Here is a 57,671-nt window from a genome sequence, read left to right as displayed (position 1 = left end):
TTGGGATCCGTTGCATTTAGTGTCACCCCGGCCTTGATTTTAAAAATTTGAATCGGAAAAATCGGGGTTTCGCCTTTTCCAAGTCCCGCCCGTGTCGCTTCAAGTAGGGCGCGAATCAACATCCGGCCAAACATCGACGTATCCGTTCCGTAATTAATCGAAATAAAGGGAACTTGACCGCCGCCGCGTGAATGCATCGAATTCGTGTTATGAATAAACGCTTCACAGGCTTGATAGGTCATTTCGTACGTTTCTGACATTGCGTAGGCTCGCTTGCGCCGATTTGACCATTTCGGGACCACGTCATGAATTTTCTTCAATTGACGTTGAAAGGTTTTTTCGACAAACGGAGCTAGATCAAAATCGAACATCGGATAGGATTGCCCGCCGTGTTGCATATTCTGATTCGCCTGCATGATAATGGCGGCGAGTGCCAACGCCGACCGGATATCCTGTGCCGGACGGATGGATCCATGGGCCATGGTAAATCCATCTTGTAACAACCGGCCGAGCGGCAGTTGGACACAGGTCGTCGTCCCGGTCACGTAATAGTCGGCATCATGGATGTAGATGATGTTTTCAGCAAGCGCCTGTTTCGCTTCCGTTGACAGCAGCATATCCTGCATCATCTGTTTTGCAGCGACACCGGCAAGACGGTTCAGCTTGCCGAGCGGCGATTTTCCGTCGACATTAGCATTTTCCTGCATCTCATCCGTTGACGGATGCTCCACGATTTGTTCGTATAGTGTCTGTACGTCCATCTTCATCTCTCCCTAAATTCGTGTGGTTTCTGTCTGTATCCCCACTATAGCGAGAGCTTTCCGAGACCGGCAATCCCTGCATATCTGAAACGATTTGCAAGGAAAACGGGTATTTCGTCACGAAATGTTTTCAAAAATCCGAATGACATCCGGTTTCATCGATGTTTAGTCACTCCTTGTTCGTTATGAGGAAACTCACTATGAACGAAAAAAGACAGGACAGAAAAAGTGGAGGGTTCTTTCCACACTTTCTGTCCTGTCAGATTCAATCCATTTCAATCAATGTATCCGAAACACTTGGCAATAACACCTTAAACACGGTGCCTTCCCCTAAGATCGATTCGACGTCGATGTTTCCGTCATGTGCCCGAACGATTTCCTTACAGATTGATAGACCCAGACCCGTCCCACCGATTTTCCGGCTGTCGGAATTGTCGACCCGGTAAAACTTGCTGAACAGGTGCGGCATCGCACTGCTTGGAATACCGAGACCAAAGTCGCGGACACTCAATTCAATCTGATTGTGATGGTGTGTCAGCGAAATGACGACATCGCCACCGTCCGGTGAGTATTTGATCGCATTATTAACCAGGTTACCGATTAACTGTTTCATGCTGTTTTTATCGGCATTGACCAAAAACTCGTGTGCTTCGTCCACATCCAGCTGCAAACGGTGCTTTTCTGTAGCCGCCTGATAAAAGCGCGTTTGTTCCCGAACCGTATCAATCAAATCAAAGACTTCTTTTTCATAGGACTGTCTGCCCGATTCCATCCGCTGGACATTCAGGAAATCACTGACGAGATCGGTCAGGCGTTTCGACTCATCGTGAATCGTCTGTAAATACCGTTTATTCCGTGCCGGATCAAGATCACGTTTCAGCATCAATTCCGTAAAACCGTAAATGGAAGACAATGGTGTCCGCAGTTCATGGGAAACCGTTGAGACCAGTTCCGATTTCATCCGGTCGACTTCCGTTTCTGCCGTCACGTCACGGAACACAAGAATCGTTCCATCTGATTGATCCCCTAGTTCGATTTTTTCCGCATACACTTGGATGAAGTATTCCCCTTGATCGATCGACAATGACAGCATACCTTCCGGAAGTTCACCGTTCAAGACTTCTTCAAAGTACGCCTCAAACGCTTCCTGTTGGTCGACCTGCTCGAACATCGTTTCCGGACGGACTTCAAGAAATGTCATCGAATCATTGTCTTCCTCGACCTGCAGGGATTCAAAGATATCAAATAAAGCCTGATTGCCTAAAATCGTTTTCTCATTATGTTTGATATAGAGGATGGCTTCACGGACCGAATTGAGCAACTGGGCGGTTTCCCGGCGCTCCTGCTCCATCTGTTCATAAAGTGACATCCGCATCAAGGAAATCGCGATTTGTTTGGAGAAAGACTCCAGTTCACTGAGATCACTTTTGGTAAAGGCATCATCGAACCGGGCCAGGTAAAGACAGGCGATGAGTTCTTCTTTTGCCGGATCCATGAGCGGAATGACGGCTTCATAGATATAGTACGGGTAATTGAGTAAACGGTCATCCGCCACTTTCTTCGACGAATTGGCCGTTTCTTTTGAAATCATGACCCGTTTCAGCAGCAAGGATTCCGTTTTCAGACTTTCCTGCTGTTCCTCCGTCATCTCTTTCGGGACGACCGATGAAATCTCATTGTTTTTAATCAGCAACAAGGCTCCAAATTCGGTTTTCGTCAGTCGAACGATCGTGCTGATGACCGACGAGTAATCAAACAAACTTTCCTTTGAGGCGAGAGTTTCAATCAGTTCATTCCGGTCCTGCAGATGCAATTCATTGGAACGCGTGATTTCAAGTGCCCTTTCCAATTCATTTTGCTTATTTTTCAACGCCTGCTGATTTTGTTCCATTAACTGATTCTTCCGTGACAGTTCCGTATGTTGCGAGGAAATCGATCCGGCCATCCGGTAAAACGATTCCGTCAGTTGACCGACTTCATTTTCGACCAACACATCGTGTTCGAGGGAAATCGATTTCCCTTCCGCCAGTCGCTGGCTTTTAATGTTCAGTTCATGTAACTGCATCGTCAAGCGCCCAATTAACGGCCGGACTATGAATAATAAACAGACAAGAAAAATCAATAAGTTCAAAAACCAAAACCATTGGGTTTGTTGCAGTTGATCAAGAACCTGCTCTTTCGTCTGACCAGCCGAATTGTCGATATACAGATAACTGGCGACAGATGTGAATACACTCCAGGCAAACACGCTGTAAAAAACGGCCATCAGCTGTCTCCCCAGTTTTTCAGTCATCCATTGTTTCATATTGATAAATGCCTCCTACTAAAATCCAAAAATAAAGGTGTGATGCGAAACAACTGTTCCGCATCACACCTTTATTTCCCTTAATCTTACGGTTTCAATCCTGTGTCTTCAGCGCTGCGGCGGCAATAAGTGCAGATTACACCGTAATCCGACAGCCTCGACGATTTGCCGCTTCGACATACCGTCCGTTTCGATATGATGTGAGAAGAGCGGATCGGACAGTTCCCGCAACCGCTCTTCAGCCTGTTTCCCGCCCCAGGACTGTCCGCGTTCAAACCGGCTTCGCAACCGGCGTCTGACGGTTTTCGGACTCGCCATCAACGTCACGTGATGGACCTGATGCCCGGTTTTTCTTAAGGCACCGACGATTTCCTCAAAATAACCGGAGTTCGTTAATGTCATCGGGACGATGATGACGGCAGACGCCTGATCCAGCTGTTCGAGCAGGAGCAGATTCAAGCGGCGCCAAAGCGGCTCATCCTGAAAATCACCTGTCTGCTGTTCTTGCGGAAGCTGTTGCCGCAACAGTTGACCTGTCAACTCGGGATCAAACAGATGTGATCCTTTGATGCGTTGCTGTAACCCGTGTGCAGCCGTCGTTTTACCGACACCAAACGTTCCATTGATCCAAATAATCATTGTCAGGGTTCACACCTTTATCTTTCCTCTGAAGGAGTTTTCTTTAATATACAATTTGAATAATCCATGGTGCAAGCACACTGGCAAGAACAGCTGTCAAAACCATCGTCAGCAGACCGACTGCGCCTTCGCGTTGATCAAGACTCATTGATTTCGTTGCCCCCATGACGTGAGCAATCGAGGCCAGTCCGACACCGCGTCCGACGAAGTGCCGGATCCGGAGCCCGGTCATCAACCGTGGCCCGACAATCGAACCGACAAGCCCGGTCACAAGCACGAACGTCGCTGTCAACGCCAGCGTCCCGCCGGACCGTTCCGAAATCGCCAAGGCAACGGGTAACGTAACCGATTTCGGCAATAATGCCAAGTTGGTCGCCCGGCCCAAATGCAGCAACAGACCAAGCAGCAGGTCGGATGTCAAGGCAATCAACGTTCCGATCCCGACACCAAGCGTAATCTCAGGTAAAAACTTCCGGACATGATGGCGGACCTGATATAACGGAATCGCAAAGGCCGTAATCGCCGGTCCGAGCATCCGTGATAAATATTGTCCGCCTGCCATATAGGCGGCATGTGTTGTGCCGCTGATCGATAAAATGACAATCACAGCCGCCGTTACGGTCAGAATCGGTAAAGTCCAGACGAACGGAAATGTCCGGTATAACCAAAACGCACCGCCAAACAGCAATGTCGTCAACACCAGCCAAAACAGTGCTTCACTCACGGACATCAATCCCCTCTTTGCGACGGGCCAATCGATCGACGAGGAATGCGGATCCCGTTAATGTCAACAGACTGCTGATGATTAAAATCACCAGGACTTGAAGACCGGATTGACGCATGAACACCGTGTAGTCCATAATGCCGGACAAAGCCGGAACAAAAAATAACGGCATGACGAGCAACAGCAACCGTCCTCCCCGCTCGACGTAATCAACTTTAAGCAGACGGCTTTTTAATGCCAGATACAATAAGATCAATCCGATGATATTTCCCGGTAACGGTAACTGCAATCCTCTACTCACCATATCCCCGAGCATGGCGAAACCGGAGATGAGGATGATCTGCAGTAGAATCGTTACACTTAACAATAGTTTTGAACGCATTCTGATTTCCCCTTGTTTAACGTATTCGGGTCTTATTATCCTCCTCACTTTGTGAACAATCAATGAAATAACCCCGATTCGTTCAAGTAACCGTTCTCACACCGTTTCTGTCCTTTTTCTGTTCTAGCACAAAAAAAGAAGAGCCACCTGTCGTAAGACAGGCATCTCTTCTCTTCGTTACATGACGCGTTTAAACAGTTTTTCCAGTTCATACGTCGTCCATTCGATGATGACCGGCCGACCGTGCGGACAAGTGAACGGCATCTCGGTTTTGGCGAGGTCAACGATTAACTGCCGCATCATCTCATGATTCAGTGGATGATTCGCTTTGATCGATTTTTTACACGCCATCATGATTGCCGCATCTTCCCGGTACGTTTCAAGATCGATCTTGCGTTTCATCAACGCTTCATCCATCAGTTCCTGAATCGTCTCCTCCTGCCGGTGCGACGGGAACCAGGTCGGAACTTCCCGGACGATGAAACTTTGGGGACCAAAGGCTTCGAGCTCAATCCCGACATCACGGAGGAGCGGCAATACTTCGTCCATCCGCCGCATGTCGTCACTCGCAATCTCAAACGTATACGGCAGCAGTAACTGCTGTTTCTGCTCGAGCGGACGACCGAACATGACTTTATACGTCTCGTATTTAATCCGTTCCTGGGCGGCATGCTGATCAATCAGATACATTCCGTCCGCACCCGAACAGACGATATACGAAGAATGAAGCTGACCGATGACATCAAGATGCGGAAATTTCGGACCCGTCGCGACCGGCTCATCTGTTTGTTCCGGTACCGGCTCATCCGGCATATCGATCGATGGATCCGGTGGTTGAATCCGGTTGGCTGACGGGACATGTTCGTTCCCCGCTTCCGTCCGTTTCGGAATCGGATAATTCCAAACGGATCGCGAAGACAATTCCTCAACCGGCTCCGCCACGTAGGAAAATTCCAACTTTTCCTGCGCACTCGGATCTTTTTTAGGTTTTGGCGGTGTCACTTTCGGAATCAATGTCTGCCGGCTGAGCGTTAAGCGAATCGTCTCCTGAATCAGTTGACAGAGTTCCGCTTCCTTCGATAAACGGACTTCCCGTTTCGCGGGATGGACATTAACATCAATCAGCAACGGATCCATCGTCACTTCAATGACGGCAATCGGAAAACGACCGATTGGCAGCAAAGTGTGATAACCGTTTAGAACGGCCTGTGTCAGAGCAAAGTTTTTCACCGAACGTCCGTTTAAGATCAGGGTGATGTAATTTTTCGATGCCCGGGTCACTTCCGGCTTCACGAGATGACAGGTCAGTTGATAATCGGCCGTCGTGCCGGTTGCAACAAGTGTCCCCTGAATCGTCTGATGCCCGTAGACACTGGCAAGCGCCTGCCGGACATCCCCCGAACCATTCGTCTGAATCAAGACTTTCCCTTCATGGACCGCATACAGCTTGACGTCCGGATGGGCAAAAGCGACCCGGTTCAGAATGTCCGTGATGGCTGCCAGTTCCGTATGCGTCGTTTTGAGATACTTCAGCCGGGCCGGTGTATTGAAGAATAATTGTTCGACCGTCAGCTCTGTCCCCCGGTTCATCGCAATCGCCGACCGATCCGTCAGCCGTCCGCAATCAAGCGTCAGCTGAATCCCTTCCTGCTCTTCCCGTTTCGTCTTTAAGGTGACCTTACTGACGGATGCAATCGAGGCCAAGGCTTCACCACGGAATCCAAGCGTCTTGATCCGGAATAAATCATGTTCATCCTTGATTTTGCTTGTCGCGTGCCGGACAAACGCCAGTTCCGCGTCTTCCGGATAAAAACCGTGCCCGTTGTCACGGATCGTGATGCGTTTCATTCCCGCTTCTTCGAGTTCGACATCAACCTGTGTCGCTCCCGCATCGAGTGCATTTTCCACCAGTTCCTTGACGACGGAGGCAGGCCGTTCGACGACCTCACCTGCCGCAATCCGGTTCGCAAGCGAATCGGACAGTTCCCGAATGATTCCCATGCCGGACGACCTCCTTATTTTCTCGCTTCCGCCTGCAGACGGTAGAGCGTGTTTAATGCTTCAAGTGGTGTCATATTGATTAAATCCAGTCTCTGGACCGTTTCCCGGACCGGGTCCGTCTCAGCAAAGAGACTGAGTTGATCGACCGGTTCCGCCTGAACGACCGGCTCTTTCGGTGATACGACGGTCCGTTCCTCTGTTTGCTCGAATTCCGATAACAGGACTTCCGCCCGGGCAATCAAGGCATCCGGTAAATCAGCCAGACGGGCAACGTGGATTCCGTATGATTGATCGGCTTTCCCGTCCCTTACTTCATGTAAGAAGACGACCCGTCCATCCTGCTCGACAGCCCGGACATGGACATTCGCGAGACGCGGCATCGAGTCCTCAAGGACCGTCAACTCATGATAATGGGTCGAGAACAGAGTCTTCGCCCCGACGTGCTCCGCGATGTGCTCGACGATGGCCTGTGCAAGCGCCATCCCGTCATATGTCGATGTCCCGCGACCGATTTCGTCGAGGAGAATCAACGAACGGTCCGTTGCCCGTGTCAACGCTTCCTGCGTCTCGACCATCTCGACCATGAAGGTCGATTGACCGCTGACTAAATCGTCCGCTGCCCCGATTCGCGTGAAGATTTGATCGAAAATCGGTAACTCGGCCCGGCTTGCCGGGACAAACGATCCGATTTGATGCAATAAGGCAATCAAAGCAAACTGGCGCATATACGTCGATTTACCGGACATGTTCGGTCCTGTGATTAACAGCATTTCCCGGTCTTCATTCAGATTGATGCCGTTCGCAACATACTCCCCGCGTGGCAATACCGTCTCGATGACCGGATGTCGCCCGTTTTCGATCATTACGTTCCGACCCGTCAAGGTCACCGGTCGGACGTAATCATGCCGTTCAGCGGTTTCCGCCAAAGCGACGAGAACATCAAGTTCGGCAATCCGCCGGCTGACCCGTTGCAGACTTTCGATGTGTGTCTTCACCTGATCGCGGACCTGACAAAACAGTTCGTATTCCAGCGTAATACTTTTTTCCTCAGCTCCGAGAATCAGTGCTTCCTTCTCTTTCAGTTCCGGCGTCACATACCGTTCCGCATTCGCAAGTGTCTGTTTCCGTTCGTAACGCCCTTCCGGCAACAGTTTGGCATTGGCCCGCGATACTTCGATGTAATAACCGAAGACCCGGTTGTAGCCGATTTTCAACGTCTTAATCCCCGTCGCTTGCCGTTCACTGGCTTCAAGCGTTGCCAGCCACGTCTTCCCGTCTTTTGACGCCACCAGTAATTCGTCGAGCGCCGGATCAAATCCGGTCCGGATCATTCCGCCATCTTTCGTCGAAATCGGTGGAGCCTCGACAAAAGCACGGTCGAGCAGATCGGTTAATTCATCGTGCGGATCAAGTCCAAGTGCCAGCTGTCCGAGCCGGTCACTGAGTAATTCTTCCAGTGCCGCTTGAATCCGCGGAATCAGACGCAGCGTTGACTTCAACTGGACGAGATCGCGGGCGGACGCCGTCCCGTATCCGACTTTTGCGACCAATCGTTCCAAGTCATAGACTTCCCGCAACGTATCCTTCAACTGTTGACGCTCGAAATAATGAGCCAACAATTCTTCGACGGCATCCAGCCGCTCGGCAATCGTGTGTTGCGAAAGCAACGGTTTTTCGAGCCAGCGCTTCAGCATCCGGCCACCCATTGCCGTACCCGTGACGTCAAGCAGTCCCAGTAACGATCCTTTTTTATCGCCGGTCCGAGCAGACCGGACCAGCTCCAGATTTTTGACCGTATTCGGTTCGAGCTGCATGAAGTCGGTCGCTTCGTAAACGATGGCCGGTTGCAGATGGGCAAGCGATCGTTTTTGCGTATCATGCATGTAGGCATAGAGCACAGCAAAGGCATCTGCTTGTGCCGCATCAATCGCCCGGTCGCCGTGCGGATGGGTTTCCCGGCGCGTACTTTGTGTCAACGGAATCTGCAAGTGGCTGAGTGCCGCCTCGTGTTCACTTGACGTGACGACAATTTCACGCGGCAGGATGATACTCAATTCTTTTGCCACGGCATCAAGTGTCGCAACACTCGTCAAGGCACTTTCACCGGTCGAAACGTCGCCCCGGGCAATCCCGAATCGTCCGTCCTGTTCGACGACGGCGACGAGATACCGGTTTTCTTTTTCCGTCAACGAGGACATCAGCGTTCCCGGTGTAATGACTTGGACGACTTCTCGTTTAACGAGACCTTTCGTCAGCTTCGGATCTTCGACCTGATCACATAAAGCCACCTTATAACCGCGTTCGATCAATTGTTCGATATAGCCGTTTGCGGCATGGTGCGGTACACCGCACATCGGAATCGGGTGTTCGGCATTCTTGCCGTTTTTCGCTGTCAGCGTCAATTCCAGTTCATGCGCCACTTGTTTGGCATCTTCAAAAAATAATTCGTAAAAATCACCTAACCGATAAAACAAAAAGGCGTCCGGATAGTCGGCCTTAATCGAAAAATATTGTTTCATCATCGGTGTGTTATGGACTGCTTCCATGCTGTTCACCCCATTCGCGTAAAAAGCCGACGGGAATCCGTCGGCTTTTCCCATTCAATTCATTGATTAATAGCCGCAACCGCCGCTTTTATTTTCCGCTTCCATCCCGCTGCCTGTTTTCCCCGCCAGGACATCACCGTCTGTCGCTTCGATAATTTGATCCGTGATTCCGTTTGAAATCGTTACCGTCACGTATTGAAGGAGTCCGTTGACTTCTTCCTGTGATTCCTGGAATTGCTGGACGACCGGCATTTCATCGAGTTCTGCGAATAATTTATCCAGTTTTGCTTCGACACGTGCCAAAGCTTCCGTTTTGCCGTAGTGCTGGCAGTTGACGGCTTCTTTTTGCAGGAACTTGATTTGTTTCATCATCTTTTGAACTTTTTCGTTCCCGTTGATGTTGGCTTCAGCGGCTTTGAATCGTTCCACCTCTGACGTTTCGGAAATCATTTTCGCGATTTCATTGGCCTTTTCGATGATTTGTTCATCTGTGTACATATACATTCGTCCCCTCTATCGGAAGCGGTGATTCCGCTACGCTTATCGTATCTGCGAACGATGACTCGTTCTTAACGCATTCATTATACCGTTCTCATTGAGGGGTGACAAGAATAGTTCCTTATTCAATCGACCGCCATAATAAATACGCAGCATGACTCCGATACGGGGCAAATTCTTCCGCAAGCAGAACCGCTTCCTCGACACTCGGGCGTGTACCGTGCAACCGCTCAAACGCTCGCAAAATACCGATATCCGATGCCGGAAACAGATCTTCCCGTCCGTAACCGAACATCAGGACATTTTGCACCGTCCAGGGACCGACTCCTTTTAAGGCAATCAGCGTCTCGGCAATCGTGGCGTCTGGCGCTTCCGTCAGCCGCTCGAAATCGATTGCGGCCCGTGCGGCACCAAGCAAATAGTCGACTTTCCGGCCGGATAGTTGCAATGCCCGAAGCTGTTCCGGTTCGACATTCACCAGTTGCTCTGCCGTCGGCGGGAAAATTACACCGTTTTGTTCCGTGCCGAACGTCCGGCAGAAGCGTTCCATCAGCACTTGCGCAAATGCCAGATTAATCTGTTGATGGATGATGGACCGGATCAGTGCCATAAACGGATTAATATCCAGGACCAGCCGCTCCGCTCCGAACGTCGCCACGACTTCTGAAAGCGACGTCTCTGAGAGGTGCTGACTTGGGTTCGTCGTATCCAGACGAAACCGACGGCGCAACAGTTGCACCATCGGTTCCTGTGGACCTTCTCCGGATAAGAGCAGTTCGCGGGAACCGACTGCTTCCACCTGACCGATAAAGTTCCCTTCCGGCAACATAACCGGTACGAACAACCGCCCGTCCCGTTCAACTTGTAGCCGGTCACCGCGAAGCCGCTTCCGGATTCCGGCAAAGTCATAGTCGTCTTCTAACCGTAAGTTCTTCTGCCACATACCATCGCTCCTTCAACCAATGAATAGTTTGATTCCACCGAGAATCAGACCGATGAAAAAGCCGCAGATTGCACCGTTGACACGAATCCATTGCAAATCATTCCCGACTTTATCTTCAATCATATGAATCAATGTCTCTGTATCAAAACGGTTTAAGTTTTCCCGGACCAAACCGCCGATTTTTTGATGGTTTTGATCCACGAATCGGACGAGCTGATCTTTCATCCAGCGGTCACTTTCTTCTTTGAACGTCGGATGCTGATCCCACTCGTTCAGCGCTTGGTTCATCAACGGTAAAGCACGATTTTCCCAGAAAGAATCAGATGCCAAGTACGTTTTCAGTTCCTCAATTCCTGCCGTGTAGGCCCGGTTCAAGACCGGTTGCAAATCAAACCGATCCACTTCCGCTGCTTTCCATTGATCGATTTTCGCAAGCCGCTCTTCGTCTTGCGTCAATTGCGCCAAATTCCGGCGGACGTGATCAAGAATCGCCAGACGGTTCGGGTGATGCACCTGTTTCATATCTTCAATTACACTCAGCAGGACCGATTGAATGACAAGGCTCAACCGTTCTTCCGAGTAGACTTTTTGTACCGTCTTCGCCGTAACGCGTAAAAAGGTGTTTTTTTCCTGATCAATCATCGCGTGATACGCCAAACGACCGATTTGATCCCGAATAACCGGATCTTCGAGCAGGCGTTGTCCGTATCCGAGCAATTGATCGATTGCCAGCTCATCGAGCCGCCGTTCCTCGTTTAATCCCATCAGCCGTTCTGCCAACCGTTTCGACGGATACGCTTTAACCGTATCGGAAATCCGGTCATCGACGACTTTCAGAATCGCCTCTTTCGGCAGTTTGTGTAAAATACCCGTCAGCAGTTCCGTCACCGTCGAACGAAATGCCGGCAACAGGACAATCGAACGCAATAATTTGATGAAACGGTCGGCGAGTGTCATATGCCGCAACTTTTCGACGATACTCTCTTTATTGAGCAAATCTTTCTCGAGCATCTGGACGATCGACTCGATAACTCGTTCCCGGTTTTTCGGCAACAGGTTCGTATGGGGAATTTTCAGTCCGAGCGGATGGCGGAATAACGCCGTGATGGCGAACCAGTCCGCAATTCCGCCGACGAGACCTGCTTCAAAGCCGCTTTGCAGCCAGAACACCCAGTTGTTTTCTTTAAACGGCAACGAGGCGATAAAGCCGACTGCCATAAAAATCAGGGACACGGTCGCAAGACGCCGCGTCGATGATTTGGGTTTTAGTTGTTGTTGCAAGATGGTTCCTCCTTCTCGCTGCGTTTTTTTGTTATACTTCGTATACGTTTTGAAACGGATACAAGTTTCGACATGAAAGAGTCCCAGCCTCAACCGGACTGGGACTCATTATGTAGTTAAAACGTAAATTCACCGAAATTTTCGCCGTCCCATGTCGCAGTCGCTGTCGACACAAAGTAGACGAGTCCGTTTCCGAACGTATTTTCCATCAATGAAACAATCTGATGACCGGCTGTCTGTTCGACGAATGCCAATCGGACTTCTTCTTTTCCTTGATAAATTCGTTCATAGACGCTTAATCCCCGGGCATTGATGAAGGTGCGGGCGTTTGTAAAAATCAACGGCCCGACTTCCGGGCGACGTTCTTGAATGAAATGTTGACACTTGTCCTCAAACTGATTCAATCTCGTTCACTCCTTCTCTCTCTTTTTTCTCTCATGATTATGTACTTCCCGTCTCGCCTCAATCATAATCCTGTTCTCTAAAAAAAGCGACCATCCGGCCGCTTCTTTCACGATTTACCAAATTCATGCTTAAATCTTCACACCAAACTCGCGGGCGACATGAATCGCCGATGTCGTCGCCCCGATTGTCCCGGCACCTGGAAATACGGTGTCACCGATGATATAAAGTCCCGGCACCCCCGTCCGAAATGAGGCTGCCCGAAACAGACTGGTCGACGGTAACTGCGGATAGCCGCCAACACCGCCGTCCGGACGTGACGTATAGCGGACCCAGGCACCCGGTCCTCCAGGATGACGTTCGATGACTTGACTGCTGAAACCGGGAAATTCGCGTTCCAAAATCGTTTCGAACGTTTCCTGCATGGCTTTAACTTGCCGGTCATATTGCGCACGGTCGTCGCGTGCGAACTGCCCGATTGGAATATGGCAGGACATCGTCAATGTCCGACACCCGATTGGTGCCCGGTTGAGATCTCCCGGTCGAGATAACGAGATGAACGCATGACCCGACGGTAACATCGGATCGTGTATTTGCCGAAAGGCCTGATCGTCTTGAATGATTGTCTCGGGAATCGCCGCGTAATACGTAAACGTCGCCCACTGCATCAAGTCAGCCTGCCGCTTGTACGTCCGCTCTAAAACCGGTCGTAACGACGGTCCGACCATTTGCTGCACCGCTTCAATCGGTACAGCACCGATGACGGCATCGGCCAGTAAAAGTCGTCCCCGCCGGTCTTCCAGTAAAAAGCCATCCGCCGTTTGGCGGACTGAGACGATTTTACGACCGAGCAATACGGTCGCCCCGTCCGCTTCAGCAGACGCTTTCAGACGTTCGGCGACTTGATACAGTCCACCAGGAACATAATAGGCGCCGTCGTGATAAATCGATAAAGCCACGGCTCCAAGCAATGCCGATGCTTCCTTCCCCGTCTGCATGCTGTCTAGTAAAATCCCGTCAACCAATTGGGCAAAAATCGTCCCGTCCAACTGATGTTTCCAGAGCAGGTCACCTATCGTCCGTGTCAGATAAGGCAACAGCGGCAGACTTGCTTTCGTTTCTTTGACGACCATCCGAGCATCATCCCATGTCTTGAGCGGCAACGCCGGTAAGGCCTGCATCAACGGTCGGACGTGCCGCTGAATCCGGTCCACTTCGTCAAAAAAGTCTTGAATCGCGTCTGTCTGATGGCGGAACTGTTCCTTCAGATGACGAATGAACCGTGTACGGTCGCGGTAATAGAGGATGTCGTGTCCCGGAAGTTTAATGGTCATGACGGTATCGAGCAGTTCAACAGGCTGGTCGATTTGCAGGTGCCCCAACACCCGTTCATGAATGCCGCCTGACTCAAAACCCATTCCGAGCGTTGCACCGACCGGGTAAGTGAAATCTTTCCGGGTAAACTTCCCCGCCGATCCGCCCCATTCGCGACTCCCCTCGCACAAGGTGACGTCATGTCCGTGTCGAGCAAGTAAGGCGGCTGCGGTGACCCCGGCTATTCCGCCCCCGATGATGGCAATCCGTTTCATGACGATTCCTCCTCTGTTTCTGTCACCAGATTTTCTTTAAACAAGAAATTCCGGACTTCCTTAAACACCGGTTCGCGGCGGTGAATCGTAAAGTGATCATACTTATAAGATTTCGTTTGGATATTATCCGTATACGCATCGAGTGCAAACGAACTTTTAAGCGGAATCAAATTGAAGTCCCCGCCCTTCGCGCCAAAGGAATAGACGAGTACATCACGCGGCCAAGTATCGAGCCGGTCTTTCAGATTTTTCATCGCCGCTGAATTCTCGGCTAAATCCTGAATCGCCGGACTGTTTGTATTCGTTCCGAACGGAGCAAGCGTCAGCCCGAGCGTCGCATAATCGGAACCGCTGATCGGCGCATCAAGTGTCACGAGTTTTCGGACATGATACGGGATGTCTTCTTGCAGCGTGTAGGCGACGACATCGACTCCTCCCATACTGTGACCGACCAGTTGGATATCGGTGAAGGTCGCCCGTTGTTTCCGGTCATACTGTTCGATCGCTGCACTGAGCCATTTTTGTTGATTGGCAAGACTGGCTTCGTCATCTTCAAAAACGATCCGGACAAGCGGATAGCCGGTCGTGGACGGTTTAACATCACACACGACTTTTCCGTTCCGTGAGACGTCACATCTGCCGCCGTCATCCGCCAGCTTCTTTTTCGTAAAATTATCAATCATCGGCAGAAAGGTCCGCTCGGTTCCAAACAACCCATGGACCATGAAGGTCGGTGTGATTTCACCGACTTGTGGCGTGACAATCTGTTTCGTCGGCGGTGGGGCACTCGATGTCTCGTCGGCAAAGAACCACCACGCACTGCCTCCGACAAGCAGACAGACAAGGACCGAAATACCAATCGTCTGCAATTGTTTGCGCCGTAATTTCCGGACGTGATGCACAATCCAGAACACGAGCAGACAGAGACCAATCAACAGCACGATACCGGTAATGATCCAGCCGGTCGGATTCGGAACGTAAGCAATCAGTTGTAACTGGTTGGCCTTCGTCCCGTACAGTTTCCACGAGACATTGTTATGATTCGCCCAGTCGATTTTTTCCCCGTTTTGCAGACCGATCACTTTCGGTCCGTGCAGGTTGATTTCGATATCCGCCTGACGGAGATAACGATCGGCTAATTTTTTGACCTGTCCGGTCGGCTGATACCCTTTAATATTCAAACGATCGATACTTAAATCAATGTTCGTATCCAACCGGTACGTATTAAACCAAAATCCTTTTTCCTGTTTGACTTCATACGTCGTATCCGGCGGAATCAGAATACCGCCGATACCCGTTTTCCATTCATCTTTAATCGTCGCCAAGTCTTCGAATTTTGCAAATTTCTTTTCCATCCGGATGCCTTCATAATCATCCTGCGTCTTAAACGTTTCTGCCGCATAACCGTTCTTCTCGGCCTGCTTGGCATACTTACTCCAGTCCGGGTTCAAGTTAAGTAGTCGCGCCACCGGGTGCTCTTTTGCGGCATATGTCGTTTTTAAGGTCACACTTTTGTCGGTATGGACCGTCGCATCGTACTGGATCCGGATACAGCCCCCAAGTACCAGCGCCATCAAGGCGAACGACAGTACAATGAGTTTTTTTCGTTTGCTGATCAAACTGTCACACGCCCTTTCTCTCTTTTGTCGGTTCTTGTTTCTTTTCCCTAACTCGTCAGTCCTCATGCTTCAAAATAGGATTGTCCAACAAAATGTAACAGACCACAAGCACCGATCGTTTTATCGGGCAGGACAAAAAATCCTTTTCTCATTCCGCGCTTTCTACTTTTCCAAAAAAACATTTGTTGATTCCATCGGTTCATAAAAAACCGATTAGGTTCCAGGCGAGTAATTTAATTCGATTGTTTTTGCCATTATAGCAAGTCTTTCGCCGGTTATCAGTAAATGATCGGCTGCTCCTGCAACATATGACTTTCGAGTAACCGTTTCATTTTTTATTTTTATATAGTTTATAGAAATAAAAAATCGACAACTCCGGTAAATGGAAATTGTCATTGCATCTCCAATTTTTGTCTGCTATCATTCAGTTTGAAGATGACAATGACAATGATAATCATTATCAATAATTCTGTGAGGAATTAATCCACCTACATATTCACGGAATTGATGGGAGGCATTGTCCAAATCAAAAGGAGATGAATGAGAATGGGCACAGTAAAAACATCGATGGTGATCAGTTCACTCGCCGTCCTACTCGCCGCGTGCGGCACAGCGAACGAAACGACTACGACGGACAGCAAGAAATCCGCCACGAAAACGATCGACATTACAGACGCACACGGTACGGTCAAGGTACCCGTAAAACCAAAGAAAGTCGTGGCACTCGATAACCGGACATTTGAGACACTCGCCGCCTGGGATGTCAAACTCGCGGCTGCTCCGGTCGGACTGTTGCCGGCGGAATCACCTTACGCCAAGGACAAGGACATCGTCGACGTCGGAATGCACTTCGAACCGAACCTTGAAGCGATTGCCGGGGTTGATCCGGATGTCGTCATCGTCGGTCAACGCTTTGCGGATTATTACGATGATATTAAAAAACTGGTCCCGGAAGCCGCAGTCATCGATCTCGACATCGAACTGCCGGAACAATCCGGTACGCCCGGTGAATTGCTAGTCAAAGGACTCGAGGATACGACACACACGCTCGGACAGATTTTTGCCAAGGAAAAAGAAGCCGACCAACTCGTCACGACGTTTGAACAATCGATTCAGGACGTGAAAAAATCATATAACGGAACAGACAGCGTCATGTCCGTCATCGTCTCGGGCGGCGATATCGGTTTCTCCGCACCGATGAGCGGTCGGGTCTTCGGACCGATGTATGACATATTCGGCTGGAAACCGGCCCTGGAAGTCAAACAAAAATCAGGTAACGATCAAGGAGACGAGGTGTCCGTCGAAGCCATCGCTCAAAGCAATCCGGACCGGTTACTTGTCTTAGACCGTGACGCTCCTCTCGGAAACGCCAAAGATGCTGTTCCGGCGGAAGATGTCATCGATCGTGCACCGGCGCTTCAACAGACAACAGCCGTCAAAGAACAGCGGATCGTCTATACGCCTAAAGATATGTACTTAAACGAATCGATCCAGACCTATTCGGAATTTTTCCAAAGCGTATCGAAAGCGTTTGTGAAGTAAATGGAGCAGGTCAAGCCGCAACAAGTGAATGGAAGTGTTGAGCCGAGTGCCCGACCTTCCTTTTCTGTCGTTTGGACGCCGCCGTTCATCATTGCTCTCCTGATAATCGGTCTGCTTGCCGTTACTTCCCTGTTGACCGGAGTCTATGAACTCAGCAACACGGCGAATGACTTTTCTATGTTTTGGATTACACGTGTTCCGCGAACAATTGCCCTGATGCTGACAGGCGCAGCGATGGCGATGGCGGGACTCGTCATGCAGCTGATTACACAGAACCGGCTCGTCGAACCGACGACGACCGGTACGATTGAATGGGCGGGACTTGGACTATTGACTGTTTATCTGCTTGTCCCGGCACCGACACTGATGATGCGGATGACCGGTGCCATTGTGTTTGCCTTTATCGGCACGATGATGTTCTTTTGGTTCCTGCGTTCGGTCAAGCTTCGGTCTTCGCTGATCGTACCGATCATCGGACTGATGCTCGGCGCTGTCATCTCGGCCATTTCCACCTTCTTAGGTTTATACTTCCGGGCGAGTCAGGCACTGGAAGGCTGGTTCGTCGGATCGTTTTCATCCGTCCAGATCGGTCGCTATGAATACTTATGGATAATTGTCGGGGTCACGTTTTGTATCTTTTTTCTCGCCAATCGTTTAACGTTGGTTGGTCTCGGTGAAGATATCGCGACCAGTCTCGGCGTTCATTACAATCGTCTGATGATAATGGCAACAGGTCTGATTGCCTTGTCCGTCGGCATCGTTGCAACGGTCATCGGAAATTTACCGTTTCTCGGTCTGATCGTGCCGAACCTTGTCTCGATGATGCGCGGAGATGACTTGCGCAGTAACTTGCCATGGGTCTGTGTCATCGGGATGGGGACGGTTCTCATCAGTGATTTGGTTTCGCGGACGTTGATCCGCCCCTTTGAACTGCCGGTCTCACTGATCCTTGGAACAGTCGGGGCAGCAGTCTTCATTCTCATCCTGTTGCGGCAACGAACAAGAGGAGGTATCCGATGAATACCGTCATGCATCGAAAACCAAAACCCTACCGAAGTGAACGAACAACCGCTCATACAAGTGACCGGAACGCTTCTGCCTTCCCGTCCAAACGACATGCACGCCGCTACTGGATCTTGTTGTCCCTGTTTCTGTTCGGTGGACTGCTCTGTTCCCTTGGTCTCCTGCTCTACAACAATCCGGTACCCGTTCAGTCACCGTCCTTTTGGCCGGTCGTCGAACGCCGAATCACAGCCGTCACGACGATGGCGATTGCCGCACTCTGTCAAAGTCTCGCCACCGTCGCCTTTCATTCGGTCACGAATAACCGGATCATCACGCCGTCCCTGCTTGGATTCGATGCGCTGTACTCAACGATTCAAACGTCGATGATCTTTTTCTTTGGTGCAGGGGCTCTGATCGGTTTTTCAGGGACGGGAGCCTTTTTGACACAAGTCGGTCTCATGCTCGTGATGAGTCTATTGCTCTACGGATGGCTGTTATCCGGAAAATATGCCGATTTACAACTCCTGTTGCTCGTCGGTATCATCCTCGGCACCGGTCTGAATTCGCTCGCCAGCTTCATGCGGCGGATGCTCGACCCGTCCGAGTTCGATATTTTGCAGGCCCGATTGTTCGGTTCGGTCACGAACGCTGATGCTGCCTATTTTCCGATCGTGATTCCGGTCGTCCTGATCGTCAGTATCTTGTTATTCCTGTCGGCGAACCGTCTGAATATCGTCGCCCTCGGAAAGGACGTCGCGACGTCGTTCGGTGTCAATCACCGCCGGAGTGTGCTCTATATCCTCGTCCTTATTTCCCTGCTCATGTCGATGTCGACGGCACTGATCGGACCACTGACGTTTTTCGGTTTTCTTGTTGCCACACTCAGTTATCAGGTCGCTTCCACGTATGACCATAAGTACGTCTTGCCGATGGCCTTTTCGATTGGTTTTCTCGTTTTGACGAGTGCTTATTTCTTTATGTATCATATTTTCAATGCACCGAGCGTCGTCTCCGTCATCATCGAACTGTTTGGCGGTCTGATTTTCTTAACGGTGTTATTACGAAAGAGGTCCTTATGATTAAATTAAAGCAAGTCAAAAAAACGTATACGGATCATGTCCAGATCGGTCCGCTTGAGTTAGAGATTCCGAAGGCGGGTCTGACCGCACTGATCGGACCGAACGGCGCCGGTAAATCGACGACACTGATGATGATCGGTCGTCTGTTGCAACTTGATGAAGGACAGATTCAAGTCGCAGGACTCGATGTCTCAAGCACGAAGTCAAAGGATTTGGCAAAAATCATGACGATTCTTCGTCAGGAAAATCATTTCGTGACCCGGCTGACGGTTCGCCAACTGGTCGGCTTCGGCCGGTTTCCCTACTCACAAGGGCGAATGACACTGGAAGATGAGAACATCACGTCAAAATACATCGACTTTCTTGACCTGACACCACTTGAGAACCGTTACCTCGATGAACTGTCAGGCGGACAACGCCAACGGGCTTATGTCGCGATGGTCTTGTGTCAGGAAACGGATTACGTGCTGCTGGACGAACCGCTCAATAATCTCGACATTGCCCGGTCTGTTCAGATGATGGGCTATCTGCGTCATGTCGCGGACGAACTCGGACGAACGATCATCACCGTCCTGCATGATATCAACTTCGCCGCAAAGTATGCCGACCATATTTGTGCGATGAAACATGGACAGATTGCTGCATTCGGTACGGTACAGGAAATCATGGTCGCAAACACGCTCTCCGATATTTTTGAGACCGATCTCGAGATTATTGACGGACCATACGGACCGATTGCCGTTTATTGAAATCAAGCATGAGGAACACTAAAAAGGGACGGCGCATCGTAGTGATGTGCCGTCCCTTCTATGTTTTCGTACCTTTTAAATCAATTCCAGCTCTTGACCGACTTGTTTAAACGCTTCGAGCGCTTGCTCCAAGTCTTCCCGTGTATGTTCGGCTGTGACGATTGTCCGGACACGTGCTTTACCTTTTGCGACCGTCGGGAAGGCAATCCCTTGTGCAAAGACACCGTGTTGACGCAGACGGTCTGACAGCTGATGGCATAATGCTTCGTCGCCGACGATGACCGGTGTGATCGGCGTCGTCGACGTGCCGATATTAAAGCCGAGTTCTCGTAATCCGTGTTTAAAGAATTCCGTGTTTTCCCAGAGACGGTCAAACAATTCTGTTTCTTCTTCCATGACACGAAGCGCTTCCCGGTTCGCTTCGACGACTGCCGGTGGATGCGACGTCGAGAACAAGAACGGACGGCCTTTATGGATCAGATAGTCTTTGACGTGTTGTTCACACGCGACGTACCCTCCTAGAACACCGATCGCTTTCGAGAGCGTACCGACCTGTAAGGCAACACGTCCGTCAAGTCCAAAATGATTGACCGTTCCGCGGCCACTTTTTCCGAGAACACCCGATGCATGGGCATCATCGACCATGACGAGGGCATCATATTTTTCAGCCAGTTCAACGATTTCCGGAAGCGGCGCTATATTACCGTCCATCGAGAAGACACCATCCGTAACGACGAGACGTGTCCGCGCGTCTTGTGTTTCCTGCAGAGCCGCTTCCAAGTCCGCAAGATCGACGTGGTTATAAATGCGGCGTTTCGCTTTTGTCAGACGAATCCCGTCGATGATTGATGCATGGTTCAAGGCGTCAGAAATGACGACGTCTTCCGGTCCAAGCAAGGCTGACAACACACCGAGGTTTGTCGCGAATCCTGATTGAAAGACAAGTGCCGCTTCTGTATGCTTAAAGGTCGCCAGTTCACGTTCGAAGGCTTGGTGCATTTCGAGTGTTCCAGCAATCGTCCGGACCGATCCTGTTCCGGCACCGAATTCAAGAGCAGCGTCCGCTGCCCGCTTCGCGAGACGCGGGTGCGCCGCGAGTCCGAGATAGTTGTTTGACGACAATTGAATCAATTCTTTCCCGTCGACCGTTACCCGGTTGTGCTGGGCACTTTCGAGTGCAACGAGTTCGCGGAACGTTCCCGCTTGTTTCATCTCTTCTAATTCTGTCCGTAAATGTTCAAATCCCATTAATTCGTCCCCCTTGGTTGTAGTACGACTTTTCCACATTTCCCTTGTCGCATCAATTCGAATCCTTCTTCAAACCGTTCGAGTGGCAATGTGTGTGTAATCAACGGTTTGACATCGACTTTTCCGCTCGACAGGAATGCGGATACTTGACTCCATGTCTCATACATTTTCCGTCCGGTGATGCCTTGAACGCGAACACCTTTAAAGACAACGTGATTCGTCAGATCAATCTCGACCGGTTTGACCGGCAGACTGAGAATGTTGACGTCTCCGCCGGCTGTCACCATCTCAAATGCTTGACGGATCGCAACCGGATGACCGCTCATTTCACAGACGACATCAATCCCGTCCCCGTCCGTCATCATCCGGACCCGTTCGAGAACATCCTCGTGGCGTGAATCGATAACGACATCTGCGCCCATCGTTTTCGCAAGCTCCAACCGGTACGGATTGACATCGATCGCAATGACTTCCGCAGCTCCTGCCGCTTTTGCGACCGAGACAGCCATCAGACCGATTGGACCGCAACCGACGATGGCGACCGTTTTAGCGCTGACGTCACTCGCAAGAACCGTGTGAACGGCATTGCCCATCGGCTCTTGAATCGATGCGATGGCGGCGGGCATATCCTCCGGATTGACCCAGAGATTTTCTTCCGGCATGACGACGTACTCCGCGAAACAGCCTTGTGTATCGACGCCGATGATTTTTGTGTTTTTACAAATGTGATACTGCCCCCGCAGACACTGTTTGCATTGATGACAGACGATATGTGTTTCCGCTGAGACACGGTCCCCGAGTTTCAGACGTTTCGTCCCTTCGCCCAGTTCCACGACTTCACCGGAAAACTCATGTCCGAAGACATACGGCGGATTCACGCGTGATGCTGCCCACGCGTCCCATTCGTAAATGTGGACATCCGTCCCGCAGATGGAAGTCGCTTCGACGCGAATCAAGACTTCCCCGCGTTTTGGTGAGGGAACTGCGACTTCTTTCAAGACAGCACCAAATCCCCGTTCTTCCTTGACGAGTGCGCGCATCGTTTTTACTTTTGTCGTATCTTCTACAGCTGTCACTAGTTTTGTCATCATTCCCCGACTCCTTCGTGGTCTTTGCCTCTTTCTCTAATCGGTCCTGACCAAGTATTGAGCATCCCCAAATAACCAAACAATCTTTCACTTCTAGTTTACATGAATTCAGCCGCAAGTTTACCAAATGTTTCTTCATTCATCTCAAGATCGGCAAAAGTTAGTCCATTCTCCGCATATCCGTCGATTTGTGACTGGTAATCCGGACGTGAATCATCCTGATAAATCAGACCCATGACGAGACCGTTGTGTTCATGGACGACGCGTTTCGCCACATCGAGATCCGTCGCGTCATAGCCTTCAAGATCATCGAGTTTCGTTAAATTCTGCTTGAACCAGTCGTACGTGTTGACTTTATTGAACGTCACACACGGACTGAAGACGTTGATGAAGGCAAATCCTTTATGTTGCGTTGCCTGTTCAATCAGACTCGTCAAGCCTTTTAAATCGTTCGAAAAACTTTGGGCGACGAATGTCGCGCCTGCTGTCAAGGCGAGTTCGACCGGTGAGACACTCTTTTCAATCGATCCTTTCGGCGTCGACTTCGTCTTAAAGCCAAGTGCCGATGTCGGTGATGTCTGCCCTTTCGTCAACCCGTAAATTTGATTGTCCATGACGATATACGTCATATCCACATTTCGTTTGAAGGCGTGAATCGTATGGCCCATTCCGATGGCGAAACCATCCCCGTCACCGCCGGACGCGATGACCGTCAATTCACGGTTTGCCATCTTGACGCCTTGGGCGATCGGTAACGACCGGCCGTGAACACCGTGGAAGCCGTACGTATTGATATAACCGGAAATCCGTCCCGAACAGCCGATGCCGGAAATCAACGCCAGTTCTTCCGGCTCCAGTCCGACGTTTGCGACCGCACGCTGAACGGCCGCCTGAATCGAAAAGTCGCCGCAGCCCGGACACCAGTTCGGTTTGACATCGTTTCTGAAATCTTTAAAGGTTGCCATGGAAAATCCCTCCTGCAACGACCTGTTCCACTACTTCCGCCGGATAGAACGGATCGCCGTTGAATTTTAAAATGTGTTCAATTTTTTCTGCAAAACCGCAGTTCATCTGAATCAATTTCGCGAGTTGACCCGTCGCATTGTATTCGACGACGACAACCTGCTTGGCCCGCTCGAGGTGCGGACGGACCAGTTCACTCGGAAACGGATGCATCTGGCGGATGTGGAGATGATCGACATGAATGCCCTGTTCCTCAAGACGCGGCATCACTTCTTCAATCGTTCCGCGTGTCGAGTTAAAACCGACAAACAGGATATCCGGTGTCGCATGCTGTTCCGTGACGAGGACGGCATCCTTCATCCGGAATTGACCGAGCTTCCGCAGACGTTTCGTCATTTGGTCGACCCGGTTCTTCGTCGCTTCCGACGGACGGCCTTCTTCGTTATGTTCGACTCCCGTCACATGATGGATCCCGTGTTTCGTACCCGGGACGACTCGTGGACTGATCCCGTCTTCCGTCACTTCATACCGTTTGAAATACGCTTTACCTTCAAGCTCCGGCAGTTCGTCAAGCATCAATTTCCCACGGCGGATTTCCACACGGTTGACATCAAGCGGTTCGACAGACTGTTTCCCGAGCGACAACATCAAATCCGTCAAAAGAATGACCGGACATTGATATTCTTCCGCGATGTTAAACGCTTCGGCTGCATCATAAAAAGCTTCCTCGACCGTCGACGGCGCGAGGACGACTTTCGGAATCTCACCGTGTGTGCTGTAAATCATCGCCATCAAGTCGGACTGTTCCTGTTTCGTCGGCAGACCTGTCGAAGGTCCACCCCGTTGCGTATCGATGATGACAAGCGGCGTTTCCGTCATCCCGGACAAGCCGATTGCCTCTGCCATGAGCGACAATCCGGGTCCGGCTGACGCCGTCAAGGCACGGACGCCGGCATAGTTGGCACCGATGGCCATCGTGACTGCAGCCAGCTCATCTTCCGTCTGAACGACGGTTCCACCGAACTGCGGTAATTTTTTAATTAAGTACTCCATGATTTCCGACGATGGCGTGATTGGGTAGGCAGCCATCAGACGGGCCCCCCCGGCAACCGCACCAAGCGCAATCGCATCGTTGCCGATCATGAACATCCGTTGCTGCCCGTCTGCCGGATCGAGGATAAAGCGTTCCGCTGTTCCGGCCATCGCCTCAAATGCTGCTGCGCCTTCACGGATTGCCGATAAGTTCTTTTCGACCATCTCCGGTCCTTTACGACCAAAAATCTGTTCCACGACCGCCTGGAACCGTTCCGGTGCAATCCCGAGAATGGCACTCGATGCTCCGATTGCGACCATGTTCTTCATCAGCGATGTGCCGAGTCCGGACGCAATTTCCGTAAACGGAATCGGATATAAAGCAGCACGTGTCTGATCCGGATTCGTCGGATTGAACTTCGCGTCGGCGATGATGATGGCGCCTTGACGCAACTCATGGAAGTTGACATCGATGGTTTCCTGATCAAAGGCGACCAGAATATCAAGATCATCGGCGACGGTCCGGACTTCGTGTGTCGCGACACGGATTTTGTTGTTCGTATGTCCTCCCTTGATGCGTGAAGAAAAATGACGGTATCCATATAAGTAATAACCAAGGCGGTTCAAGGCAATGGCAAAGATCTCACCCGTCGACTCGATTCCTTCCCCCTGCTGACCGCCTACTTTCCATGACAATTGATTGTACATCGACGTTCGCTCCTTTTATCCCCTGAAATGATTGAAGCTGTCTGCTTCACTATCCTTCCCCATGATACCGATTTCCCGATACTTGTACAATGCTCCTCTGGCGAATCCGTTGATTTTTTCCGACTGTCCGCCACAAAAAAAGACCATCTACTCCAACGAGTAAATGGTCTGCTTTAACGTAGGACCTATGTCCAATGATGCATCATCGTGGTTCAATGATTAGTTTGATTGCCGTCCGTTCCTCGCCATCAATCATGATGTCGGTAAATGCCGGAATACAGATCAAATCCATGCCTGCCGGTGCGACAAACCCTCTTGCGATTGCCACCGCTTTAACGGATTGATTGAGAGCACCTGCTCCGATTGCCTGAATCTCGACAGAACCTTTCTCTCGAAGTACACCTGCGAGCGCTCCGGCGACCGCATTCGGATTCGATTTAGCTGATACTTTCAGGACGTCCATGCATGTACCTCCCAATCAAAAATCAAAGCTCAATCAAAGAAAATCGATTGATCCGTCAAGTGGATGCGTTCAATCTTCGTTGCTTTTTTTGATACATCATCAATATGAATCAAGACTCCATTTAATTGTTCCCGTCCTTCTGCAACTTCAAACCGGGTTGGGAGCTGTGTTTTAAATTTTCGTAACACATCTTCTTTTCGCATCCCGAGGACACCGTCGAGCGGTCCTGTCATGCCGACATCCGTGATGTAAGCCGTTCCGCCTTCAAGAATCCGTTCGTCCGCTGTCTGGATGTGAGTATGTGTCCCGACAACCGCTTGGACACGACCCGCCAAGTGATAGCCCATCGCAATTTTTTCACTCGTTGCTTCCGCATGGACATCAACGAAAATCGCATCAACTTCCCCTTCGACTTCCGCAATCAGCTCATCGACTGTCCGGAACGGGTCACCGAGCGGCGGCAGGAAGACTGTCCCTTGAACGTTGATGACGGCAATTTTTTTGTTGCCGACTTTTAAGACCATCATGCCGCGACCGGGTGTTCCTTCCGGATAGTTCGCCGGGCGGACGATCCGGTCCGCATCGTCGATCCAATCAAAGATATCCCGGTTATCAAAGGTATGGTTGCCCATCGTCACGCCGTGGAATCCGAGTTCAAGCAATTGATGGTAAATTGATTTCGTGATTCCCCGGCCATGTGCGGCATTCTCGCCGTTGACGAGCATGACCGTCGGATTATATTTCGATTTAATACGTGCCGTGAATTGCTGTAAGATATGACGTCCTGGTGCCCCGACGACATCTCCGATAAATAAGATCTTCATGAAACATTCCTCCAGTAATTAAAAAAAGTGGCGGTCGCCCGCCACTTTGCTTATTTTGCGTATTCGACTGCTCGTGTTTCCCGAATGACCGTGACTTTGATATGACCCGGATAATCGAGTTCTTCTTCGATTTTTTTCCGGATATCGCTTGCCATCTTATGAGCAAGGACATCGTCGACGACATCAGGACGAACGATGATCCGGACTTCGCGACCTGCTTGAATCGCGAATGACTTCTCAACACCGTCGAATGATTCCGAGATTTCTTCCAGGCGTTCAAGACGCCGGATATAACTCTCGAGTGTTTCTTGACGTGCACCCGGACGAGCGGCTGATAAAGCATCCGCTGCCGCAACCAGGACGGAAATGACAGATGTCGCTTCCGTATCCCCGTGGTGGGAAGCAATCGCATTGATGACGGTTGGATGTTCTTTGTACTTCGTACCAAGTTCCACTCCGATTTCAACGTGACTTCCTTCCACTTCGTGGTCAATCGCTTTCCCGATATCGTGGAGGAGACCGGCGCGTTTCGCAAGTGTTACATCTTCACCGAGCTCTGCTGCCATCATACCGGCAAGATGAGCGACTTCGAGTGAGTGGAACAATACGTTTTGACCGTAACTTGTCCGATACTTCAAGCGGCCGAGAATTTTGACGAGATCCGGATGAATACCGTGAATCCCGACATCATATGTCGCTTCTTCACCGATTTCACGAATCCGTTCGTCGACTTCCCGACGTGATTTGTCGACCATCTCTTCAATTCGTGCCGGGTGAATCCGGCCGTCTTGAACGAGTTTTTCAAGGGCCATCTTCGCCACTTCGCGGCGAATCGGATCAAATCCGGACAAGATGACCGCTTCCGGTGTGTCATCGATGATTAAATCGATACCCGTTAACGTTTCGAGGGTCCGGATGTTACGACCTTCACGACCGATGATCCGGCCTTTCATCTCGTCATTCGGCAAGTTGACGACCGAAACCGTCGTCTCTGCGATATGTTCCGCGGCGAACCGTTGAATCGCAAGTGAAAGGATGTTGCGTGCTTTTTTGTCTGCTTCTTCTTTTGCTTTTTGTTCGATTTCTTTTTGAAGAATGGCTGCATCGTGCATGGCAGCTTGTTTCGTCTCATCCATGATGATAGCTCTAGCTTCGTCTTGCGAAAGATTCGCAACACGTACGAGCTCTTGGCGTCCCTGTTCATACAGGTCCTCTACTTTGCGTTCTAACTCTTCAGCTTGATGCTTCCGTTTTGCGATCTCTGCATCACGCGTATTGATTTGTTCTTCCTTGCGGTCGATGGAATCAACACGGCGATCGAGTGTCTCTTCTTTTTGGAGCAATCGTCCTTCTTGTTTCGTTAACTCTTGACGACGTTCACGAAGCTCTTTTTCGACTTCATTCCGAAGTTTAAAGGCTTCATCTTTCGCTTCGAGCAGTGCTTCTTTTTTCGTTGCTTCCGCTGATACTTGTGCACGTTCCACGATTTTCGTCGCTTCTGTTTCCGCGCCTTGAATCTTTGCTTCTGCAATCGATTTCCGCAAGAAGTAGCCTACGATGAATGCGATCAGTATTGCGAGGAGAAGTATGACAATCCAAGTTGTTGTACCCATGGGTTCACCTCCCCTTTACAAGGTGTTTCTTAGTTCATTTCGGTTATTCATCGAAGCTGTCTAAAAAACGTACATCTATATTGTAAGGATAGCACTCGTTCATTGTCAACGAACGGGCGGGAAAGAATTCCTATGTTTTCCTCTTTTCAACAAAAAAAGAGCAGAATCTGAATCGATTCTACTCTCTTTCGACTTATTCTGCAAACAGATCTTCGTCTTGACCTTCTTCAAAGTCAACCGGTTCTTTCCGGTCGACGAGACCGTGATGTTCACGAATCAATCGTTCGACCTCATCCGCAACATCCGGATGTTCGATCATGTATTGTTTCGCATTTTCACGTCCTTGACCAAGACGCTCTGAATTGTATGAATACCAAGCACCACTTTTTTGGACGATATCGAGATCTGTTCCAAGATCAATCAACTCGCCGAATTTAGAGATTCCTTGTCCGTACATGATGTCGACTTCCGCTTGTTTGAACGGCGGAGCAATCTTGTTTTTAACGACTTTCAGTTTCGTCCGGTTTCCGACGATATCTGTTCCGTTTTTCAGTGCTTCTGCACGACGGACTTCAAGACGGACCGATGAATAGAATTTCAAGGCACGTCCACCTGGAGTCGTTTCCGGGTTACCGAACATGACACCGATTTTTTCACGAATCTGGTTGATGAAGATGACGATTGTTTTGGATTTGTTTGTCGCACCTGACAATTTACGCAACGCCTGACTCATCAAACGAGCCTGGAGACCCATGTGCGAGTCACCCATTTCGCCTTCGATCTCGGCTTTCGGGACAAGTGCCGCTACTGAGTCGACGACGAGGATATCAACAGCACCAGAACGGACTAATGCCTCTGCGATTTCAAGCGCCTGCTCTCCTGTATCCGGTTGTGATAACAGTAATTCGTCAATGTTGACACCGAGTTTGCTGGCATAAGCCGGATCAAGTGCGTGCTCGGCATCGATGAATGCCGCCTGTCCGCCTTGTTTTTGGACTTCAGCAATCGCATGAAGCGAAACTGTCGTTTTACCGGAAGATTCCGGACCATAGACTTCGATTACCCGTCCACGTGGATATCCACCTGCACCGAGTGCTATATCTAATGTGATTGATCCAGAAGAGATTACGGATACTCTCTGATCTGCACTTTCACCTAGTTTCATGATTGAACCTTTACCAAATTGTTTCTCAATCTGACGCAATGCCATTTCAAGTGCTGCTTTACGATCACTCACGTAGCAGGCCTCCTTTTATTTATCTTACTGAGATTATTGTACTTCTTTTGAGACCGAATAACAAGCATTTTACGAACATTTATTCGCATAGTTGAAAGAAATCATTTTTTGTTCATTTCGTCCGCCAGGCTGATATTTTGAAGGAGCATGAAGTAAGCATCCTTGACGGAACGCAATCTAATCATACCACGGTCGAAGGCCGGATACGTCAGCTCAAGTACTTCCGTACCGCCTGAATGTGCTAACGCACAGTAGACCGTTCCGACCGCTTGACCACTGTTACTCGTGGGACCAGCTTCACCGGTCAGGGCGATGGCAAGATCCGTCTGATAGAGTTTGCGTGCTCCTTCCGCCATCGCAACGGCAACGTCCCGGCTGACGGCAGTCTGTTCGTCAAGCAATGTCTGCGGTACTCCGAGGACGTTCACTTTTGCCGCATCTGCGTAGACGACGGCACTGCCGCGGAAGACGTCACTGGCGCCTTGAATGTCGGTCAGACCGCTTGCAAAGGCGCCTCCGGTCAACGACTCCGCTGCTGACAAGGTCAAACCGGCTTCCCGGCACCGGTCGAGGACGACTTCGGGTAAACTTGTTTCGCCATAACCGTAAAAATGGCTGCCGACTTCGGCAAGGACTTGTTGTTCCAGCGCATCGAGCATGTCGAGGGCGACTTGTTCGTCAAGCGCCTTCGCCGTCAGACGAAGACGGACTTCTGCCAATTCAGCGTACGGGGCGACGGACGGATTGCGGGCTGTCCGGATGAGATCCGCCAACCGGTCGTTTAATGCCGACTCTCCAATGCCGAAGAAACGTAATGTTCTTGATTTAATCGTTTCCTTGCCTAACAAGTGATCGAAATGGTCTGCAATGATCCGCTTCATTTCCCGGGGGACACCCGGTAACAGGATATATTGATGATCCGGTGTCTGAACGGACATGCCGGGTGCAAGCCCGGCCTGATTCGTCAGCACATCGGCTTGATCGATGACAAGGGCCTGTTTTCTTTCATTCTCTGTCATCGTACGTCCCCGTGTTTTTAAAAATGCCTCAATCCGGTCGTAAGCCGGCTGATCCACATGAAGCGTCCGGCCGAGCAGTTCCGCTACGACCTCTTTCGTCAAGTCATCTTCCGTCGGTCCAAGTCCTCCGGTAATGACAATCAGTTCCGCCCGTTCCTGAGCCCGCGTGACGACTTCGACCATCCGGTCTCGGTTATCTCCGACGACCGTATGATAATGCACGTCAATACCGCATGTCGCGAGCCACTCCGATAAATACTGGGCATTCGTGTTGGCAATTTCCCCTAACAATAATTCACTTCCGACAGCAACGATTTCTGCTTTCATTTTACATCCCCGCTTTCTTGACTATACGAAAAGACTGTTCGGGTTGACGAACAGTCTTGTTTGATCCAATTTACATGGATTTCGTAATTAACTTGATATTTTTTGAGAAATACTCGACTCCTGAATAAATTGTTAAGACCAACGCCAACCACATCGTGATTTCCGCAAAAGGAATGTTCAGTAAGGCAAATCCGATATCATGCAGTAAAAAGGCGATGATGGATGTCAACTGGACCCAGGTCTTCGCTTTGCCGGAATTTCCGGCGGCCAGGACAATCCCCTCGTCTGAAGCGACGAGACGGAGTCCTGTCACGGCGAATTCACGGCATAAGATGATGACGACGACCCAAGCGGCGACGAAGTCAAGTTCGACTAAATAGACGAGTGCTGCAGCGACAAGCATCTTGTCGGCGAGTGGATCCATGAATTTACCGAAGTTCGTGACCAGTTTGTTTTTCCGGGCAATATACCCGTCGAGCCAATCGGTGATGGCGGCGACGGAAAAGATCATCGCGGCGACGAAGTGGGAAACCGGCAGTTCCGCTCCTAAGACATCCCACTGTCCCCAGTCTGGATTGATGGCTAAGACGGCAACGAACACGGGAATTAGTAACACGCGTAAGACCGTCAATTGATTGGGCAAGTTCATTCTCGTATCCCTCCTTTTCGGGTTATGTATGCCAGCAAGACGGCTGACATGAAGAAGACACGCCTTATGGCGTGGCTACTTTCTTCAGGTAAATATTTTGAACGAGGAGGGAGCGGTTAAGCTTAAGCTCCTGATTGTTAACGAGAATCCGGTCGATTCCTTTGATGGAACCGATCCGAATCCGAATCACGTCCGTTTTGGCATTTTTGACGACGATTGGATTTGGGTCTGACGCATTGATATGGTCAGGCGCGAGTGCTTGTCCTTCTAAAGACGTGTCCCGTACACCAACAAACGGTGACGGCGAAGCATCTTTTTTGATCCGGATGGATACACTCATTGTACCATCTGCCGGTACTTCATAGGTGATGTCTTGACCGACTGTCGTTTTGACAGCCAATGGTTTCTTCGTTTCTTTTTTAACAGGTTCTTCTTTTTTCGCCGGTTCTTCTTTCGGCTCTTCTGCTACCGGTGCATCGGCTTCCTCACTTGGTGCGTCACCTTCGTCAATCGTGACCTCACTTTGTTTCGGCGTCGCCGTTTTTGTTCCGTCACCATCCTGGAATGCCTGGAATCCGTAATACAGGGCAACCCCGATTGCAAAAATCAAAGCAATGATGATGATATTCGGAATCCAACGTTTGGCGACACTTTTCTTCGGTGCCGTTGACTTGGAATACGTGGCCCGGCGAGATAGCTCAACAACAGGTTGTGCTTCCGGTTCCGGGAGGTCACGTTTGTAGGTCGCAAACACTTCGTCTACATCAAGACCAAGTGCTTCCGCATACGTCTTAATGAAGGCACGGGCGTAAAATGCACCCGGTAATTGTTTGTAATCGCCTTCTTCAATGGCGAGAATATAACGTTTTTGAATTTTTGTCGTGCTTTGAATTTGTTCAAGCGAGATGCCTAACGTTTCCCGCTGCTCCTTTAAGTAGGTTCCGAGCTCAGTCATCGGTAACACACCTTCCATTTTCAATACTTATTCGAAATTGAACCAGTCGTTCCCGCCATGGGCACGAGGTGGTTCGGTGACAATGATTTCTTCTGTCGAGTTGCGTAATTCAATGATGTAATCAAAATCATCCCACGTGTATTCGCTCGATTTAACAAAAGCATCTGGATGTTCGACGATTTTCGTAGCCGGAAGTCGCATGACCTCACGTAAAATCTGCCAATGCCGTTCGTCGAAATGGCGCTGTGAGACGAGCGCATCGATGATATAAACATAATCGCCTGTCCGTTCATCATCGAACAATGAAGTGCGGACGGTTTGTTTGATTAACGTCGATGAAAGAAATAACCATTTTTTATTGGCACTTACACTCGCCGCTACGATTGATTCGGTTTTTCCGACACGCGGCATGCCGCGAACACCAATCAACAGGTGTCCGTCCTGTTTACAGAGTTCAGCCATGAAATCGACGAGAATTCCTAAATCCTCGCGGACAAAACGAAACGTCTTGATCTCACCGCTGCTGTGGTCGATATAACGACCGTGTCGGATGGCAATCCGGTCACGAAGCTTCGGTTTACGAAGCTTAATCACATCGATGGTCGTCATCGTCTTTAAGATGGCGGCAAGCCGCGGGATTTGATCCGGTTGCTTCGTTTGAAGCAACATGCCCCGACGCTGGTGATCAACACCGTTAATCGTGACAATCGAAATATGTAGCATCCCCATGAGTGACGCGATGTCCCCTAAAATCCCGGGACGGTTGACGTTCAGTTCGTACTCCAGATACCACTGTTCGAATTCACTCACGCGCCCAGCCTCCTCTTCAAATCGATTATCCATCCCTCATGTTAAATGATTTTTTGAAAAATGAAAAGCATTCCCCTAAGCAAATTTCATCGGACTACATCCAGCCGCCGTCAATTTTAAGAACGGCACCGTTCATATACGTTGCATCCTGTCCCATTAAATAGGTGATGGCGGATGCCACCTCGTCAACCCGTCCGAAACGGCCGGCCGGAATTTCAGCAAGTGCCAAGTCCCGGTCTTCCGCCGAAAAGACGGCATTCATCGGGGTTTCGATCCAGCCCGGCGTTACCGCATTCACCCGTCCGTTCATCGCGCCGAGCTCTTTACTGAAGGACTTGACGAACCCGAGCTGTGCCGCCTTGCAAGTCGAATAGACGACTTCACCGGCCGCCCCAAATTCGCCTAACACACTGCTGACGACGACGATCGAAAGTGATGCTGAAAAAGCTTTTCGGCTCGTTAAGGTCTGGGCAATCCGGATCAACGATTCGACATGCAACGTCATCATCGATTCCACCGAGGAACGGGATTGATCGACGAGCAGCCCGCTGAAGCTGGTCCCGGCGATATGAACAAAACCTTCTACAGACGGTAAGCCCTCACAAAATGCCGTCAAGTTCTCCCGGTCAGACAGATCGCCTGTGACGATCTCCGTCGTCACAGGCAACTGTCGTATCATCTGTTCGAGCTCATGCTGTTTCCGGTGGGTGTGAAGGACCAGATCGTGTCCTTCAGCCGCTAATCGTAAGACCGTTGCCCAACCGATTGCCCCGCTGGCTCCCGTAATTAGAATCCGCATCGGTCAAGCGTAAGGTTTAACGATGGAAATCGCACGATTTTCAAGCGCAAACAATTCATCGAAGCGGGCTTCGATTTCTTCTTTGGTGATCGATGCAATCAACGTCGGTAACGTAAACAGATTCGTTCCGGCAAGGGCGTGGCGTGAGAACTGATTGGCGATGAATTCCGGCGAGTTCAGCGACCGCAGGAATTTCCCTTGCATCATGTTGCGTTTTCGGACGACTTCCGTCTCCTCGAATTCAGGCCGGACGGATAATAATTTTTCATAGGCTGCGATAAAGCGGTCCGGGTCTTCCGTCTCCATTCCGAATGTCGCGAACGCAAATTCTTCCTCGCTTGAATAATCGAAGCTGAACGTATCGTCGATCAAACCGTCCTCATACAGCTCGAGATACGTGGAAGAGGTTTGGTCGAATAACAGATGCAACAAGAGTTCACTTGTCAGCTCGCGGCGCAGCTGTTCCTGTCCGCCGAGGGAACTGTCTTTATAACCGATCAGGACTTTTGGTGTCTTGACGTCGAGTTCGAGTTCAAACCGTTTTTTTGCGACTTCTTTCGGTTCCGTTCCATAATCACGTTCAATGGCCGGACGATCCGTATAATCTTTTTTCGCTTGGTTCGCTTTAATCAAAGCCAGCGTCTCGGCCGGGTCGATATTACCGACGACGAACAGCACCATGTTCGACGGATGATAGAACGTCCGGTAACACGTATACAGGTCGTCCGCCGTAATTTGATCAATCGATTCAGGGGTACCGGCGATGTCGATCCGGACCGGATGTTTCGCATACATCGATTCGATCAGACCAAAAAATAAACGCCATCCCGGATTATCCTGATACATTTGGATTTCCTGTGTGATGATGCCTTTTTCTTTTTCGACACTCTCTTCCGTGAAATACGGATCCTGAACAAAGTCAATCAGCGTTTCAAGATTTTGTTCAATCAACGAAGTCGCAGAGAACAAATAAGCGGTCCGAGAGAACGATGTGAACGCATTTGCCGAGGCACCGAGGCGCCCGAACTCTTGGAAGACGTCCCCTTTCTCCGACTCAAACATCTTGTGCTCGAGGAAATGGGCAATGCCGTCCGGGACATTAACCCATTGGCCATCCTTTTTAAAACGGTTATCGATTGACCCGTAACGTGTCGTAAAGGTCGCATATGTTTTTTCATACCCTTTTTTCTGAAGCAAATACACCGCAAGCCCGTTATCGAGCTGTTCAAAAAATACGGTTTCGTCTGTATCGTGATACGTCAACTGTTCCATTATTCTTCACCTCGCAATAGATAAACTGCCTCGAGTTCAATAGTTGCTGCCAAGCGGACGACGTCCTCACGCGTTGCCGTCTCGATGATGTGAATCTCATCTTCAAGCGTCAATCCGCGCATCTTCGATCCATTTAACCAGCCGATTAATTGTCCCGGCTGATCGAGGATTTGCCGGCGGGCATTGATGAGCATCGCTTTCGTCTGCGTCAATTCCTCATCCGTGAACTGTCCGGCTTTAAGATCTTTTAATTGTTCGCCGATAATCGTTTCGGCACGTTCCGCCTGTTTCGTTTCGACCCCGGCATACACGTAGAGAGCACTGTTCAGAGCCGCATACCGTGATGCTGCATAATAGGCGAGACTTTCTTTTTCACGGACATTCATGAACAGTTTCGAATGCGGGAATCCGCCGAACAGACCGTTGACGATTTGCATCCGGATCGAATCGACGGACGTCGGATCGACACTGACACGGTAACCTAAATGTAATTTACCTTGTTTGATTGGTTGCGTCTCAGACGAACGTTTGACGCCTGCAACCTGTTTTTGGGCCGGAATATAGTGACTGGCTTTTTCATCATGGGAAGGTAAGAACGATAAGGCATCTTCCATCTCATCTTGCGTGACGTGACCGACGACAAAGACATCGATCCGGTCCTGTTCGACCATCGAACGATATGTATCACGTAAGGAAGCCGGTGTGATTTGTTCGAGTGCTTCGAGTGTACCGAGTGAGGATAACGAAACCGCTTCTCCCGGTGCCATCAGTTCGAGCAACCGTTGTTGGGCGAAACGCATTTTGTCATCGTATAACGAACTGATCCGCAGCGCGTGCAACCGTTTTTCTTGTTTGACGAATTGTTCCCGGAATCCGCCCTCTGTTAAATCCGGATAAAAAATCATCTGCTCCAGTAAATCGAGCGCTTCCTCGAGCAGCGTCTCATGACGGACGAGATCCCCGCGGACGACATCCAGCTGGAACGAGATGACGTGTTCTTCCCCGAATTTCGAGGCATCGGCGTACAGTCCTGCGTCATATAATGTTTCAAGCGGTTCACGCAACGCTTTCATCGACGGATAGGCCGCTGTCGACTTCTCCATGATATACGGCAACAGGGCACGGCTCGTCAGCGTTTTTTCTTCGAGTGGTGCTGAAAACGTGACGAGAACCGTCGTCGTTTTGAATTTATCGGTCGGAACGAGATGAAAAGTCGTTCCTTGTTTGTTCCACGTTTGAAATGACTGACTCATACTTCTCCATCCTTTCGTTTAAACACATGGGCACTGCGTAAATATTCGATATCCGCTTTTTCATTGACCGCATTTTCGTAACGGGCCGCTGTAAAGAAGAAATCGCTCAGACGGTTGATGAACGGCAATAAATGATGTGCCTGTTCGACATCGATCATCGCCCGTTCGACACGCCGGCAGACCGTACGCGCCACATGCAGGCAGGCTGCAGCTTCCGTGCCGCCCGGTAAGATGAATTTATCGAGCGGTGGAGACAGTTCCGTCAGACTGTCAATCCAACTTTCCAAATCTTCCGTCGCCGTCGGACTCAGACGGGATGCTTTGGGTTCAACATACATCAAGTCACTCCCGCAATCGAACAAAACGTGCTGGATGACCGTCAATTGTTCCTTAACCTCGATGGATGTCGCTTTTGTGCGGGCCAGTCCGACAAAACTGTTCAGTTCGTCAAGCTCCCCCATCAACGTAATCCGGACATCATTTTTTTTGACGCGTCCACCGACGAGCGACGTGTCTCCCTCATCACCTGATTTAGTATAGATTTTCAATCGACTCACTCCTATAGCGAAAGGAAGCGAATCATAAAGTTCGCTTCCTTTGTTTTTTTGGTAATTGAATTCGGAAAACGGATCCTTTGCCCAGCTCACTTTCAACCTGAACTTCCCCATCATGCGACCGGACGACGTTTGCGACAATCGCAAGACCGATTCCGGTTCCCGTCTTGCCGCGTGTACGGGCCTTGTCCGCCTTGTAAAAACGGTCAAAGACGAACGGGACATCTTCTTCCGGAATACCGTCCCCTGAATCAATTACAGATAAAGATATAGTTTCCCTATCTTCCGTGATTTCAATCTTGATTTTCCCATCTTCTGTATACCGCAACGCATTTCCAAGCAGGTTCGTCATCACCTGATCCATTTGATCCGGATCAGCTTCGAACTGAACATCGGGACCGGTTACTTCAAACGAAACCCGCTTTTCAAGTCCCATCTGCTTAAACTTCTTGACCATCCGTTTAGCGAACGGAACGGCATCGATCGGTTCAATCCGCTTTTCCTGATACCCGGCTTCCATCCGTGCCAGATCCAGTAAATCGTTGACAAGACGGGACAGGCGTTGCGACTCGTCATAAATGATGGACGCAAACTCTTTTGTCGCCTCGTCACTTTCCGTCATCCCGTCGACGATCGCTTCCGAATAACCTTGCAGCATGACGAGCGGCGTCCGCAGTTCATGACTGACGTTTGCGACGAAGTCAGCCCGCATCTTCTCCAGTTGCTGGGCTTCCGTCATATCGCGTAATACGGCAACAGCCCCGATCTGCTCTTCTTGCTCAAGGAGCGGACTGACGATGATGATGTAAAAGCGGCCTTCCCGTTCAAAGGAAACCGTCATTTCTTTTTCTTTACGCATGACCGTCTGGAATAATTCAATCAATTCGTCCGGAACCGGACCACCCGCAAGGAACGCTTCCGCCGGCGGATTGGTCGCCAGTAACTCCCCTGATTCCGAGAAGGTCAAGACACCGTCCGCCATACATCTTAGGATGGACGACAGCAAATGACGTTCCTTATCAAGATCCGTGACATACTGATTGAGTTGACTGCTCATTTCGTTAAATGCCAGCGCCAAATCACCAATTTCATCGCGCGAACGCCGGGTCAGGCTCTGATCAAACTTTCCTTCCCCCGCTTCGACGACCGCTTGGCGAATCGTCCGGAGCGGTGCCGTAATCCGGGTCGACAGGAAGAACGCAAAAACGGTCGTTCCGATGATCGCGAGCAACACACACAGCTGAATGATTTGTCGTGCCCCTTCATTCGCCTGTTCGATGTTCGTCAATTGTTCAATCAAATACATCGTCCCGCTGCCGCTTTCCGTAATGAACGGAGCACGGTAAGCAAGTGCCGCTTTCCCGTTAAACGTTTCGTAGTTCCCGATCGCCGTTTCTCCTTCTTCGCCGTCAACGGCTTTCCAGTTTTGACGTTCGAGCTCCTTGATAATCCGCTTGGCTTTTGCTTCCGAGATATTCGTCTCGACCGTATTGTCCTTTGATGTCGCAATCAGGGTCGCGCCGTAAATATCGGTAATCTCGATCGCGGTCGCCGATCCTTCTTCCAGACCGCTGTGGGCTTGAAAGACGGTTTCGACCTGCTGACCGAGTTTCGCAAGATGACCGCGTTCCTGTTCGATATGGAATGAATTGAAAAATTCGAGTAATAAAATCGTCAAGGCAATCAAGACGACGGAAACGAGTAATAAAATCGTCCCCCACAATTTAATGACGACGCTCTGTAACCATTTCATCGTCAGGCGGGATTATTCTCGAACTTGTATCCGACACCCCAAACCGTCGTAATCATTTGGGCAGCATTCGGGGACAGACGGTTCAGTTTTTCACGCAGTCGTTTGACATGCGTATCGACCGTCCGTAAATCGCCGAAAAATTCGTAGTTCCAGACTTCTTTTAATAACTGTTCCCGCGAAAAGACTTTATCCGTCTGCTTGGCAAGGAAATACAGCAATTCATACTCTTTTGGTGTCAGATTGACTTCCTGTGATTCAACCGTGACGCGGTGGGCATCATTGTCGATCGTCAAGTGCGGGAAGACGATGACATCTTTTGTTTTCGCATCCGTGTGCAGGAATTTCGTAGCACTTGCCCGGCGCAGAATGGCTTTGACACGGAGCACGACTTCCCGCGGACTGAACGGTTTGACGATATAATCGTCCGCGCCCATTTCAAAACCGTGGACCCGGTTCGTCTCTTCCCCTTTTGCCGTCAGCATAACGATCGGTGTCGCTTTCGTTTTACGCAGTTCTTCACAGACCTGCATGCCATCAAGCTTCGGCATCATCAAATCAAGTAGAATCACATCATATTCTGTTTCAAGTGCCATCTCGAGAGCCGTCTCTCCGTTGTCGGCTTCTTCAATCGTAAAGTTCTCACGTTCGAGATACATTTTTAATAAACGCCGAATCCGTTCTTCATCGTCGACGACTAAAATACGCGCTTCTTCTGACATCAGTTGATTCCTCCCATGAACTAATCTGTCTGACTCTATCCTACTACTCTCCTAGTATACTATGAAACAAAAGAAATAGCGTCTCTGACCGTGGAAAACCGTCGAGTCTGCTGAAAAAAGGATGGACAACGGAATTCATCTTCCGTCGTCCATCCTTAAATGATTATTCTACTATTCGGTTTCGTTGCTTAAGCGTAAGAGTGAAGACCGGCAACGACCAAGTTGACGAAGACGAGGTTGAACATGATGACAGCAAATCCGCCGACACATAACCACGCTGATTTTTTACCGATCCAGCCGCGCTGAATCCGCATGTGGAGATAGAAAACGTAAAACAGCATCGTGATCAAAGCCCATACTTCTTTCGGGTCCCAACCCCAGTAACGGCTCCAGGCCATCTGTGCCCAGATCATCGCGAAGATCAATCCACCGAGAATGAAGACCGGCAACCCAATTGCAATCGCACGGTAGCTGATTTCATCCGCCGTCTCAAGATCAATTTTACGGGCAATCGGTTTGAGGCTTTCAGCCAACCGTTTCCGGAGAATGACGAAGCGGAGCAGAATGTACAGCACCAATCCACCGATCAACGACCATAAGACCGTATTGACTTTGTTGGCATTAAGGAAGTTCGGTAATTCAATGACAGCACCTGAGCCGGAAATGATTTTTCCGTTTTCAGGACCGGTCAGAACCGGCATCGTATACTCATGTTGCATCGTTGCTCCGTTTTTCGCGACGTATTCAATCGTCGAGTTCGTTCCGAGTCCGTTGAACAACAATCCGACCAGGATATAACCGACGACACAGACGAGTGAGAACATGACGACTTCAAGCCACGTCCGTGTTTTCGATTCTTTGTTGAAGTCGGTCGCATGGATCAGGTACAACAGTCCGGTCGCAAAGCTGACCGCAAGGATTCCTTCTCCGAGTGCTGCCGTCGTCACGTGGATTTTCAACCAGACACTTTGAAGTGCCGGAATCAACGGTTGGACTTCGTCCGGGAACATCGACGCATAGGCGATGACAAGCAAGGCAACCGGCATCGCCACAAGTCCGAGGACGTTGTTGCGGTAAATACCGTAAACGATCAGGAAGCCAAGTACCATCATCATTCCAAAGAATGTCGTGTACTCATATAAATTCGACACCGGTACGTGCCCGGCACCAGCCCAGCGTGTGAAGAAGTAGCCGAGTTGCGCTGCAAATCCGACGATGGCGAGTGAAAAGGCAATTTTCCCTGAACGGCTTGGTCCCTTTTTACCGCTTGTTGCGACGGCAAAGAACCCGGTACTGATCAGATATAAGATAAAAGACGTCAGCAGTAAATTACCGCTTAAACTAAGCAGGTTCATTTCGTTTCCCCCTCTTCCCGCAACTTCTGGCGGTCTTCCAGTTGCGGAAGTCCCACTTCAGTCAAGGCGAGATTGACTTCTTTTTGAAGTCCAAGTGCATTTTTGTTCGTAAATCCGGCAATGTTAATCTGCCCGTTCCGTTCTTTTAACCAAAGTCTGCGGTGCGGCCAGTACATACCGAGTAACAGCCCGACCATGAAGATCATACCGCCGGCAAACAGGAATGGAAGCGTCAAATCTTTTTTGATCCGGACGCCGGAAATGTTCGACAGTTCTGTACCGGCGAAGCCCATCTTGTATTGGTTCTCATCGCCGCCGACATTCAGTTTAATCCCGATCAGACTGCGCTCACCTTTCGGATGTTCCGGTGATTTGATCGTAAAGACAAATGCCGGATTGACCGGACGCGACGAATTCGTCGTCGGTTTTCCGTCTTTAACGACGAAGTCCGGGAGGAAGTCTTTTAGTTCGACATCGTACCCGTTCTTTAATTTGTAAGTTTCCTGCGGGTTACGCAAGTCGACTTTAATCGTATCGACGACTTTGCCTGTTTTTTGATTCTCGATATTAAAGGACATCGTCTTGAACTCCGGATCCGCTGCATATTGTTCCTGGAAAACTTGATAGTTTCCGAACTCGAACGGCTGGTTGACGGCGGTCTCACCGGATTTAACTTTTTCAAGTTTCGGTTTGAAGTCTTCCGTCATTCCGGTTTTTTTATACAACGTCATTTGGGTATCATAGTTTTTCGGAACACTTCCGCCGGCGCGTTTCAACGCTTCTCTGAATTTCTCAGGCTCTTTTGCCGGATCGTAAAACTCAATGTTAAACGAGTTGTTTTCGAGATAATACTTGTTGTCTGTCGCTTCGACCGGCAGCGTTTCGCCTTCACGAATCCACATCAGCTCGTCTTCGTGCATCCCGGGAACAATCCGTAGCATCGCTCCACCAAAGAACAAGACAAGCCCGATATGATTGATGTATGGACCCCAGCGGCCGAAACGTTGTTTCTCCGCAAGCAGTGCGCCGTCTTGTCGGCGGATCTTATACCCTTTTTTCTTCAGCAACGGTTCAATGGCATCAATCTGTTTAACCGTCCCAGTCGCTTCAGCGCCAAATCGCTGACCGCCCATAAAACGGTCGGACTGGATGACCGGTTGTTTCTTCAGCGCGCGATACAGCGGGAAGAAACGATCGATCGATACGATGATGATGGATAACAGTAATAATGTGATTAATCCGATATACCACCAGGATTCAAATAAATTATGGAAACCGAGGGCATAATAAATTTCACCGGCCGTTCCATATTCCTTCCCGTAAAACTCTTCCGGCGGAACGGCTTGCGGAATGTACATTTCCTGCGGGAAGATGGTTCCGACGCCGCTTGCGATGATGATTAAGCCGATCAGCCATAAGCCGACTTTGACGGATGAAAAGAACGTCCATGTCCGGTCGATCCACGATTGATTTTTTCGTTTTGAACGAAGCTCGGCTTCCTCATAACGCATATCCAGTTGCTTATACTCCTGCTGCATCATAAATTCCCCCTCGATGCGTTACTCGTTTGCTTTTTTAACCATTTCTTCTAACTTCGCCTGGTCAATCTCACCTTCATACTTTTCAACGACCTTACCTTCTTTGTTGATGATGAATGTCACCGGCAGGTTGTAGATTCCATATGCTTTCTCGACGGCACTGTTCGTGTCCATCAAGACCGGATAATCGGTTCCCCCGATTTCCTTGATGAAACTCGATACGCGGACCGGCGTCTCACCGACGTTGACGGCTGCAAAATTAACACCTTCTTTTTGCATCATCTTGTAGTTGTCGTTGATCAACGGCATTTCTTTTTTACACGGTTCACAGAATGTACCCCAAAAATTGAGTAAAAGTCCCTTGCCTTTGTACTCGTCCATCGTATGTTGTTTTTCTCCATACAAATCAACAAGTGCAAATTCCGGCGCATCATCTCCGGCCAGAACTCGACCGTCCTTATCGCGTGTCGCCTGATCGACAAACTGCATGATGACGACCGCACCGGCGAATAATACCATCGTCATGATCATTAACCGCCAAAATGAACGCTTTTTCTTTTTTTGCTTCGCGGCTGCTAGCCGCTCATCCGGGTTCTGATTCGTTTTTTTCATGTTGCACCGCCTCCAACCATATTGTACTTGAAATCGCTTAATTGTTGACAGAATGTGAAATACGTTAATCGTTTTGTCACAAACAAAGAAAACTCAACCCGCAGGCTGAGCTTCTCGCTTTACAAATTAACGTTTTTTTGTGTTCTTACGTCTTTTCGTAGGGGCAGCTACCGGATCCGCCAGCTCACGCAATTGATTGACTTCTTTTTTCGAAAGTTCACGCCAGTCGCCTGATGTTAATCCAGCAAGCGTCAGGAAACCAAACTGTTCCCGCTTCAACTTGATGACCTCTGCGCCGAGTGTTTCGACCATTTGTCTGACTTGGCGGTTATGGCCTTCATAGATGACCATTTCTAAAATTGCCGTATTCTTTTTCTTATCGATATCACGCATCTCGACGCGTGCTTTACCGGTTTTGAATCCGTCCGGTAAGACAACACCTTTTTCGAGACCTTTGACATGATAGTAATCCGGCACGCCTTTGATTTTGACGATATAACGTTTCGGTACTTTGTATTTCGGGTGAAGCAAGAGATTCGAAAACTCACCGTCGTTCGTCAGGAGCAGCAAACCGCTTGTGTTGTAATCGAGACGGCCGACCGGGAAGACACGGTGACCCGGTGGGACGAGATCAACGACTGTTTTACGGCCTTTGTCATCTTCCACCGTAGAAACGACACCTGTTGGTTTATACAGCATGTAGTAGACGTGTTCTTCCCGTTCGAGTTTGACGCCGTCGACTTCAACTTCCGCGCGTCCGCCGACTTTCGTCCCGAGTTCCGTGATGACTTTCCCGTTGACTTTGACGCGTCCTTCTGTGATCAGTTCTTCTGCCTTGCGTCGTGATGCGACACCGGCTTGGGCAATAATTTTTTGTAGACGTTCCATTAATTTATTCTCTCCTCTAATGACGGTTCATTCCGGAAAAACAGATCCCCATCCGCTTCGAGTGTTTCTTCAAACTCGAGCGGCGGCAATTCTTCGATACTGTTCAGTCCGAAGTGATCCAGAAAATGATCCGTCGTTTTATACAATTTAGCACGCCCGACGCCTTTCGCGCGTCCGGCTTCATCAATTAATCCTTTTGCACTTAACGTGTGGATGACACGCTCCGTCTTGACACCGCGAATGACTTCGATGTCCGCCCGGGTAACCGGCTGTTTATAGGCGATGATGACGAGAGTTTCCATCGCTGCGCGTGACAGGCTGTCTTCTGCCAGCGATCCAGCATATGCCTGCACATACGGCGACATCTCTTTGCGGGTGACCATTTTGAACACACCACCGGATTCGACGATTTGCAACACCCGTTCCTCCGCTTCAAATGTCGTCTGGAGTGCATATAACTGTTCCCGGGCCGCTGCCTCACTGATTTCAAGAACTTGACTCAGACCACGCGGATCGATTCCATCGTCTCCGACGACGAATAATAAACTTTCAATGATTCGCTCATACGCCAATCTGATTCTCCTCCTTCACTAAGGCACGCAACAGGATATCGTCGCTCATTTGCTCACAGGCGACGACACGTTGTTTGACAAGTTCAAGTACAGCCAGGAAACTGACGACCAATTCTTCGACGGTCGGTTGTTCCGTGAAGAAACCAAAAAATGTCGTCCCTTCATTGGCAAAAACATATTCCGAAACATGAATCATCTGTTGTTCAAGCGTCCGTTCTTCCCGTTTGACGGTTTTCGAACGCCGTACTTTCCAGGCGACGCGTTGACGCATTTTCTCATAAGCACGCAACAAGTCGCTAAAAGACAGGTTCCCGCTGAAATCCTGATTGTCCGGATCGAGATACGTCATCAAGTCTTCCGGCTGTTTTGAAAACAGTTCCAGCCGTGCTTCTTCCTTTTCTTTTAAAACAAGTGCCGCTTCTTTGTATGCTTTATATTCAATCAGTTGCTGAATCAACCCTTCACGTGTCGGATCCTCTTCAAAATCCGGAACGTCTTCGAAATCCGTCTGTTCGACAGGTAACAGTTGTTTACTTTTTAATTGCAGGAGCGTCGCTGCCATGACCAGATATTCACTCGCCACATCAAGTTCGAGATGTTGCATGGCCCGGATATAGGACACATACTGATCCGTCACGATCGAAACGGAAATGTCATACAAATCAATCTCCAGCTTACCAATCAAATGCAACAACAAATCCAACGGGCCTTCAAACGCATCCATCTTTACACTGTATGATTCCATGATTCTCCCTGCCCATCAACGTTTTTTGCGCCTTAGTATACCACACATCACCTGATTTCGACTATGCTATATTAAAAGGAAAGGAGATCAATCCATGCATCCGATTGAACAATTTGCATTTGAATTCAATGTCCAACAAGACTATTTCGAATGCCACGAAGTACTCGAAGAACTGTGGCAGGCCGGTCAACGACAAGATGAATCCCTCGTCGCATTGATTCAGCTCGCCGTTGCCCGCTACCATCATCGCCGGGGAAATGTATCCGGGGCGATGCGGACCTATCCGAAAGCTTTCCGAAAACTCGAACGCCATGCCGGATCACTCGCCGGTCAAGGAATCGATATCCCACGCCTGCTCGCTTTACAACCGCTGTTCATGCAGCCGGACTATATGCATATTCCGTTGCCGCTCGCAGATGATCTCGAACAACGGGTCAACAGTCTGCCGATTGAACCGGTGCAGGATTTATCGTTCTTGCGGCATAAACATCTGTTGCGCGACCGTCAGGATGTCATCACGGCACGACAGACGGCTCTTGCGGCACGCCAAAAAAAATGAAAAACCGGTCCGTAATTTACATGGACCGGTTTTTATTGATTTTTCCACTTTTCAACAAGTCGACTCGTTTCGTCCGTTGCACCCGTAATTTCCATCCGCAGCATTTTTTCGGCTGCATCCAGTAAGATATACGACATCCGTTCTCCGCGGAACGATGGCGACAATGCGATATGTTTCAATTCAGCGTGGCCATCCACTAATTGAAATCCGATAATGCCGATAAAATCTTCATCCTGTTTATAGAGATACAACTGTTGATTTTCATCTTGTTCATAGGTTTGAACCGTTTCAAGCAAATACTTCGGATCCTTCACTTCACACGAAAAAGCGATTAACCCCATCGCGGTCCGTTCATTCAACTTTTTATATTTTACTAGCATCTGATTCTACACCTTCCTAGTTTCAACAACTCTCAGGAACATGATCAACTGAGACTTGTTTATTCTACACCTTCTCGGCTCGAATTGCTTCATTTTTCGTGAAATCAAGTAAAAAGACGGCTTGATCCATTTGAAATCCCACCGTCTTTCCCTTACTTCGCAAACGAGACCCCCCTGTCACGAAACAGGGAGGCGGGCTCTGACATTATGCGCTTTTACCGACTGTCTGATTACTTCGATCCTTCGAGGACGCGGATGAATTCCCGCATGTAATCTGGCAAATCGGGCGGACGGCGGCTCGAGATAATATGTCCGTCGACGACAACGGGTTCATCATGCCACGTTGCGCCGGCATTCGTCATATCGTCCTTGATTCCCGGTGTGCTTGTAACGTTGATGCCTTTTAAGACACCGGCTGAAATCAAGACCCATCCGGCATGACAGATTTGACCGATCGGCTGTTTCGTTTCGTTAAAATGACGGACCATCGTGAGGACCGAGTCAAACCGGCGCAGTAAATCCGGTGACCAGCCGCCCGGAACAAGAATCGCATCGTAATCGGCCGGATTGATTTCGTCAAACGTTTTATCCGACACAATCGGAACACCGTATTTTCCGATGTATTTTTCACCGGCTTTCTCGCCGACAATGTCGACCGTCGCCCCTTCTTCGCGTAACCGGTGGACCGGGTACCACAGTTCTAAATCCTCAAAGTCGTTACTGACGAGTTGAATAATCTTTTTTCCTGCTAACCGCATCATAAATCGCTCCTTCATTTTTCAGTTCTTGTTGTCAATTCCCGTATTGGGCGAAAAAAAAACTTCCCTTCTTTGATCAAAGAAGGGAAGAAATCACTTACGCTTCAACGCGAATTTCTTTAATGCCAGCGCCTTGTTTCATTTTTGTCGCATGTTCAAGACCTGATGTCACTTGTCCGAAGACTGTGTGAACGCCGTCGAGATGCGGTTGCGGCTCATGAACGACGAAGAATTGGCTTGACCCTGTGTTACGACCTGCGTGCGCCATTGAAAGCGAACCGGCTTTATGCTTGTGCGGGTAAGATGTTGATGTTTCACACGGAATTGTTTTACCTGATCCGCCTGTACCGTTTCCGATCGGGCATCCGCCTTGTGAGACGAAACCAGGAATGACACGGTGGAAGTTCAATCCATCGTAGAAGTTCGAGTTCGCAAGGTTCTCGAAGTTTTCTGTTGTGATCGGTGCATCGTCGTTAAACAATTCGAACTCAATTTTATTACCGTCTTCCAGTAAGATATATCCTGTTTTTTGCATGTGTATACCAACCTTTCGCGCTTTTCAGCTGTGGTGTTCGCCGCGGCATCCGCGGCTCCGTTACCTAGTGTATCAAATCTTCGTAAAAAACGCAGGTTTTTTACTCACTTCACTGCGGATTCGAGAATTTCAATCACGACACTTTCACCCGCACTGACCGCTGCCTGAATGCCGTTCGGTAACGGGAAGACCGGATCGGTATGCCCGAAGTCCGCATTAAGCACAATCGGGAAGTCATAACCGCGGGTCGCCCGCAACAGAATGTCCTTCAGCGGGAAGTCGGGATCAAACTCGACTTTACTGTGAAAACGTCCGACGACGATCCCGGAAATCTTGTCATACGCTCCGAGATGACGGAGTTGCGTAAAGTACCGGTCAATCGTCTCCGGCGTTTCACTTTCGTCGTCTTCAAGCATCAGAACCGCCCCGTCAAGCGACGGCATGTACGGTGTCCCGGCAAGCAGCAGCAGTGTCCCGAGATTGCCGGCAACGATTGGTCCCGTCCCTTCACCTGTACGGGCAACGACATAGCCGTCATTCGCGACGTGTGTTCGTCTCCGGTCATCATTGACGTCCCAACGCAGACCTTCATCCGTCCATTCATCCGACGCTTCGATTGGACCGATCGGATCCGTCTGCATCAACGTTCTTTCAAACCATTCTTTTGTATAGTCATCGAGACCATGCAGTTGGCCAAATTGCGGTAAAATCGCCGGTCCGACAAATGTCGTCAAACCGGTTTTCGTCTGGATGCCGGACAACAGAGCCGTAATATCGCTGTATCCCATAAAAATTTTCGGATTAGCACGAATCAAATCGTAATCGAGTTCATCAAGCAGTTGATGCGAGTTGAAGCCGCCGATGGCCGCAAAAATCGCTTTGACATCCGGATTTTTGAATGCCATATGCAGGTCTTGAAGCCGTTCCCCGATCGTACCCGCCGTATGACTGTGAACCGCTGTCGCATTCGGCATTAAAAGGACCTTAAAACCCATCCGTTCCAGTGTTTCAATCCCCCGTTGCAGACGACGCGGTACATAAGCTGCGACCGCAGAAGCCGGCGAAACAATCGCAATCGTATCGCCGACTTTTAATTGAGCTGGTTTCATCTGTATTCCCCCCTTACATTCTTCATTTCACTATAACAAAAAACAACCGACTGGGAAAGAAACCCAGGCGGTTGTAAGAAAAAACCTTATTGAATGACAGCGTGGACAAGCGGACGTGCTTCCGGTTTTGTCTCGCTGATGTGATACGCGTGATCCATTTTCTCGATGGCTTGATCGAGTGTTTCTTTGTTCGAACGGAGTGTCGCGATGACATCACCGACTTCGACTTTATCGCCAACTTTTTTGAACAGGGTAACACTTGCTGCGTGATCGATGACATCAGTCTTCGTTGCACGACCGGCACCGAGGATCATGGCTGCGACACCGACTTCATCCGCGATGATTTCCGAAACGTATCCTGCTTTCGATGCGACGAAATCTTTTTCAAATTTCGTTTCGAGTGCTTTTGTCATATCGTCGACGAGTGACGCATCGCCGCCTTGTGCCGCGATGAATTTCTTGAATACGTCGAGTGCTGCTCCGTTCGCGAGACGTGTCTCGAGATCCGCGTACGCTTCGTCAAACGTCGGGTAGAACTCCCCGAGGACTGCCATGTGTGACGCAATCGTCAAGGCGATGACTTTCAAGTCACGGACATCTTTCCCTTGCAGGACTTCAATCGCTTCCTTGACTTCGTTCGCATTTCCGATTTCATTTCCGAGCGGCTGATCCATGTCCGTAATGACGGCAATCGTCTTCCGGTTCACACTTTTACCGATCGACACCATTTCTGTCGCGAGTGCTTTCGCGTCTTCAAATGATTTCATGAACGCGCCTGAACCTGTTTTCACGTCGAGGACGATACTGTCAGCACCGGCTGCGATTTTTTTCGACATGATTGAGCTTGCAATCAACGGAATCGAGTTGACCGTTGCTGTCACATCACGTAATGCGTAGAGTTTTTTGTCGGCAGGTGTCAGGTTGCCTGTCTGACCGATGATGGCCATCTTGATGTCGTTGACTTGAGAAACGAATGCTTCTTCCGACAATTCCACATCAAATCCAGGGAACGCTTCGAGCTTGTCGATCGTTCCGCCTGTGTGACCAAGACCGCGTCCGCTCATTTTCGCGACAGGAATTCCGATTGACGCGACGAGTGGTGCAACGATCAGACTGATTTTATCGCCGACGCCGCCTGTTGAGTGTTTGTCGACTTTTTTACCGTGGATACGGGACAAGTCGATGACGTCACCCGACTCGACCATCGCCATCGTTAAATCCGCGATTTCACGGTCTGACATGCCTTGATAGAAAATCGCCATCGACATTGCTGACATCTGATAATCTGGAATATCGCCGTTCGTGAAGCCTTCAACCATTGCTTTAATATCAGCAGTCTGTAATTCGCCGCCGTCTCGTTTTGTTGCAATCAAATCTACCATACGCATAATAAGTTCCTCCTCATGGGGTCGTTCGTATTTTTCATCAGTTTTTGATGCTTACATTTTTTTAATCGAACCACGGACAAGTGACAGGAAGTGGGCGCGGACGCGTTCTGTCGTCTCGATGACTTCATCGTGATGAAGCGGTTGATCGAGAATTCCGGCTGCCATGTTCGATACGCACGAAATTCCGAGCACGCGCATATCTGAGTGACGGGCCACGATGACTTCAGGCACTGTCGACATCCCGACGACGTCTCCGCCGAGTAAACGGGCAAGTTTCACTTCTGCCGGTGTTTCGTATGTCGGACCTGTATTGCCGAAGTAGACGCCTTGACGGACGTTGATGCCGAGTTCGTCAGCCGTTTCCTGTGCAAGACGCAGCAATTCCGCGTCATACGGTTTTGACATATCCGGGAAACGCGGACCCATCTCATCGACATTTTTGCCGATCAGCGGGTTTGTCCCGAAGAAGTTGATGTGATCCGTGATCAACATCAGATCCCCCGGCTCAAATGCTTCGTTACAAGCACCGGCTGCGTTTGTGACGATCAGTGTTTCGACACCGATTGCTTTCATGACTCGGACCGGGAATGTCACCATCTCCATCGAGTAGCCTTCATAGAAGTGGAAACGTCCTTGCATCGCAACAACCTGTTTGCCTTCCAGCGTACCGAAGACGAGTTGTCCGGCATGGCCTTCCACTGTCGAGACCGGGAAGTTTGGGATATCACTGTATGGAATCGCAATCGGATTTTCGATGTCGTCAGCGAGGACACCGAGTCCAGAACCGAGAATCAAACCGATTTCTGGTTTCGCCTGCATTTTGCTTTCTAAATACGTACGTGTTTCATTCCAGTTGACTGTCATCTGAATCGCTCCCTTAAAATTAAAGTTCTGACAAGAAACTCTTTCCGTGTGCCGGCATCTTCACGTTGAAGTTATCGGCAACCGTCGCTCCGAGATCGGCAAACGTTGAACGGATACCGAGATCTTTCGCAGCTCCGTTTTTCGAATAGACCAACAGCGGGACGTATTCACGCGTATGATCGGTTCCAGGATGGACCGGATCATTTCCGTGGTCTGCCGTGATGATCAACAGATCATCCTCTTGCAGGCGTTCAAAGACTTCCGGCAAGCGGGCATCGAATTCTTCCAGCGCCTGACCGTATCCTTGAGGATCACGACGGTGACCGAACAACGCATCGAAATCGACGAGGTTCAGGAAGCAGAGTCCTGTAAAGTCACGATCGAGTTGCTTCACGAGTTGATCCATACCGTCCATGTTTGATTTTGTCCGAATCGCGTCTGTCACACCCTCACCATCGAAGATATCCGCAATTTTACCGAGCGAGATGACATCGAGTCCGGCTGTTTCCAGTTCGTTCATGACAGTCCGGTCAAACGGTTTCAGCGCATAGTCGTGACGGTTCGACGTCCGGACCCATGCTCCTTGCTCGCCGAGGAACGGACGGGCGATGATCCGGCCGAGCATGTAAGGGTCGTCGCGGGTAATATCACGTGCATATTCACAAATCCGGTACAGTTCTTCGAGCGGCACGACTTCTTCGTGTGCAGCGATTTGCAGAACCGAGTCAGCAGATGTATAGACGATTAATGCGCCGGTATCGACGTGTTCCTGCCCGAGTTCATCGAGGATTTCTGTTCCAGATGCCGGTTTGTTCCCGATGATTTTCCGTCCCGAGAATGTTTCCAGGCGACCAATCAAATCTTCCGGGAATTTCTCGAACACGCGGAACGGCGTATCAATCCGCAAACCCATGATTTCCCAGTGGCCTGTCATCGTATCTTTACCGGCCGAGACTTCTTCCATCTTCCCGAAAGAAGCAATCGGTGCAGCATCTGCAGATACACCTTGAACCGGTTCGATATGCGACAAACCAAGCTGAGCGAGATGCGGCATATTCAGACCACTCCGCTGTTCTGCGATATGTCCCAGTGTATGCGCACCAAGATCACCGAATTGTTCTGCATCCGGTGCTTCTCCGATTCCTACAGAATCCATGACGACTAAAAATACACGTTTGAATGATTGAGCCATATTAAAATTCCTCCTATATGCTTATTACTTATTACTGAAATAAATCCCGTTTGAATTTTCCCGTAAACGCACTAGACAAAACACCCTATTTGTCTGAAGTCAGACCTTTTGATGGTAAAACCATCACGCACGCGGATGATGGTTCTTATAGACATCATGCAGTCTGGCTTTATTGACATGGGTATACATTTGTGTCGTCGATAAATCCGCATGCCCTAACATTTCCTGGACGACACGTAAGTCGGCTCCGTTCTCGAGAAGATGGGTCGCAAACGAATGACGCAAGACGTGGGGCGTGATGTCTTTTTCAATCCCCGCTTCTTTCGCCCGGCGTTTGATCATCTTCCAGAACCCCTGCCGTGATAACCGATCGCCGCGGCTGTTGAGGAACACATAATCCGTTTGTCGTCCGCCGAGACTGTTCCGGGCCAGTTCGAGATAAATCGAGACGCTGTCAATCGCCGTCTGACTGATCGGGATAATCCGGGTTTTGTTACCTTTTCCAAGACAGGACAGGTAACCAAGTTCAAGTTGCAAATCCCCCAGTGTCAGTTGTAACAGTTCACTGACACGCATACCGGTTCCGTAGAGCAGTTCAAGCATTGCTGCATCACGCCGGACGAGCGGGTCATTTCCGACGACTGAGTCAAGCAGTCGGACGATATCGGTTTGACTCCAAACCACCGGCAGTTTTTTATCCGGCTTCGGTAAATCAAGATGACGCGACGGGTCGTGACGGACGATTTGACGTTCCACCAAAAACTGATGAAACGATCGAATCGAGCTCGTCGACCGCCGAACCGTCGACCGTGATTTTTGCGCCTGTAACAAGGATTCAATATGAAGGACGATCTGGTGGCGGGTGACTTCTTCCGCTGACGAAATCCCCTGCTGTTCAAGCGTCGTCAAATACTGGTTTAAATCATTTCGATAAGCAGCTGCCGTGTTCGCTGACATCTGCCGTTCAATTACTAAATAGTCGATAAATGTCTCCAGTTGTTGCCTCACTGAACTCATCCTCTATCATTAAGAAATCGCTTACTTTCCCATCATATCAAAGGTGTAAACCGTTGTGAAGAGGTCTGACCTATATTTTTCAAAAAGAAAAACCGCCCTCTTTTAGATGAGGACAGTCAGACGGTTTGTGTTTGTGATTGCTCCAGTGCTTCACGTGCATGCCGCTCCTGGCATACCCGGCATACACCATGGAACGTCAAACGGTGATCCTTGATTTTAAATTGGAAACGCGTGACGATTTCTTTTTCGACTTCTTCTAACATATCATCCAAAATTTCCTCGACGGATCCGCATTCGATACAGACGAGATGATGATGCGAGTGACTCGCACCTTCCTGCCGTAAATCAAATCGGGATACGCCGTCTCCGAAGTTGACTTTATCAACGACTTCAAGCTCCGTTAATAATTCAAGTGTCCGGTAGACCGTTGCAAGTCCGATGTCTGAGTTTTTTTCTTTGACCAATAAAAAGACATTTTCCGCACTTAAATGGTCCGACTCATGTTCCAGTAAGATCCGTACGGTCGCTTCACGTTGGGGAGTCAGCTTATATCCTTTACCGCTCAGCTGTTTTTTAATGCGTTCAACACGACTTTCCATCATAGCGCCCCCTTTGGTCGAAACTGATGGTTTTATCATAGCTGATAATCCGTTGTTTTTCAAATTAAAATGATTATCAACTGAAAATCATTCGCTTTAGAATGATTTTAATGTACGAATGTGCCAATGCTGAATCGCCATGATCGTTTTGGCATCGACAATCGTCCCGTCTGCAATCAGTTCAAGTGCCCGTTCAAGCGTCAACGTCTGGTTCTCCAGGAACTCATCCGCATCCAGCTGGCGTTCTCCCGCCGTCAAACCGCCTGCTTCATAAATATGTACGCGTTCGCTGCAAAAACCAGGAGCTCCGTAAAAATCAAACACGTGGTTCAGCTCAGTTGCCGTGTATCCTGTTTCTTCTTTCAGTTCACGCCCTGCGCACTCTTCCGGATTTTCCCCTTTTTCCAGCTTTCCGGCCGGGATTTCAATCGACAATTGCTCAAACGCTTTCCGGTATTGCTCGACAACCAACAAATCTCCTTTTTCATCAAACGCGATGATGGCGACTGCACCGTTGTGATAGACCAGCTCGCGGATCGACGTATTGCCGTTCGGCAGACTGACGACATGTTTCTCAACGTTAAATACTTTTCCTTCATAAATAACTTCGCGCTCTAATGTTTTTTCTTCCATCCTGAACACCTCTTCTAATCGGATTTCTTCTCTTTCACAGTATGCCTGTTTTTTGATTCTTGATGCAAGTCTGTTTCTTTTCCATTGCAATGCCCATTCCGTACAAATCCACCCGGGAACATCGTGGATCAAATATGCTAAACTGATACACAGTAGCACCAGTCGAAAGAAATGAGGGATTGATATGACATTAGGTTTAGGTACGATGACGATTTTAAAACGCGGTCAAGAGGAAGCAGCCGAAATTCTCCGGACAGCGCTCGACGAAGGAATCGTTCACTTCGATACGGCGGATGTCTATGCCAACGGCGCAGTCGAGTCATTGATTGGACAGACATTTTCGCCGGAAGACCGTAGCCGGATCTTTTTAGCTTCAAAAGGCGGCAACCGGATGAATGACACCGGGACAGGCTGGACGTGGGACCCGAGTTACGACTACCTGAAAAAAGCATGTTTTGAGAGTCTGAACCGTCTCGAAACACCGTATCTCGATCTCTATTATGTCCATGGCGGAACGATGGAAGACGATCTGGATGCCTCGATTCGTGCCATGAAAGACTTGCAGGAAGAAGGACGGATTAAAGAATACGGACTTTCGTCCCTCCGTCCGAACGTCATCAATTATTGGCTTGACCACAGTGACTTCAGTTATTTGATGACACCGTATTCGCTGCTCGACCGCCGGATCGAGGAGTTATTGCCGCGGCTGCAAGAACGTAACATCAAACTCGTCGCCCGCGGACCGCTCGCGAAAGGTCTTCTGACGACAGAAAGCATGTCACGTCTTCAATCGGTTGACCGGTTTGAACAATATGACAAGGAGCAGCTGGAACACGTCCTGTTGACGTTACAGGATTATCCGCTCCCTGCAATGGCTCTGCAGGCCGTCGATCAACAAGCCGATATCGTGTTGCCCGGCGCATCGAGCGTGTCGCAACTGCAGGCGAATCTGCAGGCGATGCGGGAACCTTTGACTGCTGAACAGATCGCACATGTGTTGTCGCTTCTGCCGGTCCATACGTACACTGAACACCGGTGAGGTTTGAATATTTTATCGGAAGGGAAACTTCTTCTTTGTAACGTTATTACAGAGGAGGAGTTTTTATCATGTCAAAAATTTTAATCGTATCTACAAGTGCTGACGATATGAACGGTCACAAAACCGGTTTATGGTTCGAGGAGTTTGCTGCTCCATACAACCTGTTTAAAGAAGCCGGTCATGATGTCACGGTCGTTTCGGTCAAAGGCGGCGACGTACCGATTGATAAAGCTTCAATGGTTAAAGAAATCCTGCCTAAATTCCAGGAAGCACGCCGTGCCCTGCACGATACGACGCCACTCGCAGACGTCGATCCTGCTTCATTTGACGCTGTTTACTTCCCGGGCGGCCACGGAGCAGTCGTCGACTTCCCAAACAACCCGCTCGTTGCCGGTGCCATCGAAGCGATGGTCCGAAAAGACGGCGTCGTCGCGTCAGTCTGCCACGGACCTGCTGCCTTTGCTCATGTCACGATTGACGGTAAACCGTTCGTATCAGGTCGTCAAATCAACGGCTTCACGGACGAAGAAGAAAAATCAACAGGACTCGAAGACAAAGTTCCGTTCTTGCTTGAAACTACATTACGCGGTGAAGGGGCAACCTTCCTGACTTCAGATGCCGGAAAAGAATTCGCTGTCATCGATGGTAATGTCGTTACAGGTCAAAACCCTGCTTCAAGTGAAGCCGTCGCTAAGCTTGTCATTGCTAAGCTTGCAACCGTCTAACTTAATCCTGCAAGCAACAAACCCCTTTTCGGTACAGATACCGAAAAGGGGTTTGTTTTGTTTTCACTTTACGGTAAAACCCGCTCATACGCTGCGATTTCACTACTCAGTTCTTCAAGCTTCTGTTTTTGTGTTTCGTACTGCGGCGAAAGCTTGAGATGCTCCTGCTCTAAACTCGTTTGTTCCGCCGGAGTGAAGGCACGGGGAACAATCCGCTCCCGACGGTACCACCGTTTCGGAATAATCGTCGGTTCCGGACCCGATTTCAAAAGCTGATCGACTTGATCGTAGGCTGAACGGACTTCTTCAAACTGATCTTTGACAGACGGATGTTCCTGACGCAATTGTTCGAGACGTGTCGCGACGAACGGTTGCGACTTCAACACCAGCTGTTGTTTAATCGATTGCTTCAGAATCTGTTTGACTTGTGACCGTTGTACATCTGATTCTGCTTCGTCTGCTACGATTTCAAGATGCAGCTCTCCCGCTTCATCTAAAATCTGTTCCATTTCCTCAAACGATAACCAGACCAACTGTTGCGTGACAAACCGGTCAATTACTCCGGATTCTTCATAGTAGTCACCGATTTCTCCGCCTAATTTTAATTCTGCGACAGCGTAATGGACTTGATGTTCAATCATCTCATCCGTGACTTCATCCAACCATTCTTCATAATCTGTAAATACACTCACGCTTGTTATTGGCCCCTATCAAATAACTTTATTTTTAGAATACTCCTACCTTACTATTCTATATTTTTTTATAACTCTTTTTACAGATCTTATAATAAATATACCTTTGAAATATAAATCTGTATGCGCAAAAAATCAAATATTTTAGCTGTTCAGTCAAAAAAAACCTTCATTGCTTTTTAATCTTTTTAAGTAGTACAGTATCATCGATACAATTAGCGGGCTAGTTGCATACGTCTCGTTCTTTACCATGTTCATCATAAAAATTTGAAATAGAATATAGTAAGAGAAATAAAAAATCCCAAATAAACGGACTTTTAAAAATTGGATTTATAATTCATGTAGTACATCAATTTCAAATTGACAAAAAGCTTTTTTGTTTCTTCCACGAGCTAAATACCAAAACAAATCAGATCGATAATTTGTTCCATGGACTTTATTGAAAAATGCGGTTGCCTCTGTTGGCTCTTTAGATGAAGAAAAGTAGACTTCCTTTTCAGCATTTATTAATAAAACAGAATATGATTTGTACTTTTCATTCGGAATAAAATACTTTTTTTCTTTATGTGTAATCGCTTCTACTAATTCATTTTTCTTCATCTTCCACATGCCTTTAATTTGAAATCCTCTATTTTTAGCATAATCTTTTAATTACTCAATTTTCATACCATTTAAATTCAAATTCATCTCCCCATTCATTTGAATTAATTATATGCTTCACCAAAAAATATGTAAGCGGGTTAATTATAAAAATATTGAAATTAAATCTTAACTAAAATTATCGTTAATAATTCGCTATAACTTTACAACTCTTGATAATGCTATGAGCCATCTAATTATTTTTTTAGTTTTTCCTCTTTTTCATTTAATAGCGTATTTAGATTAATGATATTATCCGTCTCTGCATCTCTAAGGACGTGACCTAAAGAATGAACAAAATAATCCATGTTACCTTTCATAGGTTAATCTAATTTCTCTCTAGCTTCGGAAAGCGAAATTAAACCATTATTGAGAAGCTTCTCGACAATTTCAATTTTTTCTTTTTCAAATACCCGAATTAATTCAGCTGTATCAAATCGGAAAAACGATTGATTTCCATCAATGTATTCTTTATCAAATG

At 49.2% G+C, this 57,671-nt stretch carries 57 protein-coding genes (2 of these 57 only partly in view); 7 read left to right on the top strand and 50 right to left on the bottom strand.

Annotated elements, in window-relative coordinates; translation table 11 throughout:
• The 13 genes from N7U64_RS09660 to N7U64_RS09600 form a co-directional block, all read right to left on the bottom strand.
• Positions 1–761: the start of an anaerobic ribonucleoside triphosphate reductase gene (locus tag N7U64_RS09660; RefSeq protein WP_318929648.1), read on the bottom strand. Its footprint begins 1,081 nt before the window's first position; 761 of the gene's 1,842 nt are visible here — the first part of the coding sequence; it begins with the start codon at positions 759–761; its stop codon lies beyond the left edge, outside the window.
• 265 nt (positions 762–1,026) lie between these two features.
• The gene (locus tag N7U64_RS09655; RefSeq protein WP_318929647.1) at positions 1,027–3,066 is read right to left on the bottom strand and encodes an ATP-binding protein; all 2,040 of its coding nucleotides are present in this window, start codon (positions 3,064–3,066) and stop codon (positions 1,027–1,029) included.
• A gap of 108 nt (positions 3,067–3,174) precedes the next feature.
• Positions 3,175–3,705, bottom strand: coding sequence for an AAA family ATPase (locus N7U64_RS09650; protein ID WP_318092564.1), 531 nt, complete (start codon positions 3,703–3,705; stop codon positions 3,175–3,177).
• 43 nt (positions 3,706–3,748) lie between these two features.
• Positions 3,749–4,435 carry an LrgB family protein gene (locus N7U64_RS09645; RefSeq protein ID WP_318929645.1) on the bottom strand — a complete coding sequence of 229 codons (687 nt, stop codon included), beginning with the start codon at positions 4,433–4,435 and terminating at the stop codon, positions 3,749–3,751.
• Complete coding sequence (locus N7U64_RS09640; RefSeq protein WP_318929644.1) at positions 4,422–4,811, bottom strand: CidA/LrgA family protein; 390 nt, start codon at positions 4,809–4,811, stop codon at positions 4,422–4,424. Before N7U64_RS09640 ends, N7U64_RS09645 begins: the two co-directional genes overlap by 14 nt.
• 177 nt (positions 4,812–4,988) lie before the next feature.
• Positions 4,989–6,812, bottom strand: a complete 1,824-nt coding sequence (gene mutL, locus N7U64_RS09635; protein WP_318929643.1) for a DNA mismatch repair endonuclease MutL — start codon at positions 6,810–6,812, stop codon at positions 4,989–4,991.
• 14 nt (positions 6,813–6,826) lie between these two features.
• Positions 6,827–9,358: a DNA mismatch repair protein MutS gene (gene mutS / locus N7U64_RS09630; protein ID WP_318929641.1), complete on the bottom strand. Its 2,532-nt coding sequence runs from the start codon at positions 9,356–9,358 to the stop codon at positions 6,827–6,829.
• A 66-nt stretch (positions 9,359–9,424) separates the two neighbouring features.
• Positions 9,425–9,862, bottom strand: coding sequence for a RicAFT regulatory complex protein RicA family protein (locus tag N7U64_RS09625; RefSeq protein WP_012369946.1), 438 nt, complete (start codon positions 9,860–9,862; stop codon positions 9,425–9,427).
• 115 nt (positions 9,863–9,977) lie between these two features.
• Positions 9,978–10,799 carry a DNA-3-methyladenine glycosylase 2 family protein gene (locus N7U64_RS09620; protein WP_318929638.1) on the bottom strand — a complete coding sequence of 274 codons (822 nt, stop codon included), beginning with the start codon at positions 10,797–10,799 and terminating at the stop codon, positions 9,978–9,980.
• A 12-nt stretch (positions 10,800–10,811) separates the two neighbouring features.
• Positions 10,812–12,080, bottom strand: coding sequence for a DUF445 domain-containing protein (locus N7U64_RS09615; protein ID WP_318929637.1), 1,269 nt, complete (start codon positions 12,078–12,080; stop codon positions 10,812–10,814).
• 116 nt (positions 12,081–12,196) lie between these two features.
• Entirely contained in the window at positions 12,197–12,484 is a 288-nt protein-coding gene (locus N7U64_RS09610; RefSeq protein ID WP_012369943.1) for a hypothetical protein, read from the bottom strand.
• 129 nt (positions 12,485–12,613) lie between these two features.
• Complete coding sequence (locus N7U64_RS09605; RefSeq protein ID WP_318929636.1) at positions 12,614–14,071, bottom strand: NAD(P)/FAD-dependent oxidoreductase; 1,458 nt, start codon at positions 14,069–14,071, stop codon at positions 12,614–12,616.
• Complete coding sequence (locus N7U64_RS09600) at positions 14,068–15,690, bottom strand: DUF3153 domain-containing protein (protein ID WP_318929635.1); 1,623 nt, start codon at positions 15,688–15,690, stop codon at positions 14,068–14,070. The genes N7U64_RS09605 and N7U64_RS09600 overlap by 4 nt, the downstream gene beginning before the upstream one ends.
• Positions 15,691–16,236: 546 nt before the next feature.
• Between N7U64_RS09600 and N7U64_RS09595 the strand changes: the two genes are divergently transcribed.
• From N7U64_RS09595 to N7U64_RS09580, 4 genes are read left to right on the top strand one after another with little or no spacing between them, the layout of a single operon-like run.
• A complete protein-coding gene (locus tag N7U64_RS09595) occupies positions 16,237–17,232 on the top strand; it encodes a siderophore ABC transporter substrate-binding protein (RefSeq protein ID WP_318929633.1) in 996 nt (331 codons plus the stop codon).
• The gene (locus N7U64_RS09590; RefSeq protein WP_318929631.1) at positions 17,233–18,252 is read left to right on the top strand and encodes an ABC transporter permease; all 1,020 of its coding nucleotides are present in this window, start codon (positions 17,233–17,235) and stop codon (positions 18,250–18,252) included.
• Positions 18,253–18,260: 8 nt separating this feature from the next.
• Positions 18,261–19,316: an iron chelate uptake ABC transporter family permease subunit gene (locus N7U64_RS09585; RefSeq protein ID WP_413230435.1), complete on the top strand. Its 1,056-nt coding sequence runs from the start codon at positions 18,261–18,263 to the stop codon at positions 19,314–19,316.
• Complete coding sequence (locus N7U64_RS09580; RefSeq protein WP_318929628.1) at positions 19,313–20,065, top strand: ABC transporter ATP-binding protein; 753 nt, start codon at positions 19,313–19,315, stop codon at positions 20,063–20,065. The genes N7U64_RS09585 and N7U64_RS09580 overlap by 4 nt, the downstream gene beginning before the upstream one ends.
• Positions 20,066–20,140: 75 nt before the next feature.
• Here the strand turns inward: N7U64_RS09580 and N7U64_RS09575 are convergent, their stop codons facing one another.
• From N7U64_RS09575 to N7U64_RS09460, 24 genes are all read right to left on the bottom strand, one after another.
• Positions 20,141–21,313: a glycine C-acetyltransferase gene (locus N7U64_RS09575; protein ID WP_012369936.1), complete on the bottom strand. Its 1,173-nt coding sequence runs from the start codon at positions 21,311–21,313 to the stop codon at positions 20,141–20,143.
• Positions 21,313–22,404: an L-threonine 3-dehydrogenase gene (gene tdh, locus N7U64_RS09570; protein WP_012369935.1), complete on the bottom strand. Its 1,092-nt coding sequence runs from the start codon at positions 22,402–22,404 to the stop codon at positions 21,313–21,315. The genes N7U64_RS09575 and tdh overlap by 1 nt, the downstream gene beginning before the upstream one ends.
• Before the next feature lie 95 nt (positions 22,405–22,499).
• Complete coding sequence (locus tag N7U64_RS09565; protein WP_318929627.1) at positions 22,500–23,366, bottom strand: 2-oxoacid:ferredoxin oxidoreductase subunit beta; 867 nt, start codon at positions 23,364–23,366, stop codon at positions 22,500–22,502.
• Complete coding sequence (locus tag N7U64_RS09560) at positions 23,353–25,104, bottom strand: 2-oxoacid:acceptor oxidoreductase subunit alpha (RefSeq protein ID WP_318092579.1); 1,752 nt, start codon at positions 25,102–25,104, stop codon at positions 23,353–23,355. The genes N7U64_RS09565 and N7U64_RS09560 overlap by 14 nt, the downstream gene beginning before the upstream one ends.
• 202 nt (positions 25,105–25,306) lie before the next feature.
• Positions 25,307–25,567: a stage V sporulation protein S gene (locus N7U64_RS09555; RefSeq protein WP_012369932.1), complete on the bottom strand. Its 261-nt coding sequence runs from the start codon at positions 25,565–25,567 to the stop codon at positions 25,307–25,309.
• Between the two features lie 29 nt (positions 25,568–25,596).
• Positions 25,597–26,391 carry a TIGR00282 family metallophosphoesterase gene (locus N7U64_RS09550; RefSeq protein WP_318929622.1) on the bottom strand — a complete coding sequence of 265 codons (795 nt, stop codon included), beginning with the start codon at positions 26,389–26,391 and terminating at the stop codon, positions 25,597–25,599.
• Between the two features lie 50 nt (positions 26,392–26,441).
• Positions 26,442–28,004, bottom strand: coding sequence for a ribonuclease Y (gene rny / locus N7U64_RS09545; protein WP_012369930.1), 1,563 nt, complete (start codon positions 28,002–28,004; stop codon positions 26,442–26,444).
• A 193-nt stretch (positions 28,005–28,197) separates the two neighbouring features.
• Positions 28,198–29,241, bottom strand: a complete 1,044-nt coding sequence (recA, locus tag N7U64_RS09540; protein ID WP_012369929.1) for a recombinase RecA — start codon at positions 29,239–29,241, stop codon at positions 28,198–28,200.
• 101 nt (positions 29,242–29,342) lie between these two features.
• Positions 29,343–30,587, bottom strand: a complete 1,245-nt coding sequence (locus N7U64_RS09535; RefSeq protein WP_318929617.1) for a competence/damage-inducible protein A — start codon at positions 30,585–30,587, stop codon at positions 29,343–29,345.
• A gap of 70 nt (positions 30,588–30,657) precedes the next feature.
• Complete coding sequence (gene pgsA, locus N7U64_RS09530; RefSeq protein ID WP_318929615.1) at positions 30,658–31,236, bottom strand: CDP-diacylglycerol--glycerol-3-phosphate 3-phosphatidyltransferase; 579 nt, start codon at positions 31,234–31,236, stop codon at positions 30,658–30,660.
• A 64-nt stretch (positions 31,237–31,300) separates the two neighbouring features.
• A complete protein-coding gene (locus tag N7U64_RS09525) occupies positions 31,301–32,191 on the bottom strand; it encodes a helix-turn-helix domain-containing protein (RefSeq protein ID WP_290830383.1) in 891 nt (296 codons plus the stop codon).
• Positions 32,192–32,218: 27 nt separating this feature from the next.
• The gene (locus N7U64_RS09520) at positions 32,219–33,034 is read right to left on the bottom strand and encodes a DUF3388 domain-containing protein (protein WP_251135835.1); all 816 of its coding nucleotides are present in this window, start codon (positions 33,032–33,034) and stop codon (positions 32,219–32,221) included.
• A gap of 61 nt (positions 33,035–33,095) precedes the next feature.
• Positions 33,096–33,800, bottom strand: a complete 705-nt coding sequence (gene ymfI / locus N7U64_RS09515; RefSeq protein ID WP_318929612.1) for an elongation factor P 5-aminopentanone reductase — start codon at positions 33,798–33,800, stop codon at positions 33,096–33,098.
• 3 nt (positions 33,801–33,803) lie between these two features.
• Positions 33,804–35,072 (bottom strand): EF-P 5-aminopentanol modification-associated protein YfmH, encoded by a 1,269-nt coding sequence (yfmH, locus tag N7U64_RS09510; RefSeq protein WP_318929610.1) that lies wholly within the window; start codon positions 35,070–35,072, stop codon positions 33,804–33,806.
• Entirely contained in the window at positions 35,072–36,325 is a 1,254-nt protein-coding gene (gene yfmF, locus N7U64_RS09505; RefSeq protein ID WP_318092588.1) for an EF-P 5-aminopentanol modification-associated protein YfmF, read from the bottom strand. The genes yfmH and yfmF overlap by 1 nt, the downstream gene beginning before the upstream one ends.
• Positions 36,322–36,873 carry a cob(I)yrinic acid a,c-diamide adenosyltransferase gene (locus N7U64_RS09500; protein WP_318929606.1) on the bottom strand — a complete coding sequence of 184 codons (552 nt, stop codon included), beginning with the start codon at positions 36,871–36,873 and terminating at the stop codon, positions 36,322–36,324. The genes yfmF and N7U64_RS09500 overlap by 4 nt, the downstream gene beginning before the upstream one ends.
• A gap of 31 nt (positions 36,874–36,904) precedes the next feature.
• Positions 36,905–38,632: an ATP-binding protein gene (locus tag N7U64_RS09495; RefSeq protein WP_318929605.1), complete on the bottom strand. Its 1,728-nt coding sequence runs from the start codon at positions 38,630–38,632 to the stop codon at positions 36,905–36,907.
• Between the two features lie 2 nt (positions 38,633–38,634).
• Positions 38,635–39,351 (bottom strand): response regulator transcription factor, encoded by a 717-nt coding sequence (locus N7U64_RS09490; protein WP_012369919.1) that lies wholly within the window; start codon positions 39,349–39,351, stop codon positions 38,635–38,637.
• Positions 39,352–39,539: 188 nt separating this feature from the next.
• The gene (gene ccsB / locus N7U64_RS09485) at positions 39,540–40,706 is read right to left on the bottom strand and encodes a c-type cytochrome biogenesis protein CcsB (RefSeq protein ID WP_012369918.1); all 1,167 of its coding nucleotides are present in this window, start codon (positions 40,704–40,706) and stop codon (positions 39,540–39,542) included.
• Positions 40,703–42,244: a cytochrome c biogenesis protein ResB gene (locus N7U64_RS09480; RefSeq protein ID WP_318929602.1), complete on the bottom strand. Its 1,542-nt coding sequence runs from the start codon at positions 42,242–42,244 to the stop codon at positions 40,703–40,705. The genes ccsB and N7U64_RS09480 overlap by 4 nt, the downstream gene beginning before the upstream one ends.
• Positions 42,245–42,265: 21 nt before the next feature.
• Complete coding sequence (locus N7U64_RS09475) at positions 42,266–42,856, bottom strand: redoxin domain-containing protein (RefSeq protein WP_318929601.1); 591 nt, start codon at positions 42,854–42,856, stop codon at positions 42,266–42,268.
• Between the two features lie 126 nt (positions 42,857–42,982).
• Positions 42,983–43,744, bottom strand: coding sequence for a pseudouridine synthase (locus N7U64_RS09470; protein WP_012369915.1), 762 nt, complete (start codon positions 43,742–43,744; stop codon positions 42,983–42,985).
• Positions 43,744–44,316 carry an SMC-Scp complex subunit ScpB gene (gene scpB / locus N7U64_RS09465; RefSeq protein WP_318929599.1) on the bottom strand — a complete coding sequence of 191 codons (573 nt, stop codon included), beginning with the start codon at positions 44,314–44,316 and terminating at the stop codon, positions 43,744–43,746. The genes N7U64_RS09470 and scpB overlap by 1 nt, the downstream gene beginning before the upstream one ends.
• A complete protein-coding gene (locus N7U64_RS09460; protein ID WP_214765326.1) occupies positions 44,306–45,061 on the bottom strand; it encodes a segregation/condensation protein A in 756 nt (251 codons plus the stop codon). The genes scpB and N7U64_RS09460 overlap by 11 nt, the downstream gene beginning before the upstream one ends.
• Positions 45,062–45,155: 94 nt before the next feature.
• On the opposite strand from N7U64_RS09460, the gene N7U64_RS09455 reads away from it, so the two are divergent.
• Positions 45,156–45,620, top strand: coding sequence for a DUF309 domain-containing protein (locus tag N7U64_RS09455; RefSeq protein WP_318091875.1), 465 nt, complete (start codon positions 45,156–45,158; stop codon positions 45,618–45,620).
• Positions 45,621–45,652: 32 nt separating this feature from the next.
• On the opposite strand, the gene N7U64_RS09450 is transcribed toward N7U64_RS09455, so the two are convergent.
• The 10 genes from N7U64_RS09450 to N7U64_RS09405 all read right to left on the bottom strand — a co-directional run bounded on the left by N7U64_RS09450 (position 45,653) and on the right by N7U64_RS09405 (position 54,095).
• Positions 45,653–46,000: a GNAT family N-acetyltransferase gene (locus tag N7U64_RS09450; protein WP_012369911.1), complete on the bottom strand. Its 348-nt coding sequence runs from the start codon at positions 45,998–46,000 to the stop codon at positions 45,653–45,655.
• A gap of 230 nt (positions 46,001–46,230) precedes the next feature.
• A complete protein-coding gene (locus N7U64_RS09445) occupies positions 46,231–46,758 on the bottom strand; it encodes a type 1 glutamine amidotransferase domain-containing protein (protein WP_041261530.1) in 528 nt (175 codons plus the stop codon).
• A 97-nt stretch (positions 46,759–46,855) separates the two neighbouring features.
• Entirely contained in the window at positions 46,856–47,293 is a 438-nt protein-coding gene (locus tag N7U64_RS09440; protein ID WP_012369909.1) for a peptidylprolyl isomerase, read from the bottom strand.
• A 104-nt stretch (positions 47,294–47,397) separates the two neighbouring features.
• Positions 47,398–48,402 carry an LD-carboxypeptidase gene (locus N7U64_RS09435; RefSeq protein ID WP_318929593.1) on the bottom strand — a complete coding sequence of 335 codons (1,005 nt, stop codon included), beginning with the start codon at positions 48,400–48,402 and terminating at the stop codon, positions 47,398–47,400.
• Between the two features lie 86 nt (positions 48,403–48,488).
• Complete coding sequence (locus N7U64_RS09430; protein ID WP_012369907.1) at positions 48,489–49,790, bottom strand: pyrimidine-nucleoside phosphorylase; 1,302 nt, start codon at positions 49,788–49,790, stop codon at positions 48,489–48,491.
• Positions 49,791–49,841: 51 nt separating this feature from the next.
• Entirely contained in the window at positions 49,842–50,654 is an 813-nt protein-coding gene (locus N7U64_RS09425) for a purine-nucleoside phosphorylase (protein ID WP_012369906.1), read from the bottom strand.
• A 19-nt stretch (positions 50,655–50,673) separates the two neighbouring features.
• Positions 50,674–51,846 carry a phosphopentomutase gene (deoB, locus tag N7U64_RS09420; RefSeq protein ID WP_318929591.1) on the bottom strand — a complete coding sequence of 391 codons (1,173 nt, stop codon included), beginning with the start codon at positions 51,844–51,846 and terminating at the stop codon, positions 50,674–50,676.
• 123 nt (positions 51,847–51,969) lie between these two features.
• On the bottom strand, positions 51,970–52,854 hold the full coding sequence (gene xerD / locus N7U64_RS09415) for a site-specific tyrosine recombinase XerD (protein WP_318091885.1): 885 nt from the start codon (positions 52,852–52,854) through the stop codon (positions 51,970–51,972).
• Between the two features lie 125 nt (positions 52,855–52,979).
• Complete coding sequence (locus tag N7U64_RS09410; RefSeq protein WP_026828821.1) at positions 52,980–53,462, bottom strand: Fur family transcriptional regulator; 483 nt, start codon at positions 53,460–53,462, stop codon at positions 52,980–52,982.
• A gap of 96 nt (positions 53,463–53,558) precedes the next feature.
• Entirely contained in the window at positions 53,559–54,095 is a 537-nt protein-coding gene (locus N7U64_RS09405; RefSeq protein WP_318929587.1) for an NUDIX hydrolase, read from the bottom strand.
• 184 nt (positions 54,096–54,279) lie between these two features.
• Between N7U64_RS09405 and N7U64_RS09400 the strand changes: the two genes are divergently transcribed.
• Positions 54,280–55,134 (top strand): aldo/keto reductase, encoded by an 855-nt coding sequence (locus tag N7U64_RS09400; protein ID WP_318929586.1) that lies wholly within the window; start codon positions 54,280–54,282, stop codon positions 55,132–55,134.
• Positions 55,135–55,202: 68 nt separating this feature from the next.
• Positions 55,203–55,859 (top strand): type 1 glutamine amidotransferase domain-containing protein, encoded by a 657-nt coding sequence (locus tag N7U64_RS09395; protein ID WP_318929584.1) that lies wholly within the window; start codon positions 55,203–55,205, stop codon positions 55,857–55,859.
• A 68-nt stretch (positions 55,860–55,927) separates the two neighbouring features.
• Here the strand turns inward: N7U64_RS09395 and N7U64_RS09390 are convergent, their stop codons facing one another.
• From N7U64_RS09390 to N7U64_RS09380, 3 genes are all read right to left on the bottom strand, one after another.
• Entirely contained in the window at positions 55,928–56,551 is a 624-nt protein-coding gene (locus N7U64_RS09390) for a hypothetical protein (protein WP_318929582.1), read from the bottom strand.
• 330 nt (positions 56,552–56,881) lie between these two features.
• Entirely contained in the window at positions 56,882–57,151 is a 270-nt protein-coding gene (locus tag N7U64_RS09385; RefSeq protein ID WP_318929580.1) for a hypothetical protein, read from the bottom strand.
• A gap of 362 nt (positions 57,152–57,513) precedes the next feature.
• On the bottom strand, positions 57,514–57,671 hold the 3' portion of the coding sequence (locus N7U64_RS09380) for a phage portal protein (protein WP_318929578.1). 916 nt of this gene lie beyond the right edge of the window; only the last 158 of its 1,074 coding nucleotides appear in the window; its start codon lies off the right edge, out of view; its stop codon occupies positions 57,514–57,516.

Origin of the sequence: Exiguobacterium sp. K1, from assembly GCF_033721435.1 — a bacterium.
GTDB classification, from domain to species: domain Bacteria; phylum Bacillota; class Bacilli; order Exiguobacteriales; family Exiguobacteriaceae; genus Exiguobacterium_A; species Exiguobacterium_A artemiae.
Note: the sequence above shows the minus strand (reverse complement) of the source record. Positions and strands in the feature narration are given on the sequence as shown.

What these genes read in the sequence shown, in the direction of transcription:
- N7U64_RS09655 (WP_318929647.1), bottom strand. Translation starts at nt 3,066, where the DNA reads ATGAAACAATGGATGACTGAAAAACTGGGGAGACAGCTGATGGCCGTT.
- N7U64_RS09650 (WP_318092564.1), bottom strand. Translation starts at nt 3,705, where the DNA reads ATGATTATTTGGATCAATGGAACGTTTGGTGTCGGTAAAACGACGGCT.
- N7U64_RS09645 (WP_318929645.1), bottom strand. Translation starts at nt 4,435, where the DNA reads ATGTCCGTGAGTGAAGCACTGTTTTGGCTGGTGTTGACGACATTGCTG.
- N7U64_RS09640 (WP_318929644.1), bottom strand. Translation starts at nt 4,811, where the DNA reads ATGCGTTCAAAACTATTGTTAAGTGTAACGATTCTACTGCAGATCATC.
- mutL (WP_318929643.1), bottom strand. Translation starts at nt 6,812, where the DNA reads ATGGGAATCATTCGGGAACTGTCCGATTCGCTTGCGAACCGGATTGCG.
- mutS (WP_318929641.1), bottom strand. Translation starts at nt 9,358, where the DNA reads ATGGAAGCAGTCCATAACACACCGATGATGAAACAATATTTTTCGATT.
- N7U64_RS09625 (WP_012369946.1), bottom strand. Translation starts at nt 9,862, where the DNA reads ATGTATATGTACACAGATGAACAAATCATCGAAAAGGCCAATGAAATC.
- N7U64_RS09620 (WP_318929638.1), bottom strand. Translation starts at nt 10,799, where the DNA reads ATGTGGCAGAAGAACTTACGGTTAGAAGACGACTATGACTTTGCCGGA.
- N7U64_RS09605 (WP_318929636.1), bottom strand. Translation starts at nt 14,071, where the DNA reads ATGAAACGGATTGCCATCATCGGGGGCGGAATAGCCGGGGTCACCGCA.
- N7U64_RS09595 (WP_318929633.1), top strand. Translation starts at nt 16,237, where the DNA reads ATGGGCACAGTAAAAACATCGATGGTGATCAGTTCACTCGCCGTCCTA.
- N7U64_RS09590 (WP_318929631.1), top strand. Translation starts at nt 17,233, where the DNA reads ATGGAGCAGGTCAAGCCGCAACAAGTGAATGGAAGTGTTGAGCCGAGT.
- N7U64_RS09585 (WP_413230435.1), top strand. Translation starts at nt 18,261, where the DNA reads ATGCATCGAAAACCAAAACCCTACCGAAGTGAACGAACAACCGCTCAT.
- N7U64_RS09580 (WP_318929628.1), top strand. Translation starts at nt 19,313, where the DNA reads ATGATTAAATTAAAGCAAGTCAAAAAAACGTATACGGATCATGTCCAG.
- N7U64_RS09575 (WP_012369936.1), bottom strand. Translation starts at nt 21,313, where the DNA reads ATGGGATTTGAACATTTACGGACAGAATTAGAAGAGATGAAACAAGCG.
- tdh (WP_012369935.1), bottom strand. Translation starts at nt 22,404, where the DNA reads ATGATGACAAAACTAGTGACAGCTGTAGAAGATACGACAAAAGTAAAA.
- N7U64_RS09565 (WP_318929627.1), bottom strand. Translation starts at nt 23,366, where the DNA reads ATGGCAACCTTTAAAGATTTCAGAAACGATGTCAAACCGAACTGGTGT.
- N7U64_RS09560 (WP_318092579.1), bottom strand. Translation starts at nt 25,104, where the DNA reads ATGTACAATCAATTGTCATGGAAAGTAGGCGGTCAGCAGGGGGAAGGA.
- N7U64_RS09555 (WP_012369932.1), bottom strand. Translation starts at nt 25,567, where the DNA reads ATGGACGTCCTGAAAGTATCAGCTAAATCGAATCCGAATGCGGTCGCC.
- N7U64_RS09550 (WP_318929622.1), bottom strand. Translation starts at nt 26,391, where the DNA reads ATGAAGATCTTATTTATCGGAGATGTCGTCGGGGCACCAGGACGTCAT.
- rny (WP_012369930.1), bottom strand. Translation starts at nt 28,004, where the DNA reads ATGGGTACAACAACTTGGATTGTCATACTTCTCCTCGCAATACTGATC.
- N7U64_RS09535 (WP_318929617.1), bottom strand. Translation starts at nt 30,587, where the DNA reads ATGAAAGCAGAAATCGTTGCTGTCGGAAGTGAATTATTGTTAGGGGAA.
- pgsA (WP_318929615.1), bottom strand. Translation starts at nt 31,236, where the DNA reads ATGAACTTGCCCAATCAATTGACGGTCTTACGCGTGTTACTAATTCCC.
- N7U64_RS09525 (WP_290830383.1), bottom strand. Translation starts at nt 32,191, where the DNA reads ATGACTGAGCTCGGAACCTACTTAAAGGAGCAGCGGGAAACGTTAGGC.
- N7U64_RS09520 (WP_251135835.1), bottom strand. Translation starts at nt 33,034, where the DNA reads ATGGATAATCGATTTGAAGAGGAGGCTGGGCGCGTGAGTGAATTCGAA.
- ymfI (WP_318929612.1), bottom strand. Translation starts at nt 33,800, where the DNA reads ATGCGGATTCTAATTACGGGAGCCAGCGGGGCAATCGGTTGGGCAACG.
- yfmH (WP_318929610.1), bottom strand. Translation starts at nt 35,072, where the DNA reads ATGGAACAGTTGACGTATCACGATACAGACGAAACCGTATTTTTTGAA.
- yfmF (WP_318092588.1), bottom strand. Translation starts at nt 36,325, where the DNA reads ATGAGTCAGTCATTTCAAACGTGGAACAAACAAGGAACGACTTTTCAT.
- N7U64_RS09495 (WP_318929605.1), bottom strand. Translation starts at nt 38,632, where the DNA reads ATGAAATGGTTACAGAGCGTCGTCATTAAATTGTGGGGGACGATTTTA.
- N7U64_RS09490 (WP_012369919.1), bottom strand. Translation starts at nt 39,351, where the DNA reads ATGTCAGAAGAAGCGCGTATTTTAGTCGTCGACGATGAAGAACGGATT.
- ccsB (WP_012369918.1), bottom strand. Translation starts at nt 40,706, where the DNA reads ATGAACCTGCTTAGTTTAAGCGGTAATTTACTGCTGACGTCTTTTATC.
- N7U64_RS09480 (WP_318929602.1), bottom strand. Translation starts at nt 42,244, where the DNA reads ATGCAGCAGGAGTATAAGCAACTGGATATGCGTTATGAGGAAGCCGAG.
- N7U64_RS09475 (WP_318929601.1), bottom strand. Translation starts at nt 42,856, where the DNA reads ATGAAAAAAACGAATCAGAACCCGGATGAGCGGCTAGCAGCCGCGAAG.
- N7U64_RS09470 (WP_012369915.1), bottom strand. Translation starts at nt 43,744, where the DNA reads ATGGAACGTCTACAAAAAATTATTGCCCAAGCCGGTGTCGCATCACGA.
- N7U64_RS09460 (WP_214765326.1), bottom strand. Translation starts at nt 45,061, where the DNA reads ATGGAATCATACAGTGTAAAGATGGATGCGTTTGAAGGCCCGTTGGAT.
- N7U64_RS09455 (WP_318091875.1), top strand. Translation starts at nt 45,156, where the DNA reads ATGCATCCGATTGAACAATTTGCATTTGAATTCAATGTCCAACAAGAC.
- N7U64_RS09450 (WP_012369911.1), bottom strand. Translation starts at nt 46,000, where the DNA reads ATGCTAGTAAAATATAAAAAGTTGAATGAACGGACCGCGATGGGGTTA.
- N7U64_RS09445 (WP_041261530.1), bottom strand. Translation starts at nt 46,758, where the DNA reads ATGCGGTTAGCAGGAAAAAAGATTATTCAACTCGTCAGTAACGACTTT.
- N7U64_RS09440 (WP_012369909.1), bottom strand. Translation starts at nt 47,293, where the DNA reads ATGCAAAAAACAGGATATATCTTACTGGAAGACGGTAATAAAATTGAG.
- N7U64_RS09435 (WP_318929593.1), bottom strand. Translation starts at nt 48,402, where the DNA reads ATGAAACCAGCTCAATTAAAAGTCGGCGATACGATTGCGATTGTTTCG.
- N7U64_RS09430 (WP_012369907.1), bottom strand. Translation starts at nt 49,790, where the DNA reads ATGCGTATGGTAGATTTGATTGCAACAAAACGAGACGGCGGCGAATTA.
- N7U64_RS09425 (WP_012369906.1), bottom strand. Translation starts at nt 50,654, where the DNA reads ATGACAGTCAACTGGAATGAAACACGTACGTATTTAGAAAGCAAAATG.
- deoB (WP_318929591.1), bottom strand. Translation starts at nt 51,846, where the DNA reads ATGGCTCAATCATTCAAACGTGTATTTTTAGTCGTCATGGATTCTGTA.
- N7U64_RS09410 (WP_026828821.1), bottom strand. Translation starts at nt 53,462, where the DNA reads ATGGAAAGTCGTGTTGAACGCATTAAAAAACAGCTGAGCGGTAAAGGA.
- N7U64_RS09405 (WP_318929587.1), bottom strand. Translation starts at nt 54,095, where the DNA reads ATGGAAGAAAAAACATTAGAGCGCGAAGTTATTTATGAAGGAAAAGTA.
- N7U64_RS09400 (WP_318929586.1), top strand. Translation starts at nt 54,280, where the DNA reads ATGACATTAGGTTTAGGTACGATGACGATTTTAAAACGCGGTCAAGAG.
- N7U64_RS09395 (WP_318929584.1), top strand. Translation starts at nt 55,203, where the DNA reads ATGTCAAAAATTTTAATCGTATCTACAAGTGCTGACGATATGAACGGT.
- N7U64_RS09385 (WP_318929580.1), bottom strand. Translation starts at nt 57,151, where the DNA reads ATGAAGAAAAATGAATTAGTAGAAGCGATTACACATAAAGAAAAAAAG.